General features: G+C 74.8%; 47 protein-coding genes and 1 tRNA gene (1 of these 48 running past the window's edge). 16 read left to right on the top strand and 32 right to left on the bottom strand.

All coding sequences use genetic code 11. From position 1 onward, the window contains the following. The 3 genes in view from CUD01_RS05370 to CUD01_RS05360 are tightly spaced (at most 34 nt apart) and all read right to left on the bottom strand, a layout consistent with a single transcriptional unit that may run on beyond the window. Nucleotides 1-348, bottom strand: partial view of an alpha-E domain-containing protein gene (locus tag CUD01_RS05370; RefSeq protein ID WP_141319334.1) — the 5' portion only. The gene continues 582 nt to the left of window position 1, outside the view; the window shows 348 of its 930 coding nt (coding positions 1-348); the start codon lies at nucleotides 346-348; its stop codon lies beyond the left edge, outside the window. Next, nucleotides 342-1,946, bottom strand: a complete 1,605-nt coding sequence (locus CUD01_RS05365) for a circularly permuted type 2 ATP-grasp protein (RefSeq protein WP_141319332.1) — start codon at nucleotides 1,944-1,946, stop codon at nucleotides 342-344. The genes CUD01_RS05370 and CUD01_RS05365 overlap by 7 nt, the downstream gene beginning before the upstream one ends. 34 nt (nucleotides 1,947-1,980) lie before the next feature. Continuing rightward, the gene (locus tag CUD01_RS05360; RefSeq protein ID WP_141319330.1) at nucleotides 1,981-2,424 is read right to left on the bottom strand and encodes a hypothetical protein; all 444 of its coding nucleotides are present in this window, start codon (nucleotides 2,422-2,424) and stop codon (nucleotides 1,981-1,983) included. A 154-nt stretch (nucleotides 2,425-2,578) separates the two neighbouring features. On the opposite strand from CUD01_RS05360, the gene CUD01_RS05355 reads away from it, so the two are divergent. The 4 genes from CUD01_RS05355 to CUD01_RS05340 all read left to right on the top strand — a co-directional run bounded on the left by CUD01_RS05355 (nucleotide 2,579) and on the right by CUD01_RS05340 (nucleotide 5,296). Then, nucleotides 2,579-3,133: a type II toxin-antitoxin system PemK/MazF family toxin gene (locus tag CUD01_RS05355; protein ID WP_244937670.1), complete on the top strand. Its 555-nt coding sequence runs from the start codon at nucleotides 2,579-2,581 to the stop codon at nucleotides 3,131-3,133. A gap of 238 nt (nucleotides 3,134-3,371) precedes the next feature. After that, complete coding sequence (rpsT, locus tag CUD01_RS05350; RefSeq protein WP_094180372.1) at nucleotides 3,372-3,632, top strand: 30S ribosomal protein S20; 261 nt, start codon at nucleotides 3,372-3,374, stop codon at nucleotides 3,630-3,632. A 241-nt stretch (nucleotides 3,633-3,873) separates the two neighbouring features. Beyond that, a complete protein-coding gene (locus CUD01_RS05345; protein WP_141319326.1) occupies nucleotides 3,874-4,608 on the top strand; it encodes an EAL and HDOD domain-containing protein in 735 nt (244 codons plus the stop codon). A gap of 73 nt (nucleotides 4,609-4,681) precedes the next feature. Then, nucleotides 4,682-5,296 (top strand): EAL domain-containing protein, encoded by a 615-nt coding sequence (locus CUD01_RS05340; protein ID WP_094180373.1) that lies wholly within the window; start codon nucleotides 4,682-4,684, stop codon nucleotides 5,294-5,296. 37 nt (nucleotides 5,297-5,333) lie between these two features. Here the strand turns inward: CUD01_RS05340 and holA are convergent, their stop codons facing one another. The 5 genes from holA to leuS form a co-directional block, all read right to left on the bottom strand. Beyond that, on the bottom strand, nucleotides 5,334-6,266 hold the full coding sequence (gene holA, locus CUD01_RS05335) for a DNA polymerase III subunit delta (RefSeq protein ID WP_371860757.1): 933 nt from the start codon (nucleotides 6,264-6,266) through the stop codon (nucleotides 5,334-5,336). Nucleotides 6,267-6,295: 29 nt separating this feature from the next. After that, nucleotides 6,296-7,891: a ComEC/Rec2 family competence protein gene (locus CUD01_RS05330; protein WP_141319322.1), complete on the bottom strand. Its 1,596-nt coding sequence runs from the start codon at nucleotides 7,889-7,891 to the stop codon at nucleotides 6,296-6,298. Beyond that, nucleotides 7,888-8,742, bottom strand: a complete 855-nt coding sequence (locus CUD01_RS16980) for a ComEA family DNA-binding protein (RefSeq protein ID WP_244937669.1) — start codon at nucleotides 8,740-8,742, stop codon at nucleotides 7,888-7,890. Before CUD01_RS16980 ends, CUD01_RS05330 begins: the two co-directional genes overlap by 4 nt. Before the next feature lie 97 nt (nucleotides 8,743-8,839). Next, nucleotides 8,840-9,850 carry a DegV family protein gene (locus CUD01_RS05320; protein ID WP_141319320.1) on the bottom strand — a complete coding sequence of 337 codons (1,011 nt, stop codon included), beginning with the start codon at nucleotides 9,848-9,850 and terminating at the stop codon, nucleotides 8,840-8,842. Next, on the bottom strand, nucleotides 9,850-12,774 hold the full coding sequence (gene leuS / locus CUD01_RS05315; RefSeq protein ID WP_141319318.1) for a leucine--tRNA ligase: 2,925 nt from the start codon (nucleotides 12,772-12,774) through the stop codon (nucleotides 9,850-9,852). Before leuS ends, CUD01_RS05320 begins: the two co-directional genes overlap by 1 nt. 53 nt (nucleotides 12,775-12,827) lie before the next feature. On the opposite strand from leuS, the gene CUD01_RS05310 reads away from it, so the two are divergent. Next, nucleotides 12,828-14,669: a helicase HerA-like domain-containing protein gene (locus tag CUD01_RS05310; protein WP_141319316.1), complete on the top strand. Its 1,842-nt coding sequence runs from the start codon at nucleotides 12,828-12,830 to the stop codon at nucleotides 14,667-14,669. Between the two features lie 36 nt (nucleotides 14,670-14,705). On the opposite strand, the gene CUD01_RS05305 is transcribed toward CUD01_RS05310, so the two are convergent. The 4 genes from CUD01_RS05305 to CUD01_RS05290 form a co-directional block, all read right to left on the bottom strand. After that, a complete protein-coding gene (locus CUD01_RS05305) occupies nucleotides 14,706-15,425 on the bottom strand; it encodes a metal-dependent transcriptional regulator (RefSeq protein ID WP_141319314.1) in 720 nt (239 codons plus the stop codon). A 5-nt stretch (nucleotides 15,426-15,430) separates the two neighbouring features. Beyond that, complete coding sequence (locus CUD01_RS05300; protein ID WP_141319312.1) at nucleotides 15,431-17,014, bottom strand: D-alanyl-D-alanine carboxypeptidase family protein; 1,584 nt, start codon at nucleotides 17,012-17,014, stop codon at nucleotides 15,431-15,433. A gap of 87 nt (nucleotides 17,015-17,101) precedes the next feature. Next, nucleotides 17,102-18,919 carry a metallophosphoesterase family protein gene (locus CUD01_RS05295; protein WP_141319310.1) on the bottom strand — a complete coding sequence of 606 codons (1,818 nt, stop codon included), beginning with the start codon at nucleotides 18,917-18,919 and terminating at the stop codon, nucleotides 17,102-17,104. 77 nt (nucleotides 18,920-18,996) lie between these two features. After that, on the bottom strand, nucleotides 18,997-20,676 hold the full coding sequence (locus CUD01_RS05290; protein WP_141319308.1) for a hypothetical protein: 1,680 nt from the start codon (nucleotides 20,674-20,676) through the stop codon (nucleotides 18,997-18,999). 77 nt (nucleotides 20,677-20,753) lie between these two features. Here CUD01_RS05290 and CUD01_RS05285 point away from each other — a divergent pair, with 77 nt between their 5' ends. Then, entirely contained in the window at nucleotides 20,754-21,803 is a 1,050-nt protein-coding gene (locus tag CUD01_RS05285) for a glutathione S-transferase family protein (RefSeq protein WP_141319306.1), read from the top strand. 9 nt (nucleotides 21,804-21,812) lie between these two features. Here CUD01_RS05285 and CUD01_RS05280 read toward each other — a convergent pair whose 3' ends face one another. Continuing rightward, nucleotides 21,813-22,448: a CYTH domain-containing protein gene (locus CUD01_RS05280; RefSeq protein WP_141319304.1), complete on the bottom strand. Its 636-nt coding sequence runs from the start codon at nucleotides 22,446-22,448 to the stop codon at nucleotides 21,813-21,815. Between the two features lie 70 nt (nucleotides 22,449-22,518). Between CUD01_RS05280 and CUD01_RS05275 the strand changes: the two genes are divergently transcribed. Beyond that, nucleotides 22,519-24,264 (top strand): alpha/beta hydrolase, encoded by a 1,746-nt coding sequence (locus CUD01_RS05275; RefSeq protein WP_141319302.1) that lies wholly within the window; start codon nucleotides 22,519-22,521, stop codon nucleotides 24,262-24,264. Nucleotides 24,265-24,327: 63 nt separating this feature from the next. Here CUD01_RS05275 and CUD01_RS05270 read toward each other — a convergent pair whose 3' ends face one another. From CUD01_RS05270 to CUD01_RS05255, 4 genes are all read right to left on the bottom strand, one after another. Then, complete coding sequence (locus CUD01_RS05270; protein ID WP_141319300.1) at nucleotides 24,328-26,046, bottom strand: dipeptide ABC transporter ATP-binding protein; 1,719 nt, start codon at nucleotides 26,044-26,046, stop codon at nucleotides 24,328-24,330. Then, a complete protein-coding gene (locus CUD01_RS05265; protein WP_141319298.1) occupies nucleotides 26,043-27,179 on the bottom strand; it encodes an ABC transporter permease in 1,137 nt (378 codons plus the stop codon). Before CUD01_RS05265 ends, CUD01_RS05270 begins: the two co-directional genes overlap by 4 nt. Before the next feature lies 1 nt (nucleotide 27,180). Further along, nucleotides 27,181-28,275: an ABC transporter permease gene (locus CUD01_RS05260; protein ID WP_141319296.1), complete on the bottom strand. Its 1,095-nt coding sequence runs from the start codon at nucleotides 28,273-28,275 to the stop codon at nucleotides 27,181-27,183. 79 nt (nucleotides 28,276-28,354) lie between these two features. Further along, a complete protein-coding gene (locus CUD01_RS05255) occupies nucleotides 28,355-29,995 on the bottom strand; it encodes an ABC transporter substrate-binding protein (RefSeq protein ID WP_141319294.1) in 1,641 nt (546 codons plus the stop codon). Between the two features lie 289 nt (nucleotides 29,996-30,284). On the opposite strand from CUD01_RS05255, the gene CUD01_RS05250 reads away from it, so the two are divergent. Next, entirely contained in the window at nucleotides 30,285-30,929 is a 645-nt protein-coding gene (locus tag CUD01_RS05250) for a YkoF family thiamine/hydroxymethylpyrimidine-binding protein (protein WP_166771981.1), read from the top strand. 84 nt (nucleotides 30,930-31,013) lie between these two features. Then, nucleotides 31,014-31,502 carry an NUDIX hydrolase gene (locus CUD01_RS05245; protein ID WP_094180391.1) on the top strand — a complete coding sequence of 163 codons (489 nt, stop codon included), beginning with the start codon at nucleotides 31,014-31,016 and terminating at the stop codon, nucleotides 31,500-31,502. A gap of 96 nt (nucleotides 31,503-31,598) precedes the next feature. On the opposite strand, the gene CUD01_RS05240 is transcribed toward CUD01_RS05245, so the two are convergent. The 4 genes from CUD01_RS05240 to CUD01_RS05225 form a co-directional block, all read right to left on the bottom strand. Continuing rightward, nucleotides 31,599-34,274 (bottom strand): phosphoenolpyruvate carboxylase, encoded by a 2,676-nt coding sequence (locus CUD01_RS05240; RefSeq protein WP_244937667.1) that lies wholly within the window; start codon nucleotides 34,272-34,274, stop codon nucleotides 31,599-31,601. Between the two features lie 118 nt (nucleotides 34,275-34,392). Next, entirely contained in the window at nucleotides 34,393-35,148 is a 756-nt protein-coding gene (locus CUD01_RS05235; protein ID WP_141319288.1) for a hypothetical protein, read from the bottom strand. Between the two features lie 180 nt (nucleotides 35,149-35,328). After that, complete coding sequence (locus CUD01_RS05230) at nucleotides 35,329-37,209, bottom strand: threonine/serine exporter family protein (RefSeq protein ID WP_141319285.1); 1,881 nt, start codon at nucleotides 37,207-37,209, stop codon at nucleotides 35,329-35,331. A gap of 6 nt (nucleotides 37,210-37,215) precedes the next feature. Then, nucleotides 37,216-37,566, bottom strand: coding sequence for a DUF488 domain-containing protein (locus tag CUD01_RS05225; RefSeq protein ID WP_166771980.1), 351 nt, complete (start codon nucleotides 37,564-37,566; stop codon nucleotides 37,216-37,218). A 303-nt stretch (nucleotides 37,567-37,869) separates the two neighbouring features. Between CUD01_RS05225 and CUD01_RS16830 the strand changes: the two genes are divergently transcribed. Beyond that, nucleotides 37,870-38,037 carry a hypothetical protein gene (locus CUD01_RS16830; protein WP_208404929.1) on the top strand — a complete coding sequence of 56 codons (168 nt, stop codon included), beginning with the start codon at nucleotides 37,870-37,872 and terminating at the stop codon, nucleotides 38,035-38,037. Nucleotides 38,038-38,144: 107 nt separating this feature from the next. Here CUD01_RS16830 and CUD01_RS05215 read toward each other — a convergent pair. From CUD01_RS05215 to CUD01_RS05165, 11 genes are all read right to left on the bottom strand, one after another. After that, nucleotides 38,145-38,217, bottom strand: a tRNA-Ala gene (locus tag CUD01_RS05215). A 95-nt stretch (nucleotides 38,218-38,312) separates the two neighbouring features. Beyond that, nucleotides 38,313-39,008 carry a histidine phosphatase family protein gene (locus CUD01_RS05210; protein WP_094180422.1) on the bottom strand — a complete coding sequence of 232 codons (696 nt, stop codon included), beginning with the start codon at nucleotides 39,006-39,008 and terminating at the stop codon, nucleotides 38,313-38,315. Further along, on the bottom strand, nucleotides 39,005-39,397 hold the full coding sequence (rsfS, locus tag CUD01_RS05205) for a ribosome silencing factor (protein WP_141319283.1): 393 nt from the start codon (nucleotides 39,395-39,397) through the stop codon (nucleotides 39,005-39,007). The genes CUD01_RS05210 and rsfS overlap by 4 nt, the downstream gene beginning before the upstream one ends. 22 nt (nucleotides 39,398-39,419) lie before the next feature. Continuing rightward, entirely contained in the window at nucleotides 39,420-40,901 is a 1,482-nt protein-coding gene (locus CUD01_RS16445) for a hypothetical protein (RefSeq protein WP_166771979.1), read from the bottom strand. Nucleotides 40,902-40,969: 68 nt separating this feature from the next. Then, nucleotides 40,970-41,557: a nicotinate-nucleotide adenylyltransferase gene (gene nadD, locus CUD01_RS05190; protein WP_280525804.1), complete on the bottom strand. Its 588-nt coding sequence runs from the start codon at nucleotides 41,555-41,557 to the stop codon at nucleotides 40,970-40,972. Between the two features lie 19 nt (nucleotides 41,558-41,576). Next, nucleotides 41,577-41,732: a hypothetical protein gene (locus CUD01_RS16440; protein ID WP_166771978.1), complete on the bottom strand. Its 156-nt coding sequence runs from the start codon at nucleotides 41,730-41,732 to the stop codon at nucleotides 41,577-41,579. A 155-nt stretch (nucleotides 41,733-41,887) separates the two neighbouring features. Then, nucleotides 41,888-43,033: a glutamate 5-kinase gene (proB, locus tag CUD01_RS05185; RefSeq protein ID WP_141319277.1), complete on the bottom strand. Its 1,146-nt coding sequence runs from the start codon at nucleotides 43,031-43,033 to the stop codon at nucleotides 41,888-41,890. Nucleotides 43,034-43,049: 16 nt separating this feature from the next. Continuing rightward, a complete protein-coding gene (gene obgE / locus CUD01_RS05180; RefSeq protein WP_094180428.1) occupies nucleotides 43,050-44,567 on the bottom strand; it encodes a GTPase ObgE in 1,518 nt (505 codons plus the stop codon). 94 nt (nucleotides 44,568-44,661) lie between these two features. Next, nucleotides 44,662-44,919 carry a 50S ribosomal protein L27 gene (rpmA, locus tag CUD01_RS05175; protein ID WP_094180429.1) on the bottom strand — a complete coding sequence of 86 codons (258 nt, stop codon included), beginning with the start codon at nucleotides 44,917-44,919 and terminating at the stop codon, nucleotides 44,662-44,664. A 63-nt stretch (nucleotides 44,920-44,982) separates the two neighbouring features. After that, nucleotides 44,983-45,291, bottom strand: a complete 309-nt coding sequence (rplU, locus tag CUD01_RS05170) for a 50S ribosomal protein L21 (protein ID WP_174773827.1) — start codon at nucleotides 45,289-45,291, stop codon at nucleotides 44,983-44,985. Between the two features lie 243 nt (nucleotides 45,292-45,534). Next, nucleotides 45,535-48,939, bottom strand: a complete 3,405-nt coding sequence (locus tag CUD01_RS05165; protein ID WP_244937666.1) for a ribonuclease E/G — start codon at nucleotides 48,937-48,939, stop codon at nucleotides 45,535-45,537. A 426-nt stretch (nucleotides 48,940-49,365) separates the two neighbouring features. On the opposite strand from CUD01_RS05165, the gene CUD01_RS05160 reads away from it, so the two are divergent. The 6 genes from CUD01_RS05160 to CUD01_RS05135 all read left to right on the top strand — a co-directional run. Continuing rightward, nucleotides 49,366-50,892 (top strand): cytochrome ubiquinol oxidase subunit I, encoded by a 1,527-nt coding sequence (locus tag CUD01_RS05160; protein WP_141319272.1) that lies wholly within the window; start codon nucleotides 49,366-49,368, stop codon nucleotides 50,890-50,892. A gap of 22 nt (nucleotides 50,893-50,914) precedes the next feature. Continuing rightward, a complete protein-coding gene (gene cydB, locus CUD01_RS05155) occupies nucleotides 50,915-52,000 on the top strand; it encodes a cytochrome d ubiquinol oxidase subunit II (RefSeq protein WP_141319270.1) in 1,086 nt (361 codons plus the stop codon). After that, nucleotides 51,997-53,673 (top strand): thiol reductant ABC exporter subunit CydD, encoded by a 1,677-nt coding sequence (gene cydD / locus CUD01_RS05150; protein WP_141319268.1) that lies wholly within the window; start codon nucleotides 51,997-51,999, stop codon nucleotides 53,671-53,673. Before cydB ends, cydD begins: the two co-directional genes overlap by 4 nt. Then, nucleotides 53,670-55,493: a thiol reductant ABC exporter subunit CydC gene (gene cydC / locus CUD01_RS05145; protein ID WP_244937665.1), complete on the top strand. Its 1,824-nt coding sequence runs from the start codon at nucleotides 53,670-53,672 to the stop codon at nucleotides 55,491-55,493. The genes cydD and cydC overlap by 4 nt, the downstream gene beginning before the upstream one ends. After that, nucleotides 55,490-57,271, top strand: coding sequence for a GAF domain-containing sensor histidine kinase (locus tag CUD01_RS05140; protein WP_094180434.1), 1,782 nt, complete (start codon nucleotides 55,490-55,492; stop codon nucleotides 57,269-57,271). Before cydC ends, CUD01_RS05140 begins: the two co-directional genes overlap by 4 nt. 44 nt (nucleotides 57,272-57,315) lie before the next feature. Further along, a partial coding sequence (locus CUD01_RS05135; RefSeq protein ID WP_141319266.1) for a hypothetical protein occupies nucleotides 57,316-57,671 on the top strand: 356 nt, incomplete at its 3' end.

Genomic DNA, 57,671 nt, shown 5'->3' with positions numbered 1-57,671 from the left:
CGGGAGCTGGTTCCACGTCGCGTTGAGGCTCTCCCACAGCTCGGTCGAGATGACCTCGCGGGCCCGACGCGCGTTCTCCCGCGCCGAGACGAGCGCGCCGGCGATGGACGACGGCGAGAACCGGTCGTACGCGAGCAGGTCCAGCACCTCGACGCGACCGATCGCCGCGCCCTGCGCCGGCAGCCGGCGGTCCATGACGGACAGCAGCGAGCGGCAGGCCAGGTCCTCCTCGGCCCACGGGTCCTCGAGCAGGATCTGCAGGTGCACGTCGAGCAGGCGCGCGGTGTCGTCGGCCCGCTCCACGTAGCGGCCGATCCAGAACAGCGACTCCGCGATGCGGCTCAGCACGTCACCACCTCCTGGTCCGACGACGACGCGCGCACGGGACCGTCGAGCGTCTGCTGCTGCTGCATGACGTGCGCGCGGATGTCCTGCGGGTTCGCGTCGATCGGCACCGCGTTCCCCACGGGGACGGGGTGGTGCACGGCCGCGGTCGCGGGCTCGCGCCGCGGGGGCGCACCGCCCAGCACCCACGTGTCCTTGGACCCGCCGCCCTGCGAGGAGTTCACGACGAGCCGCCCCTCCGGCAGCGCGACGCGCGTCAGACCGCCGGGCAGCACCCACACGTCGTCGCCGTCGTTGACGGCGAACGGGCGCAGGTCCGTGTGCCGGGGGCGCAACCCGTCCTCGACGAGCGTCGGGACGGTCGACAGCTGCACGACGGGCTGGGCGATCCACCCGCGCGGGTCCTCGACGAGCCGCGAGCGCAGCGCGTCGAGCTCGGCGCGCGTGGCCGCCGGGCCGACGACGAGCCCCTTGCCGCCCGAGCCGTCGACGGGCTTGACGACGAGCTCGTCGAGCCGGTCCAGCACCTCCTCGAGCGACCCGGGTTCCTCCAGGCGCCACGTGTCGACGTTCGCGAGGATCGGCTCCTCGCCCAGGTAGTAGCGGATCAGGTCCGGCACGTACGTGTAGACGAGCTTGTCGTCGGCCACGCCGTTGCCCACCGCGTTGGCGATGGTGACCGTGCCGTTGCGCGCACACGTCATGAGGCCGGGCGAGCCCAGCAGCGAGTCGGCACGGAACGTGACCGGGTCGAGGAAGTCGTCGTCGACCCGGCGGTAGATGACGTCCACCCGACGACGACCCTGCGTGGTGCGCATCCACACGCGACCCTGGGCGCAGAACAGGTCGCGACCCTCGACGAGCTCGACGCCCATGGTCCGCGCGAGCAGCGAGTGCTCGAAGTACGCGCTGTTGTAGACGCCCGGCGTCAGCACGACGACCGTCGGGTCGTCCACGCCAGCCGGGGCGGCCGCGGTCAGCGCGGCGAGCAGGCGGCGCGGGTAGTCCGAGACGGGCCGGATCCGCAGCGCCGCGAACAGCTCCGGGAACGTCTGCGCCATCGCCCGCCGGTTCGACAGGACGTAGCTCACGCCGCTCGGGACGCGCACGTTGTCCTCGAGCACACGCCAGCCACCGAGCGAGTCGCGGATCAGGTCGATGCCCGACACGTGCACCCGCACGCCGTTGGGCGGCGTGATCCCGCGCGCGGCGCGGCAGTAGTTCGTCGACGAGACGACGACCGAGCGCGGCAGCACGCCGTCCGCGACGACCCGCTGCGGCCCGTACACGTCCGCCAGGAACGCCTCGAGCGCGCGGACCCGCTGCGCGACGCCCGGCGCGACGTGCTCCCACTCGTCGCCCGCCAGGACGCGCGGCACGACGTCGAGCGGGAAGGGCCGCTCCTCGCCCGCGAAGTCGAACGTCACGCCCTGCGTCAGGTAGGTGCGGGCGAGAGCGTCGGCGCGAGCCCGCAGCTCGCCGGCGGAGAGCTGCGCGAGCGCCGCGTGCACGTGCTTGTACGCGGCGCGCGGGCCGGTCGCGGGGTCGAGCATCTCGTCCCAGGCGACCCCGGCCGGGTAGTCGTCGAAGAGGTCCGCCATGGGCCGAACGTAGCCCGGGCAGATCACCGGCGCGTTACGTGGCCCCGTCGAGCGCGGCGGCCCAGGGCAGCACGTCGACGGCGACGCCCGAGCGCTCCACGCGCGCCACCGCGTCGTCGAGGAGCCGGGCGACACTCGTCGCGCTGCCCGGCTCGCGCTCCCCCGCGACGCACACGACCCGCAGCTCGCGCAGCTGCGGCTCGTCGACGACCGCGCGCTCGTCGGCCCGCACCTCGAGACGCGCCCACAGGTGCGCGACGGGCAGCTGGAGGACCTCGGCGGCGAGGCCGCCCAGGCGCACGCCCCGCGCGGCGCGCGCCCCCGCCGCGCCGACGGCGACGCGCAGCCGTGCACCGCGCGCGGCGCGCACGAACGCGTCGAGCAGGACGCCGGGCGCCGCGGGCGCTCGCAGGTGGCACGCGGGCCGGCTCGCGACCCACCCGTCCCAGGGCTCGACGCGGGTGGTCCGTCCCGCCATGTGCGCTCCCCTCCACCGTCGCGTGGCGTCCGGCCGGGACGTCCACGCGCCGACCGTAGACCTGGTGCTGGATCTCGTACGAGACCCGGTATGCGACCCGGTGGGCCCCGACGAGGTTGCACACCGACCCGGACGACCCGCTAGGTTCCCGGGCGTGCCCGCTTCGTCCTCCGTCTCGCACCTCCTGCGCAGCGCTGCCGCGCTGCTGCGCGCGCTCGGCGCACGCGGCTCGACGAGCACCCGCGAACGCCCGCGCCCACCGCGCCCCGCGGGGCCGACGGCCCCACAGACCGCACGCCGCACGCTGCCGGACCACGTCGGCGCGGTGCCGATCCACTACAGCCCCGAGCCGGACGGCGCCGCCGACCCGGGCGAGATCGTGTGGACGTGGGTGCCCTACGAGGAGGACGCGACGCAGGGCAAGGACCGCCCGGTGCTCGTCGTCGGCTGGGACGGGCCGGTCGTGCTCGGCCTCATGCTCACGAGCACGGACCACGGCCGCAGCGCCGCGCGGGAGGCGCGCAAGGGTCGCGTGTGGATGGACATCGGCTCGGGCCCGTGGGACGCGCGGCGCCGGGACAGCGAGGTCCGCCTGGACCGGGTGCTGCGCCTCGACCCCGACTCCATCCGCCGCGAGGGCGCCGTCGTCGACCACGACCTGTTCGTGCGAGTGACCGACGCGCTGACCGAGCTGCGCGGCCGGGCCTGAGGGCCGTCGCCCCCGAGACCCCGGCGGTGGCGACCCGGTGTGACGTCCGCCGGTCCGGGCTGCGCGGCTTGGGTGGGAGCGTCCGCGTCGGGTAGCATCTTCCCTTGCGTGTCCGCCCAGGTCGGCGGGCACTCGCCCAGCTCCTCTCCGCGGGTGTCCCCACGCCCCAGTCCCGGAGCTGCGCGCGCCCTCTACGACCTGTCAGATCGCTTCGGCGAACGCACAAGAGAGTCCACCAGTGGCGAACATCAAGTCCCAGATCAAGCGCATCCGCACCAACGAGAAGGCGCGCCTGCGCAACAAGTCGGTGAAGTCCGAGCTCAAGACGCACGTCCGTCGCGTCCGCGAGGCCGTCGCCGGCGGTGACAAGGACGCGGCCACCGCCGCGCTGCAGACCGCGTCGAAGAAGCTCGACAAGGCGGTCAGCAAGGGCGTCATCCACGCCAACCAGGCGGCCAACAAGAAGTCGGCGCTCGCGAAGTCGGTCAACTCGCTCTGAGTTCCCGCGCGCGGGCAGCACACGCCGCACGTCGTGCGTGAGCCACGAGGCGTCACCCCTGACGGGGTGGCGCCTCGTCCCGTCTCCCGCGGCCGCGCCCACCGGCGGACCGGTCCCCACCCGGACCACCGCACACGCGGCACCGCGTCGCAGCAGGGTGGACCACGGCGCGGATGAAACGTTTGGGGCGAGCGATTTCCACCCGGGCGTTCGCGCAACCGCGCCGCGCACCTGTGATGTCATGGTGCGTGTGAAGGACGACCTCGACGCGGCACTCCGGCGCCTCGCGGCGGCTGTGGACGACGCGATCCCGGGGGCCCTTCGCACGCAGTGGGAGGCGCACGTCTCGGCCTCCCCCGTGCTCGTCGGCCGCCAGGGCATCTTCACCGCATCCGGCCAACCGGTCGCGTACGAGCTCTCCTACCGCGGGGACGGCGCCCTGTCGGGCGCTTCCGCGGGCTCCTGGAGCGCGCAGCAGCACGAGCGTGCGACCGCCCACGTGCTGTCCGCGACGTTCGGCCGCGCGGACCTCGAGAGCGTCGCGAACGGACGGCTGCTGTTCGTGCGGTGCACGCGCGCGTACCTCGTCGGTGACCTCGCGGTGCCGCGCCGCCCCGACCGGCTCGTGCTCGTCGTCCCGGACACCGTGCCGATCGACGCCGACGTGCTCGCCGGCGTCCGGCGCCTGCGCGCCGAGGGCTACCGGTTCGCGCTGCCGGCGTTCGTGAGCAGCGCGGCGCAGCGTCGGCTCCTGCCGCACGCGGACTACGTCAAGGTCGACGTGCGGGACCTCGACGTCGAGGGGCACCCCGTCGTCACGCTCGCCCGCTCGTACGGCGCGAGCCTCGTCGCGGAGTACGTCGAGACCCCCGAGGCGATGGCACACGCCCGTGACCTGGGGTTCACCCTGTTCCAGGGCAACCTCCTCGAGCGCGCGGGCGTCCTCGACCGCGCGAGCGCCCAGATCGTCGACTGACGCGGACACGGACGCCGGCGACGTGTCTCACGAAACGGCGTCATGGATCGCGCGTCTGCGCCTCTCATCCAGCGTGAGTCCCTCCACGAGCGCGTCACGGCCCTCGACGCCGCCGCAGGTCGCGCGCCAGCCGATCTGGTCACCGGGCGGTGACCTGCACGGCTACGAGCTGCTGTACCGCAGGCCGGACGGCACACCGGCGGGCGTGGACCACTGGGACGAGGGGCGCCAGGAGGACGCCACCGAGGCGGTCCTCGGCCGGATCCCGACGATGGACCTGCACGACACCCTCGCGTTCGTCAACGTCACGCGTGGCTACCTGGTCGACAGCCGCACCCTGCCGCCGCACCGCGACCGGCTCGTGCTCGAGGTCGTCGAGACCGTCCCGGCGGACGACGCCGCCCTCGCGGGCCTCACGCGGCTGCGGTCGGCGGGCTACCGCCTGGCGATCGACGACTTCACCGCGACCGCCGCGCAGCTCGCGATGCTGCCGTGGGCCGACTACGTGAAGATCGACTGCCGTGACCTCGTCCGGCACGGCAGCGCGCTCGTGGAGCTCGCACGCAGCACGGGGGCGCAGGTGGTCGCCGAGCGGGTGAGCGACGCCGCGCTCGTGGACCACTGCGTCGCGTGGGGGTTCGACCTGCTGCAGGGCGACATCCTCGGCCCCGCGGCCACGATGCTGTGACGGTCGTCCTGGCACGGGCCGGGCGGACGGTCGACCGTCAGGAGCGGGCGGCGGCCGCCACGCGGAGCACGGCCCGTTCGACCGCGAACCGGGGGTCCCGGCTCTCGCCCTTGACCTCGGCGTCCGCCTGAGCGACTGCGCTGATCGCCTCGGCGAGCGCCTCCGGCGTCCACGAGCGCAGCTCGCGCAGCGCGCGGTCCACCTGCCAGGGGGCCAGCCCGAGGTCCCGCAGCGCGCCCTGCCCGCGGCCGCGCACGGCGCCGACCTTCGCGATGGTGCGGAGCTTGGCGGCCAGCGCGGCGACGACGGGCACGGGGTCGAGCCCGGTGGCGAGCGCGTGGCGCAGCAGGGCGACCGCCTGACCCGCGTCGCCCGCCACCGCGGCGTCGGCGACCCGGAAGCCGGTCGCCTCGATGCGGCCGCCGTAGTACCGCTCGACGACCTCGACGCCGATCATGCCGGTGGTGTCGGCCACGAGCTGGGAGCACGACGCGGCGAGCTCGCGCAGGTCGCTGCCGACGGCATCGACGAGCGCGCGGACCGCGGCGCCGTCGGCGCGCCGGCCGGCCCGCCGCAGCTCGGCGTTCACGAACGAGGTCTTGTCCGAGTCGGATGTCACCGCGTCGCACGCGACCTCGGGCACCTGCGCGGCGCGGAGGGCGTCGAGCGTCTTCTTCCCGCGGGCTCCCCCGCTGTGGCGCAGGACGAGCACGACGCCCGGTGCGGGCGCCGTCAGGTAGGCCTGGACGTCGGCGAACACGTCGTCCGTGCCCGTCTCGAGCGCCTCGACCACGACGACCTTGTCCTCGGCGAACAACGACGGGCTCGTCGTCACGCCCAGCATCCCGGCCGTGTACTGCGCCGCGTCGATCCGCGTCACCTCCACGTCGGGGTCTGCCTCGCGCGCGAGGCCGACGATCCGGTCGGTCGCGCGGTCGACGAGCAGGCCCTCCGCACCACGCACGAGCACGACGGGTGCGGGCGCCGCCTCCTCCCACGTCAGGCCGGGGGGCGACGACGCGCGGCGCTGACCGCCGGGACGACCACCGGAGGAACGGCTGGAGCGGGTGGGCGCGGGCACGGGTCCAGCCTGCCAGACGCCGCCGACACCTCCCGCCGTCGCCCGAGCAGCAGCCGCGCGAGCGCGAGGCCGGCGGCGGCGAGGAGCGTCACGCCCACCGTCCCCGGCACCCACGCGAGACGCGCACCCGGCAGCTGCGCGGCGTGCCGGGCGACGGCGCCGATCCACCAGCACGCGGCCCCGGCGGCCGCCGCGGCCGCCTGTGCGCCGCCCGGCCACCACGGCGCCAGCGCCGCGGCGAGCAGCCCCAGGAGCGTGGCCGGCGCGACCGCGGGCGCGGCCGCGACGTTCGCCAGGACGCCCCACGGCGTGAGGACCCCGCTCGCCACCAGGACGAGCGGGGCGCACACCAGCTGCGCCGCGACCGGGACCGCGAGCGCCGCGGCGACGCCGTGCCCGAGCCGTCCCGCCCAGCGCCGGGTGAGCGCGACGCCGAGCAGGACGATGCCCGCGGTCGCGGCGACCGACAGCGCGAAGCCGAGCTCGGCCGCGAGCCAGGGGTCTGCGACGAGCAGCACCGTCACGGCCGCGCCGAGCGCCGCGGGTGAGCGCGCCGGCCGCCCGGCCGCCAGTCCCAGCACGGCGACCGCACCCATCGTGGCCGCCCGCACCACGCTGGGCTCGGGGTGCACGAGCACGAGCATCCCGGCGGCGACGACGACGGTCGCGGCGGCCTGCACGCGCGGCGGCGCGCGCAGGGCTGCGGTGCCGGCGAGGACGAGCGAGGCGACGAGCGCGAAGTGCGCGCCCGAGACGGCCACGAGGTGGGTCAACCCGGATGCCCGCATGGCGTCCGACAGGTCGTCGGGCACGCGCGCGGTGTCCCCCACGGTCACGCCCGGCAGGAGCGCCGCCGCGTCGCCGGGGAGCGGCTCCGCGAGCCGGCGGACGTGCGCGCGGACCCGTCCCGCGGCTGCGTCCCAGGCCCGCGGGGGCGCGAGCACGACCGGGTCGGCGGACGCGACCAGCAGCGCCACCTCGCGGGCCCCGCGCTGCGCCGCGCGCATCCGGCCGGTGACCTGGACGCGCGCGCCGTACGCCGGGACGCCGGCTGCCGGCTCGCCGCCCAGCACCACGACCCGCCCGACGGCGCCCGACGCCCGGCCGGCGGCCTCGACGCGCGTCACGTCGAGCGCCCACCGCACGCGCGGCGGCGCGCCCGGCCACGCCGCGCGCACAGGCACCGGCTCGGCGCTGACACGGCCGACCACCGTGCCCACCGCGGCGCCGGCCGTGAGCTCGGGGAGCAGGCCACGCTCCCGCGCCCCCACCTGCGCGGCGCCGGCGGCACCCACCGCCGCGGCCGCCAGCAGCGCCAGGACCACCGACGCCCGCCACGTCGGCCGCTCGATCCCGTCCCAGCGGCGCCGGCTCGGCCCGAGCGCCACGACGAGCGCCACGACCCCCGCAGCGACCGCGGCGACGAGCGCCGTCCCGGGCGGAGCGCGCACGACGAGCAGGGCGGAGAGCCAGGACCCGAGCGCGGCCGGTGCGAGGCGGAGGTCGACCGTCACACGCGCACCAGGTCGCGCAGCTGCTCGAGCAGCGCCGTCCCGATGCCGGGGACGTCGACCAGCTCGTCGACGCTCCCGAAGGGGCGCTGCGTCCGGTGCTCGACGATGCGCCCGGCGAGCACCGGGCCGATGCCGGGCAACGTGTCCAGCGTCGCGGCGTCGGCGAGGTTGAGGTCGACGAGGGCGCCCGCCGACGACGCGCTCGAGGACCCCGACGTCGGACCGCCCGGGAGCGGGTCCCCCGGGCGCGGGACGAGGACCTGCTCCGCGTCGACGAGCACCCGCGCGAGGTTGAGCCGCGCGAGGTCCGCGCCGCCGGTCGCTCCCCCGGCGGCCTCGATCGCGTCGACGACGCGTGACCCCGCCGGCAGGCGCACGACGCCGGGCCGGACGACCTCCCCGGCGACGTCCACGACGACCTCCAGCGCCGCGGTCGCCGTGGCACCCGGCCCCGTGGGACCCGGCGCGGCGCCGCTCGTCGCGTCCGACGGCGGGGCCGGGGACGAGGCCAGCGGCGCCGGCACGGGGAGCGTGACCGGGTGCCCGGGCTGCGTCGCGACGCTGCGCACGACGACGGCTCCCGCGACGAGCGCGAGCGCGACCGCTCCCGCGAGCGCGCTGCGCACGCTCGGCCGCCACCGCACGCGGGCGGGCTCCGGGTGGGGCACCGGCAGCACGCCGTGCGCGTCGGCGTACCGCTCCGCGGCGACCGCGAGCGCGTCCCCGAACGGACGCCGCGACCCGGACGGTACCGGCCGTGCGGGGTCGTCGGCCGCGTCGGGGTCCGGCGCCGTCAGGGCGCGCAGCCGCGAGCGCACGTCGCGGGACCGGGTCGGGTCGAGCGGGATCACCGCCCGAACGCTAGGCCGCGGCGTCCCGTCGGCGGACGGCACGGTCCCCGGCTGTGGAGACCTCGCGCCCGTGCGGGGGCTGGGGTCGGGTGGCGCGTCAGGCGTCGACGACGACGACCGCGAGCAGCCCCGGGCCGACGTGCGCCGCGATGACCGCACTGGTCTCGCACGCGACGGCCTCGACGACGCGCGGCCACCGCCGCACCTGAGCGACGAGCTCCGCCGCGACGTCGGGCTGCCCCAGGTGGTGCACGGCGACCCGCACCGGGCCGCGTGTCTCGGCGTGGGCACGCGCGACGGCCTCGAGACGCTCCCGCGCCGCGCGCCGGGTGCGGACCTTCTCGGCCACGACGACGCGGCCCTCGTCGAGCGTCAGGAGCGGACGCAGCCCCAGCACGGTGCCGAGCGCCGCCGCGGGCGCGGACAGCCGACCACCACGTCGCAGGTGATCGAGCGAGTCGACGAGGAACCACGCCCGCGCGGCGGCGCTGCGCTCGCGTGCGACGCGCGCGACGTCGTCACCGTCGGGCAGGACGGGCGCGTCGCCCCGGGCAACCCACTGCGCGACCCGGTCGACCAGGCGCGTGGACGCGGGCTCGGACACCTGCGGCCCGTCCAGGAGACGCACAACGCCTTCGTCGCCCCCTGGGCCGCCCACGGGACCGCCCACGGCACCGCCTCGCGCGTGCCGGGCTGCGGCGAGCGCCGCGAACCCGAGCGCCATGACGGTGACCGCGGAGTCGACCACGTGCACCGGGACCGGTGCGTCGGCGGCGGCGACCCGCGCGGCCCCGACAGTGCCGGACAGCTCTCCCGACAGGTGCACGGAGACGACCTCGCGCGCCCCGGCCTCCGCGGCCGCGCGGTACGCGGCCGTGAACGCCGCGGGCGGTGGCTGCGAGGTGCTGACGCGCTCACCGCGCTGCAGCGCCCCGAGCAGGTCGGCCGGGCTGAGGTCCACGCCCTCGACGTGCCGTCGCGTCCCGACGAGCACGTCGAGCGGCACCACGCGCACGCCCCACCGCTCCGCGAGCCCCTGGGGCAGCGACGCGGTGGAGTCCGTGACGACGGCGACCGGCCCGGCGGCCGGCCGCCCGCGGCGCCCGATCAGACCGGCACCACGTTGACGAGCTTGGGTGCGCGCACGATCACGGTGCGCACGTCACGGCCGTCGAGCGCGCGCTGCACACCGGCGTCCGCGAGCGCGAGCGCGCGCAGGTCGTCGTCCGACACCTGCGGCGAGACCTCCGCGCGACCCCGGACCTTGCCCTGCACCTGGAAGACGCACGTGACCGTGTCCTCGACGAGGTACGCCGGGTCCGCCACCGGGTAGGGCGCGTGCGCGAGCGAGCGCTCGTGGCCCAGGCGGGCCCAGAGCTCCTCGGCGAGGTGCGGTGCGATCGGCGCGGTCATGAGCACGAGCGCCTCGACCGCCGCGCGCGGCGCCGCGTCCAGCGTCGTGAGGTGGTTGTTGAGGACGATGAGCTTGGCGATCGCGGTGTTGATCCGCATGTGCGCCATGTCCTCGGTGACGTCCGCGATCGTGCGGTGCAGCACGCGCAGCGTCTCGTCCGACGGGGCGTCGTCGGACACGACGAGCGTGCCGTCCGTCTCCGAGACCACGTTGCGCCACAGGCGCTGCAGGAACCGCTGCGACCCGACGACCGCGCGCGTCTCCCACGGCCGCGACAGGTCGAGCGGACCCATCGACATCTCGTACACGCGCAGCGTGTCGGCGCCGTACTCGGCGTACATCTCGTCGGGCGTCACCATGTTCTTCAGCGACTTGCCCATCTTCCCGTACTCGCGGTTGACGGGCCGGCCCTCCCAGGAGAACCCCGTGGGCGACGACGCGTCCTCGACCACCTCGGCCGCGGGCACGTGCACGCCCCGCTCGTCGGTGTAGGCGTACGCCTGGATGTAGCCCTGGTTGAACAGCTTGTGGAAGGGCTCGGCGCCGCTCACGTGGCCGAGGTCGAACAGCACCTTGTGCCAGAACCGCGCGTACAGCAGGTGCAGCACCGCGTGCTCGACGCCGCCGACGTACAGGTCGACACCCCCGACCGTGTCCGTCGGGTCGCCCGAGTGGCCCGGCGCCAGCCAGAACTTCTCGAGCACCGGGTCGACGAGCACGTCCTGCGACGCGGGGTCGAGGTAGCGCAGGTAGTACCAGCACGAGCCCGCCCAGTTCGGCATCGTGTTGGTGTCGCGGCGGTAGGTGCGCGGTCCGTCGCCCAGGTCGAGCGTGACGGCCACCCAGTCCTCGTTGCGGCCCAGCGGCGGCTCGGGCGAGGAGTCCGCGTCGTCGGGGTCGAACGTGCGCGGTGAGTAGTCGGGCACGTCGGGCAGGGCGACCGGCAGCGCGTCGAGCGGCAGCGCGATCGGCAGGTCGTGCTCGTCGTAGACGATCGGGAACGGCTCTCCCCAGTACCGCTGGCGCGAGAACAGCCAGTCGCGCAGGCGGTACGTGACGGTGCCCGCCCCCACGCCCTTGGCCTCGAGCCACTGCGTGATCCGGTCCTTCGCGGTCGCGACGTCCAGACCGTCGAGCGAGATCTCGTCGTTCGAGGAGTTGACGACGGCGCCGTCGCCCGTGCGGGCGGCGTCCGTCTCCTCGCCGTCGACCGTGTAGACGACCGGCAGGTCGAACGCCTGCGCGAACGCGAAGTCACGCGCGTCGCCGCCGGGGACGGCCATGATCGCGCCGGTGCCGTAGCCCATGAGCACGTAGTCGGCGGTGAACACCGGCAGCGGCTCGCCGTTCACGGGGTTCACCGCCAGATGGCCGGTGAACACGCCCGTCTTGCGGCCCGCGTCCGCCTGCCGCTCGACGGCCGTCTTCGCGGCCGCCTCCGCGCGGTACGCCGCCACGGCGGCGGCGGGCGACCCGTGACCGCCCGTCCACGCGTCCTTGGTCCCGTCGGGCCAGGCCGCGGGCACCTCGTCGAGCAGCGGGTGCTCGGGCGCGACGACCATGAACGTCGCGCCGAACAGCGTGTCGGGCCGCGTCGTGAAGACCGTGACCTCCTGCCCGCCCTCGACCGCGAACGTCACGTGCGCACCCGACGAGCGCCCGATCCAGTTGCGCTGCATCGACTTGACCTTCTCGGGCCAGTCGATGTGCTCGAGGTCGTCGGTCAGGCGGTCCGCGTACGCGGTGATCCGCATGTTCCACTGGCGCAGGCTGCGCTGGAACACGGGGAAGTTGCCGCGCTCGGAGCGACCGTCGGAGGTGACCTCCTCGTTCGCGAGGACCGTGCCGAGGCCCGGGCACCAGTTCACGGGCGTCTCGGAGACGTACGCCAGGCGGCGCGAGTCCAGCACGCGACGACGCTCGACGGCGTCCAGGTCCGCCCACGCGACACCCGCGCGCACCCCGTCGACGGCCGGGACGGGCCGCGTGCCGGCGGCGAGCTCGGCCTCGAGGTCCTCGATCGGCCGGGCCTTGCCGCGGCCGCCGTCGGCGCGCACCGCGTCCTCGTCGTACCAGGCGCCGAAGATCTGCAGGAAGATCCACTGCGTCCAGCGCACGTACTCCGGGTCGATCGTCGCGAACGAGCGTCGCGGGTCGTGCGCGAGGCCCAGGCGGCGCAGCTGACGCCGCATGATCGCGATGTTCGCCTCGGTCGTGACGCGGGGGTGCTGGCCCGTCTGCACGGCGTACTGCTCGGCCGGCAGGCCGAACGCGTCGAAGCCGAGGGCGTGCAGCACGTTGTCGCCCTGCATGCGGCGGTAGCGCGCCACGACGTCGGTCGCGATGTAGCCCAGCGGGTGACCGATGTGCAGGCCCGCGCCCGAGGGGTACGGGAACATGTCCATGACGAAGAACGTGCGCTTCGACGGGTCCGCGTGGCGCCCCTCACCGTCGGTGAGGTGACCCGTGGGGTTCGCGGCGAAGAACGTCCCGCGCTCCTGCCACTCGTCCTGCCAGCGGAGCTCGATCTCTCGTGCGAGGTCCGCGGTGTAGCGGAACGGCACGTCGTCGCGGGACTCGACGCTCGAATCGGGGCTCTGCGCAGGGGTCGTGGTCACCCCGCGAGTTTACCGAGCCCGCGCGGGGCCCCTGGCCGCTCTAGGATCGACGCATGTCGGACAGCGAGGTCCCTGCCGCCGGCGCCGCCGGCACCCCGAGCACCCCGAGCGCCCCCGCCGGCGAGGCGGAGCTCGCCGCGCTGCGCGCCGCCGCGGCAGCAGCGGCCGCCGAGGCGGCCGAGGCGAAGGCGGCCGCCGCCGCAGCCGCGCTCGCCGCGGCCGAGGCCGCCGCACTCTCGTCGGCGCCCGGTACGACGCCTGACACGGCGCCCGGAACGACGCCCGCCGCCGCCCAGCCGGCCGCGTCGACGCCCGCCACGTTGTCGGAGCACGCGGCGACGGTGCGCGCGGGCTACACGTTCTCCGGCGCCGTGCTCCCGCTCGGCGCGTTCCTGGAGGACTCCTCCCCCGTCGCGTCCGTGCAGGTGGGTCTCCCGCTCGCCATGCTCAACCGGCACGGCCTGGTCGCGGGCGCGACCGGCACGGGCAAGACCAAGACGCTGCAGGTCATGACGGAAGGGCTCTCGGCCGCGGGCGTCCCGGTGTTCGTCGCCGACGTCAAGGGCGACCTGTCCGGGCTCATGCGGCCCGGGACGTCGTCGGACAAGCTCCTCGAGCGCACGCGCAGCGTCGGCCAGGAGTGGGTGCCCACGGCGTCGCCCGTGGAGCTGCTCACGCTGGGCGGGATGGGCACCGGGGTCCCGGTGCGCACGACCGTCACCGACTTCGGTCCGCTGCTGCTCGCCAAGGTGCTCGGGCTCAACGCGACGCAGGAGTCCAGCCTCGGGCTGATCATGCACTGGGCGGACGTGCAGGGGCTCGCGCTGCTCGACCTCAAGGACCTGCAGTCGACGATCGCGTACCTCGTGTCCGACGAGGGCAAGGCCGAGCTCAAGGGCATCGGCGGGCTGTCCGCCGCGACGGCGGGCGTGATCCTGCGCGAGATCGTCGCGCTGCAGGCGCAGGGTGCCGACGCGTTCTTCGGCGAGCCCGCGTTCGAGGTCACCGAGCTGCTGCGCACCGCCGCCGACGGCCGCGGGGTCGTCACGGCCCTCGAGCTGCCCGGCGTGCAGGACCGCCCCGCGCTGTTCTCCACGTTCCTCATGTGGCTGCTCGCGGAGCTGTTCCAGGTCCTGCCCGAGGTCGGTGACCCCGACAAGCCGCGCCTGGTGTTCTTCTTCGACGAGGCGCACCTGCTGTTCCACGACGCGTCCGACGACTTCCTCACGCAGGTCACGCAGACCGTGCGGCTCATCCGGTCCAAGGGTGTCGGCGTGTTCTTCGTGACCCAGAGCCCCAAGGACGTGCCCGCGGACGTGCTCGCCCAGCTCGGCAGCCGCGTGCAGCACGCGCTGCGCGCCTACACCCCGGAGGACGCCAAGGCGCTGCGGGCCGCCGCGCGCACGTTCCCGACGTCGCCGTACGACCTCGAGGAGGTGCTCACCTCGTTGGGGACGGGCGAGGCGGTCGTGACGGTGCTCGGCGAGAAGGGTGTCCCGACGCCCGTCGCGTGGACACGGCTGCGTGCGCCGCAGTCGTCGATGGACCCGGCCCCGGCCGACGAGCAGACCGCCGCGGTGACCGCCAGCCCTCTCGCCGCCCGCTACGCGCAGGCCGTGGACCGGGAGTCGGCGTACGAGCTGCTCACGGCGCGGGCGGAGCAGAGCGCCGCGGAGCGGCTCGCCGCGCAGCAGGCCGCGCAGGAGGCGGAGCAGGCGAAGGAGAAGGCCGAGGAGGCCGAGCGGGTCGCGAAGCAGCGCGAGAAGGAGGCCGCCGCGGCACGCAAGAAGACCACGCAGCGCACGAGCGGTGCGTTCGACTCGCTGCTGCGCTCGGTCGGCACGCAGCTCGGCCGGGAGATCACCCGGACGGTGTTCGGCACGCGGCGGCGCTGAGCGCCGCACCTCCCGGGCGTCGCGTCCGCCGCCTGCTCAGCGCGTCGCGGCCGGGGTGATCCAGATCGCGTGCGCCGCGACCTGGCCCAGGTCCAGCGCCCGGTCGCCCACGGTGACGCCGACCGTCCCGACCGCGTCGCGGCGCGGGCCCACCGTCAGCACGGTGTCGATGCCGATGCCGACCTCGTCGAGGTAGCGCAGCAGGTCGGGGTCCGCGTCGCTGATCCGCGCGACCGTCCACCGTCCCGGGTCGGCGTCCCACATCGGCGTCGCGTCGGGCGCCACCAGGCTGCCGTCGGGGCCGGGGATCGGGTCGCCGTGCGGGTCGCGCACCGGGTGGCCGAGCCGCTCGGCGACGCGCTCGACGAACACGTCGCTCACGGCGTGCTCGAGCACCTCCGCCTCGTCGTGCACCTCGTCCCAGCCGTACCCGAGCACCTCGACGAGGAACGTCTCGACGAGGCGGTGGCGGCGCACCATCGCGAGCGCGTGCCGGCGCCCCTCGTCGGTCAGGCCGACGGCACCGTACGGCTCGTGCGTGAGCAGGCCCTGGTCCGCGAGCCGCCGCACGGTCTCCGAGACGGTCGAGGCGCCGACGCCGAGCCGCGTGGCGAGCAGCTTCGTCGTGACCGGTCGCTCGGCCCACTCCGTGGCCGACCACACGACCTTGAGGTAGTCCTGCGCCACGGGCGACAGCGCGGGGGTCGGCTCGGGTCGGGCATCGGTCACGACGACCAGGCTAGGCCAGGCGACCATGCGGGTCAGGACCCGTCCACGCTCCAGTGCCACGGCTCGCCCGGCAGGTTCTGCAGCCCGTACCGCCCGGCGTGCTCGACCAGCCAGTCCCACGCGGGCGTCCCGGTCCGCACGAGCCGTCCGTGGTCCGTGAAGTCGAGCGCGAGCCCGCGCTCGTGCCGCGAGCTGCCCGGCACGGCGGTCGGTGGACGGCACACGACGCCCGACGACGTCGCGTGGCAGTTGCGGGCGCGGGCCGCCACCTGCTGCTCGTGGCTGCGCCAGCCGGACGCCCCGAGGTCGATGCCCGCCGCGCGGGCCTGCGTGAGCAGCTCGTCGACCGCGTCCGCGAGGCAGGCGTGCACGCGGGCGCCGTGGCTGGTCAGGACCGTGGCGTCGAGGCCGACCGGACCGTCGACGAGCGAGCAGTCGGCGGGCGGTGGTGCGGTCGCGGCCGCGAGCACGTCCGCGGGGACGTCGACGCGCCACAGCTCCTGACCGTTGCCCGCCGTGAGCAGCGCACCGGCGGCGTCGAGACGCAGCGCGGAACCGGGCGCCCCGCCCTCCGGGGCCGGCGTCCCCCAGACGGCCCGGCCGTCGCCGTCGACCAGCACGAGCCGCCCGTCACCGCGCACGTGCAACGAGCCGCCCGGGCCGGGGGCCGCCGGCGCGGTCCACACCGTGGTGTCGTCGTAGCGCAGCGTCAGCGCGTCCGCGGCAAGGTCCAGGTGCAGGTGACCGTCGGGGCCGTCGAGGCGCTGCCCCTCGGTCAGCGCGGCGTCGACCGGCAGGGACGCAGGTCCGAGCCCGGTCCCGCTGCTCCAGACCGCGCTGCCGTCGGGCGCCGTGAGCACCACGTCACCGTCGTCGCGCAGGACGAGCGTCGAGCCGGGCACGGCCGCGCGGTGCGTGGTCCACACGGCGGCACCCTGCGCGTCGCGGACCGCGAGCACGCCGTCCGCGTCCAGCGTCAACGCCGTGCCCGCGCCCTCGGTCGCGCTCGACCAGCGTGGACGCGAGTCCGGGCCGAGCAGCACCACGTTGCCGGTCCGCCGCACGACGAGCACGTGCCGCCCGTCCGGTGACGTGAGCGGCTGGCCGGGCAGGACGGAGCCGCCGGCCGCGAGCGTCGACGAGCGCTGCGCCGTGCCCGTCGCCCACACCGTCGCGCCCGTGTCGTCGAGCAGCACCAGGTCGCCGTCGTCCCGCAGCTCGAGGCGGGCCCCGACGACGCGGCCCTCGCCGAGGTCCGGCGTCCACAGCGTGCGCCCGCCCCGCCCGACGAGCCCGAGGTGGCCCTCGTCGTCGAGCTCGAGCGCCGCACCGCGCGAGCGACCGCCCACGGTCCACACGACGTCACCGCCCGGGCCGTACACCGACACCCGTCCGGACGCGCCCACGACGAGCACCGACGTCCCCCCGGGCGAGACCAGCGACTCGCGCGGCCGCAGGGACTCGCCCGCGGCGAGGTGGTCGGTGTCCGCACCCGCGTTGCCCGGCGCGACCGGACCGAGCATCGCGAGGACCGTCAGACCCAGGGCCAGCAGGATCGTCAGCACGACCCGCACGAGCGAGTGCCGCAGGGACGTGTGCGACGACGCGGCGGTCACCCTCGACCGTCGCGGCGCGATCCCCCCGGGCCGCCTCGCCACCGGTCCACGGTAAGCCCATGCGCGCGAGCAGGCACGGGTGAACCGTCAGAAGGGGACCGGGCCCCGGATCGGCACGGGCGACCCGCGCTCGGGCCGCACGACCGTCGGCCAGGGTCGGCGCTCGAGCACCTCGACCGTCGCCGCGGGCGACACCCGCACGACCTGGGAGTCCACGAACAGCCGCGTCGCGGGGTCCCACCGCAGGACCGTGAGCTCCGCGGTGCCGTTCAGCGGGCCGACCGTTGCCTGCCCGAGCGTCGCGCCCGCGGTGCTCGAGCTGATGAACCGGACGCCCAGACCGACCTGCTGCGGGTCCGTGCGCCGGTGCAGGTGGCCCGAGACCTGCGCGGGCACGCAGCCGCTCGACATCGCGGCCTCCCCCACCGCGGGGGTGTGGATGAGCAGGAGGTCGACGCCGTCGTCGTCGCACGCCACGGCCGCGAGCCGCTCGCCCGCGTCCCGTGCGCTCTCGCCGAGCGAGGCGGTCGCGGCACCCGCGCGCGTCTCGTTCGGGTCGGCGTCGCCGAGGACCCGGATGCCGTCGACCTCGACCACCTTGCCGGACAGGACGGTCGCGCCCGCCTTCGCGTAGCTGTGCGCCGACTCGGCCGAGTCGTGGTTGCCGCCGACCGCGACGAGGTCGACGCCGTCCGGGACGGCCGACGCGAACGTCGACGTGCAGTACTGCTCGACCGCCGTGCCGTTCATCGTCGTGTCGCCCGCGTCCAGCACGACCGACGCACCCGACCGCTCGACGAGCGTCGTGATGAGCGGGGCCATCCCCACGTTGCAGTGCAGGTCGGAGACGACGACGAGCGTCACGAGGTCCTCCGCGCGCGTCGGCGGTGTCGGGCTCGGTGTGGGGCTCGGTGTCGGGCTCGGGCTCGTCGTGGGCGGGGCGGCCGTCGGTGAGGTCGTCGGGGCGCTCGTCGGGTCCGACGTCGGGGCGCTCGTCGGGTCCGTCGTCGTGTCCGTGGTCGGGGCGGGAGGCGCGGCACCCCCGGCCGCCGCGCGCTCGCGCTCGGCGAGCTCCTGCGCGAGCCGCTCGGCCTGCGCCGCCTGCGCCGCCTCACGCGCCTGCGCGTCCTGCCGCTCGTCCCACGCGACCGCGAGCGCCTCGTCCGCGCGTGCGTAGAACTCCTCGTTCGTGCGGTACGCGGCGAGCACCTTCGCGCCGTAGGTGTCGATGACGCCGCCGAGCCGGCCGGTGACCCGCGCCCCCTCGAGCGCGGTGCCGTCGAACACGCGCGAGACCTGCCGCGCCTCGTCGACGTGGTCCCGCGGCCCGAGGCTCGACGTGGTCAGACTCGCGACCGCCACCGCGAGCGCGGTGCCCACGGCGATCTGCGCGCGGTGCGCGCCCCAGGTGGCGCCCAGCTCCGCGCGACGGGTCGCCCCGAGCGCGACGCGCCCGAGCCACCACAGCCCGACGAGCACGACGAGCGCGCCCCCGGCGCGGCGCAGCGCGTCGGCGACGATCGCGCGTGTCACGTCCTCGATCGTCGCGCGCGGCGCGGAGAAGAACTGGACGTACCGCTGCAGGTCCCCGGACAGGGCCTGGAGCGTGGTCGCGTCGTCGACCTCGGTCAACGTCGCGGGGATCTCCCGCACGGTCACGCGCGCACCCAGCGTGAGGGGCAGCGGCGAGTCGACCTCGAGCGTGCCGAGCGGGCCGAGGTCGACCACCACGAGGTCGTCGGTGGTGACGGCGTACTGCGCCAGGTGCGGCCCGAAGCCGGCCTCGGCGCGCGCCGTCGTGAGGCCGTACGTCAGCGACACCAGGACCGCGACGAGCGCGAGGGCGGCGCGCACGAGCCACCGCGTGCGCCGGTCGTCGCGCGTCGCGTCGGTCTGCTCGCTCATCGCGACGAGCCTAGACGCGTGAGCGCGCCGCATCGCGGCGGGGTCGCCCGACCGCGACGGCCCGCCTGGCCGTGGGCTCACTGGTAGGTGACGAGGTCCGGGACCGGGTCGACCTGGTAGGTCTGCTGCGGGGTCAGCATCGGCGAGTCCTCGTCGAAGAAGTTCTTCCACCCCCAGTGCACGGCTGGCGCACCCCGTCGCAGCGTGCGCCACGTGCCCTGCTTGGCGGGCTGCGTGCCCTGCCCGTCGACGTGGATCACGATCGCGAGCTCGTCGTGGCTCGTGTCGAGCCGCTCGCGGCCCTCGACCATCCGCAGCGAGAACTGGTGGAGCACGAACATCTTCTGCGGCAGCCGGCGCGACGCGGTGAGCTCGGCGAGCCAGTCGCCGACCGCGTCGACCTCGTCGACGCCGACCGAACCGATCTGCGCGAGGTGCTCCTGGTCGGGCTCGAGGCGCCACTCGGGGTCGAGCGCGAGCCCGACGTACGGCAGCTCCAGGAGCTCGCGGTACCGCTTCGCCTGCGTGAGGAAGTCCGTGCGGCCCGGCTGCAGGTCGAGCACCACCGCGAGGCCCGCCTCCCCCGCCGCCTCGACGAGCGGACGAAGCTCCGCGACCGGGCGCTCGCGCGAGTAGTCGCCGTCGTCACCCGGCTCGGCGGACGCGATGGTCGCGATCACCTCGACGGCGGGCACCACGGCGGCGTCGGTGAGCGGACGGTAGTGCCGCGCGACCTTCTGCGCGCGTGCGATCGTGGCGGGCACGTCCTGCTCGCCGAGCACACCCAGCGCACCCGAGCCGGGCGAGCCGTACAGCGCGACGTACCGCTTCGCCGGCACGCCCTCGACCGAGGGGAACACGAGCTGGCCGCCCCCGGGGGCGAGCGTCCCGGTGGCGGCGGTCGCGACCCGCGCCGCGAGGCGGTCCGCGGGTCCGAACGCGGCCCCGAGCGCGACCACGTACGTCGCCTCGGCCTTCGCGAGCGCCCGGACCGTGTGCGTCGAGGCGCGCGGGTCGGCGCCGGGCACCGCGACCAGCGGGATCCGTGCGGCTCGCAGCGTCGCGACCGCGGCGGTCGTGTCGCCGCCCGCACCCGTGAGCCCGACGAGGCCCGGCACACGCGCCGGGCGTCGGGTGGCCGGCGGGGTCGCGCGCGACGACGCGGACGGCGTCGGTGCGCCGGTGGCCGTCACCGGCGTCCGTGCGCCCGTCACCGCCGCGAGCTCCTCGGCGTCGGCGTCCGCGGGGACGGGCACCAGCGCGAGCGACTCGGGCAGTGCGCGCGTGCTCGCGGAGCCGACCACGAGGACGGCCCGCGCCGCGAGCCGGACGATCTCGGCGCGCACGGGTCGGTCGGCCGTCGACCCCGTCATGAGCAGCAGCGGGCCACCGACGGCGACCGCGGCGGACGCGCCCGTGGCCTGGGCCGCGGGGTCGTCGTCGGGGGCGATCACGACGACGGGCGCGGACGCGAACACCGCGGAGGACGCCTGCACCGCCGCGGCGACCGGGTCGTCCGCCGCCAGGACCGTGGCCGCCTCCTGCGGGGCCCGCACGCGCGCGGCGAGGACCGCGGGGGACGGTGTCGGCGTCGGCGCCGCGCGCGTCGTGACCGCCGACGCCCCGGCCGACGGTGCGGTCGAGGCGCCCCGGGGCGACCACGCCTGCGGCCGGCCCTGGCTCCCCACGACGAGGGCCAGCGTCCCCACCAGCACCGCGAGCACCACGACGGTGACGACCACCCGACCTCGACCCACGTCCCACCCTTCCTGCCGGAGACAAGGCCCGCCACTCTACGGCTGCCGGCGGTGGGCGGACCGGGCATGATCGGACGATGAGCCCCACCGCGCAGGACGCGCACGACCGCCCCGGTGTGTACTCCCAGGACGGGACCGAGTACCGGCGGGACACGCGCTACATCACCACCCGCATCACGGCCGACGGCCGAGACGGCTACCCCGTGGAGCCGGGCCGGTACCGGCTCGTCGTCGCGCGGGCCTGCCCGTGGGCGAACCGCGCGATCATCGTGCGACGCCTGCTCGGCCTCGAACCCGTGCTGTCGATGGGCGTGTGCGGGCCGACGCACGACGAGCGTTCGTGGACGTTCGACCTCGACCCGGGCGGGGTCGACCCCGTGCTCGGGATCCCCCGGATCCGCGACGCCTACCTCGCCCGGTTCCCCGACTACCCGCGCGGCATCACGGTGCCCGCGATCGTCGACGTGCCGACCGGGCAGGTGGTCACCAACGACTTCGCCCAGCTCACGCTCGACCTGTCGACCGAGTGGACCGCGCACCACCGCGCGGGCGCGCCGGACCTGTACCCCGAGCACCTGCGCGACGAGATCGACGAGGTCGCGGACGTCGTGTACCGCGACGTCAACAACGGTGTGTACCGGTGCGGGTTCGCGGGCGACCAGGAGTCCTACGACGCGGCGTTCCACCGCCTGTTCGACCGGCTCGACCGGCTGAGCGAGCGGCTCGCGAGCCGGCGCTACCTCGTCGGCGACACCATCACCGAGGCCGACGTGCGCCTCTTCACGACCCTGGTGCGGTTCGACGCGGTCTACCACGGGCACTTCAAGTGCAACCGCAGCACGCTGGCGGCGATGCCGGTGCTGTGGGCGTACGCGCGCGACCTGTTCCAGACGCCGGGGTTCGGCGACACGGTCGACTTCGTCCACATCAAGCGGCACTACTACGAGGTGCACCGCGACCTGAACCCCCGCGGGATCGTGCCCCTGGGCCCCGACCTGTCGGGCTGGTGGGCGCCGCACGCACGCGAGCAGCTCGGCGGGCGACCGTTCGGTGACGGCACGCCGCCGGGTCCGGTGGCGCCGGGCGAGGAGGTCCCCGCGGAGCACACCGCCCCGCGACCCGCCTGAGGGCTCCGCTCAGTCCTGGCCGGCGCGACGCGTGCGGCCCAGGCCCGGCAGGAACCGGGGGCCGGTCGCGGCGAGCTCGCGTTCGTAGCCTGCGGCCCACGCGCCGTACGGCGTGCGCGCGAGCGCGTCGTTGCCGAACCGCGGGTCGTCGGTCACCTCCGTGACGCAGAACTCGGGCACGACGAGGTCCGTGACGGGTCCGCCACGTTCGACCTCGGCCACGACGAGCGGCGCGTTCGCACCCGCGAACACGTCGACGACCCAGCCGTCGTCGCCCAGCCACACCGAGTGCCGTGTCTTGGCGACCCGCTGCCCGCCGCGCCGCACGAGCTCCATCCCCACCGCGACGTCGAGCTCGCGCTCGGCCTCGTAGCGCGTGCCGGAGTTCATCGGGCCCTTCACGGTGACGGCGCAGAAGTCGAACCGGTCCGCGTGCTCGTCGAGCACCTCGAGCGGCGACCTCGCCGGGTCCACCGCGGGGGCGCCGCCCGACGTCTGGACGCGCACGCGCAGCGCGAACCCCTCGTCGGCCAGGAAGTACGACTGCACGATGATCGTCGGCGACTCGTCGAGCAGGTCGACCGGCAGGTCCCGCACCCAGAACCGTCGCTCGAACTCGAAGTCCCCGTACCCGGTGTCGCTCACGCCCCCACGCTAGGGTCGCGACGGGCGAGCGCGACGGTTGCCGCGCCGCGACCCGACCTCGGAGGACGCCATGACGGTCCAGCGCCCCGCTGCCACGCGCCACCGACCCACGCTCGGACGTCGCGTCCTCGACGCGTTCGCGCGCTGGCCCCGCCGGCTGTCCGGCCCCGGTCTGGCCGGGGCGCTCGTGTTCTTCACGATCTCGCTGGGTCCGGCGCTGCTCCCCCGCGCCGCGTTCTACCAGGGCGCGGTCGCGGGCATCTGCGCGGCGATCGGGTACGGGCTCGGCGCGCTGCTCGCCTGGGTGGTGCGCCGCGCCGGGGTGCCGTGGTCACGCCGCGCGAGCCGTTGGTTCCGGCGCGTCCTGCTCGCCGCGACGCTCGTCGCGGTCCCCGCGGCGCTGTGGTGGAACCGCACGTGGCAGGACGAGCTGCGCGGGCTGTTCGGCGAGCCGCCCGCTCACTCGTCGCACCCCTTCGTCGTCGTGACGCTCGCGCTCGTCCTCGCCGTGCTGCTGCTCCAGGTCGGGCGCGGGCTGCGGCGCGTCACACGCTGGGTGGGCGGGCTCGTCGGCCGCGTGCTGGGCCGGTGGGTACCGGTCCCCGTCACCCGCCTCGTGGCGGTGGCGCTGGTCGCGTGGCTCACGGTCGTGGTGCTCGACGGCACGGTGGTGCGGGGCGGCCTCGCGGCGCTCAACGGCGTCTACTCGACGCTCGACAGCGGGACCGCGCCGGGCGTGGTGCAACCCGACGACCGGCTGCGCAGCGGGTCGCCCGAGTCGTCGTCCGCGTGGGACGACCTCGGGCTGCAGGGGCGCACCTTCGTCGCCGGCGGACGCCCGGCCGCCCACTTCGAGGAGGTCGCGGCCCGCACGGGGAGGACCGAGCCGCTGCAGGACCCCATCCGCGTCTACGCCGGGCTGTCCGCGGGAGACTCGCTCGACGAGGTCGCACAGCTCGTCGTCGCCGAGCTGGACCGCACCCACGCGTGGGACCGCTCGGTGCTCGCTGTCGTGACCGCCACCGGCACCGGCTGGGTCGACCCGTCGATGTCGGACTCCCTCGAGCTGCTGTGGGGCGGTGACACGGCGATCGCGTCGATGCAGTACTCCTACCTGCCGTCGTGGATCAGCTTCGTCGGCGACCGCTCGACGCCGCCCGCGGCCGGCAAGGCGCTGTTCGAGGCCGTGTACGAGCGCTGGTCGCAGCTCCCCGAGGACGACCGGCCGCTGCTGTACGCCGCCGGCATCTCGCTCGGGTCGTACGGCTCCCAGAGCGCCTTCTCGTCGGTGCAGGACGTCGTCGCCCGCACGGACGGCGCACTGTGGGTCGGCACGCCCGGCTTCACGCCGCTGTGGGGCGAGCTCACCGCGGACCGCGACCCCGGCTCGCCCGAGATCACGCCCGTGCTCGACGACGGCCGGACCGTGCGGTGGGCCAACCGGCCCGCCGACGGCTCGGACCGCCAGCTGTGGGCGCTCGGGGACGACTGGGAGCGTCCGCGCGTCGTGTACGACCAGCACGCGTCGGACGGCGTGACCTGGTGGTCCCCGCGCCTCGTCCTCAACAAGCCGGACCGGCTGAGCGAGCCCCGCGGCTCGGACGTGCTCCCCTCGACCCGCTGGGTGCCGATCATCACGTTCTGGCAGACGACGATCGACCTGTTCGTCGCGGGGTCGGCACCCGCCGGCCACGGGCACAACTACCACACGGAGTACGCCGACGGCTGGTCGGCGATCGCCCCGCCGCCCGGCTGGACGACCCAGGACACGGCCGTGCTGCGCGAGGTCGTCGGGCTCGTGGAGTCCGTGGCCTGACCGCCCGGGCGACGGTCGACGAGGGGCGGGGCACCGCGGTCCGGCACCCCGCTCCTCGTCCGCTCACGGCGTGCGCAGCTCCTGCCACCGCGCCCGGCGCTCGGCCTGCTCGACCGGGTCCGGCACCGGCAGCGACGCCAGCAGGCGCTGCGTGTAGGGATGCTGCGGGTCGCCCAGCACCTGGGCGCCCGTGCCCTCCTCGACGAGAGAGCCGCGGTGCAGCACCGCGATGCGGTCCGCCAGCAGGTCGACCACCGCGAGGTCGTGGCTGATGAACAGGCACGCGAACCCGAGCTCGGCCTGCAACCGCGCGAACAGGTCCAGCACGCGCGCCTGCACCGAGACGTCGAGCGCGGACGTCGGCTCGTCCGCGATCAGCAGCTCCGGGTCGAGCGCGAGCGCACGAGCCAGCGACGCACGCTGGCGCTGCCCGCCCGACAGCTCGTGCGGGAACCGGTCACCGAACGCGCGGGGCAGCTGCACGGCCTCGAGCAGCTTGTCGACCCGGCCGCGCGCCGCCTGCGGCGACGTCGCGACACCGTGCACGACGAGCGGCTCGGCGACGCACTGCGCGATCGTGAGCAGCGGGTTGAAGCTCGTCGCCGGGTCCTGGAAGACGAACCCGATGCGCTTGCGCACCGGGCGGAACCGGCGCTCGCGCACGCCGTTCATCTCGACGCCCAGCACCTCGAGCGAACCGCCGGTGACGTGCGTGAGGCCGGCGATCGCGCGCCCGATCGTCGTCTTGCCGGAACCGGACTCGCCCACCAGGCCGAGCACCTCACCGGCCCCGATGTGCAGGTCCACGCCGTCGACGGCACGGAACCCGGGGCGACGCAGCCGGCCCGGGTACGTCACCTCGAGCGCGCGTGCGCGGACCACCGCCCCTGCCACGGCTCCCGCCGCCTCCGCCGCCGCCCCCGCGTCCGCCGGGTGCGACGTGCGCGTGGGCTCAGGGCGCGCCCGCAGCGACGGCCCGCCGACCCGCGGCACCGAGTCCAGGAGCCGGCGCGTGTACGGGTGCTGGGGCGAGGTGAACAGCGTGCGCGCGTCGGCCTGCTCGACGATCTCGCCGTCGTACATCACCGCGACGCGGTCGGCGAGGTCGGCGACCACGCCCATGTTGTGCGTGATGAGCACGATCGCCGCACCGAACTCGCGCGGCAGGATCCGCAGCAGGTCGAGGATCTCGGCCTGCACCGTGACGTCGAGCGCGGTCGTGGGCTCGTCGGCGATCACCAGACCCGGGTTCAGGACCAGCGCCTGCGCGATGACGATGCGCTGCTTCTGCCCGCCGGAGAACTGGTGCGGGTAGTGGTCGACGCGGTGCTCCGGGTCCGGGATGCCGACACGCCGCAGCACGTCGACCGCCCGCTCGCGCGCCGCGGCGCGGGACATGCGCGTGTGCGAGCGCAGCCCCTCGGCGATCTGCCAGCCAACCGGGTAGACGGGGTTGAGCACCGACGAGGGCTCCTGGAACACCATCGCGGCGTCCTGCCCGCGCAGCCGACGCAGCTCGGCGGGCGACGCGGTGGTGACGTCGCGCGCCTCGCCACCGCCGCGGCCCGAGAGCAGGACCGCGCCCTGCGTGCGTGCCGTGCGCGGCAGCAGCCCGAGGATCGTGCGGGCCGTCACGGTCTTGCCCGAGCCGGACTCCCCCACGACCGCCAGCACCTCGCCGGGCGCGACCTGCAGGCTCACGCCCCGCACGGCCTCGACGGGTCCGGCGTCGGTGTCGAACGTGATCCGCAGGTCGCGGATGTCGACGACGGGTGTGCTCATCGGTCCTTCTCCTCGTCCGGGCCGTCCTCGGGCTCGGGGACGACGTCGGGCGGCGGGCCCTCGAGCGCGTCGAGGCCGCCGACGCCCTCCGGACCGGCCGCGAGCACGCCGCCGGGCACGGCGACGGTCTGGCCGACCTCGCCCGCGACGAGCGCCTTGCGGCGGCGCGTGCGCAGGCGCGGGTCGGCGAGGTCGTTGAGCGACTCCCCGACGAGCGTCACGCCGAGCGCGGTGAGCACGATCGCGACACCCGGCGGGATCGCCGTCCACCAGATGCCGCTCGTCACGTCCGCGAGCGCCTTGTGCAGGTCGTAGCCCCAGTCCCCCGCGGCGGTCGGCTCGATGCCGAACCCCAGGAAGCCGAGGCCCGCGAGGGTCAGCACGGCCTCGCACGCGTTGAGCGTGACGATCAGCGGGAGGGTGCGGACCGCGTTGCGCAGCACGTGCCGCGTCATGATCCGCACGTGTCCCGAGCCGACGACGCGCGCCGACTCGACGAACGCCTCGCCCTTGACGCGCACCACCTCCGCGCGCACCACGCGGAAGTACTGCGGGATGAAGACCACGGTGATGGACACGGCGGTCGCGATCACACCGCCCCACATGGACGACTGCCCGCCGCTGATGACGATGGCCGCGAGGATCGCGAGCAGCAGCGACGGGAACGCGTAGATCGCGTCGGACACGACGACGAGCACGCGGTCCAGCCACCCGCCGAAGTACCCGGACACCAGGCCGAGCACCACGCCGATGACGATGGACGCCGCGACGCCGATCACGATCGTGTACAGCGCGGTGCGGGCGCCCCACACGACGCGCGACAGCACGTCGTAGCCGGCGACCGTCGTGCCGAGCAGGTGGTCGGCGTTCGGCTCGATGTGCGCGCCGAACAACTCGCCGTCGGCGCGCAGCTGCGCCCACCCGTACGGCGCGAGCACGGGTGCGAGAAGCGCGACGACCAGGAACACCACGCACAGCACCAGGCCCGCGACGAGCATTCCGCGCTGCAGGCCGACGCTCGTGCGCAGCTGGTGCACCACCGGCAGACGCTTCCAGCGTGACGTGTGCTCGGGCGTCGCGACGGCCCCGACGGGGGTGGGCACCGGGGTGGGCACAGGGGACTCGGTCGCCATGTCAGTACCTCACCCGGGGGTCGACGAGCGCCGCGATCACGTCGACGACGAAGTTGGTCAGCGCGACGATCACGGCGAGCATCGCGACCATGCCCTGCACCGCCACGAAGTCGCGCGCGAGCAGGTACTGGACGAGCTGGAAGCCCAGCCCCTTCCACTCGAAGGTCGTCTCGGTGAGCACCGCGCCCGCGAGCAGGAGCGCGATCTGCAGGCCGATGACCGTGATGATGGGGACGAGCGCGGGGCGCCACGCGTGCTTGCGCAGCAGGCGCCGCTCGGAGACGCCGCGCGAGCGCGCGGCCTCGACGTACCCGGTGGTCAGCGTCCCGATGACGTTGGTGCGCACCAGGCGCAGGAACACCCCCGCGGTGAGCAGGCCCAGCGCGATCGCGGGCAGCACCGCGTGCTCGAGCACGTCCGCGACGACCGCGCCGTCGCCCGTGCTGATGGCGTCGACGAGGTAGATCCCCGTGTCCGCTCCGGTGCGCTGCATCTGGATCTCGGCGCCCGTGGACGCCCGGCCGGCCACGGGCAACCACCCGAGCCAGACCGAGAACACGAGCTTGAGGAGCATCCCCGCGAAGAACACCGGCGTGGCGTACACGAGCACCGCGGACACCCGCAGCGTCGCGTCCGCACCCGTGTCGCGGCGCGCGGCGGCCAGCCGACCGAGCGGGATGCCGACCGCGAACGCGACGACGAGCGCGTAGACCGCGAGCTCGAGCGTCGCCGCGCCGTACGTCAGGAGGACCTCGGTCACGGGCCGGTTGTCGGAGATCGTCGTGCCGAAGTCGCCCCGCAGGATGCCGCCGAGGTACTCGAGGTACTGCACGACGATCGGCCGGTCGTACCCCGCGTCGTGGATGCGCTCGGCGAGCTGGTCGGCCGTCAGGCGGCCGCCGAGGGCCGCGGTGATCGGGTCGCCGGTCGCGCGCATCATGACGAACACGGTCGTCACGAGGATGAGGATCGTCGGGAAGATCAGCAGGAAGCGCACCAGCAGGTAGCGGCCGAGGCCACCGCCCGGGCGTCGTCGCCCGGGCGTGGTCGCCGCCGGTGCGGCGCTCGCCGTGTCGTCGGTGGTCAGGGTCGTCATGGGTCGTCCCGGTTCGGCGTCGGAGGTGCGTGACGGGCGACGGCCCGCCCCGCGAGCTGCGGGGCGGGCCGTCGTCGGGTCACTTGGAGAGTGCGCCGTAGCGGAACTTGAACGACGCGTCGAGCGTGTCCTGCGTGCCCTGCACGTCCTTGCCGACGACCGCGACCTGCGCGCCCTGCAGGTACGGCACCGTCGACAGCTCCGCCGCGACCTCGTCCTGGATCTTCTCGATCACGGAGGTGCGCTCGGCGGGGTCGGTGGTCACCGCCTGCTGCAGGATGAGGTCGTTGACCTCCTGGTTCGCGTAGTGGTTCGCCAGGAAGTTCTCCGTCAGGAAGAACGGCGTGAGGTAGTTGTCCGCGTCCGAGTAGTCCGGGAACCAGCCGAGCTGGTACGCCGGGTAGACGTCGGCGGTGCGGTCCTTCGAGTACTGCACCCACTCCGTGGTCTGCAGGTCGACCGAGAACAGGCCGTCCGCCTCGAGCTGGTCCTTGATCATCGCGTACTCGTCCGCCGACGACGGGCCGTAGTGGTCGTTCGAGTACTGCAGGCCGAGCTTCACGGGCGTCGTGACCCCCGCGGCCGCGAGGCGCTCCTTGGCCTTCGCCGCGTCCGCGCCGCCCGAGCCGTCGCCGTACAGCCCCTTGAGCGACTCGGTCGCGCCCGTCAGACCTGCCGGGACGTAGGAGTACAGCGGCGTGTACGTGCCCTTGTAGACCTGCTCCGAGATCGCGTCCCGGTCGATGAGGTCCGCCACGGCCTGGCGCACCGCGAGCGCCTTGGCCGGGTCGGCCTCGGGCGTCTTGGCGCCGTACGGCTGCGTGTCGAAGTTGAACGTGATGTAGCGGATCTCGCCACCGGGGCCGTCGACGACCTGGACGGCGTCGTTCCCGCGCAGGTCCTCGATGTCGGTCGCGGTGAGGCTGCGGAACGCGACGTCGATGTTGCCCTGCTGGATGTCGAGCTTGAGGTTGGAGGAGTCCGCGTAGTACTTGACGTTGACCTCCTTCGTCTTCGCCGCACCCAGGGCGCCCTGGTAGTCCGCGTACGCCTCGTACGAGACGAGGTTGTTGAAGTCGTAGCTCGTGATGACGTACTGGCCCGCGAACGCGTTGCCCTTGACGATGTCGGCGTCCGGGGTCAGCGCGTCGGCCGCGAAGACCTCCTCGTCGACGATCGGGCCCGCGGGGCTCGACAGGATCTGCGGGAAGACCTGGTCGTTCTCGCTCTTGAGGTGGAACACGACCGTGGTGTCGTCCTTGGCCTCGACGCTCTCGAGGTTGTAGAGCAGCGACGAGGGGCCGTTCTCGTCGGCGATCGCGAGCTGACGGTCGAACGTGAACTTGACGTCCGACGAGGTCAGGTCGTTCCCGTTGGCCCACTTCAGGCCGGGCTTGAGCGTGACGGTGTACTCGGTGGGTGCGGTGAACTCCGCGGACGCGGCGATGTCGGGCTCGACGTCGGGGCTGCCGTACGGCGTGTTCAGCAGGAACGGGAACACCTGGTTCATGACGGCGAACGAGCCGTTGTCGTACGAGCCGGCCGGGTCGAGCGTCGTGACCTTGTCCGTCGTCCCGATCGTCAGCGTGCCCCCGCCCCCGCCGGTCGGGCCGCCGTCGGCGGAGTCGTCCTTGCCCGAGCAGGCCGTGAGCACGAGCGCTGCGATCGTGAGGCCTGCGGCCGTCGCGAGAACGCGACGGCGGTTGCGTGCGGAGGTCATCCGTCACCTCTTCCGTGGGGGCCGGCTGGAGGCCGGCGCAGTACGTGGTGAGGGCTTGTGTAGCACACAGGTATGACGTGGGTAACCGCCGTCTTACCGGTGAGTAACATCGTGATCTCGATTCGGCAACGGCCCGGGCATGCGTCGGACCGCGACACGCCCGTCCACCTCGCGGGACGGACATCCCGGGCATTCCGGGCGGGTCGCTAGGGTCGTGCCCGCGGGGCGTGCCGCGGCCGGCGCGAGCCGTCGTCGGGCGCCTCGACCGCGACGACTAGGGGGCACACGGATGACGCACGACACGCGCACGCTCACGACAGCACCGACCGACCGGCGGCCCGGTCCGACACCCACCGAGCTGGGCATCGGGGCCCGGTTCTCGCTCCACCCGCACCGCGACGACTTCGTCGACGTCATCGTCGACGCGCTCGACGCCGCGCAGGCCGACGACGTCGAGGTCACCACCGACGACGTCACGACGTTCGTGCGCGGCACCGAGGACGCGGTCGTGCGGTACCTGTTCGACGCGCTGCGCGCCGCCGCCGAGGCGGGCGGGCACCTGGTCGCCCACGTGCACCTGTCGCGCGGCTGCCCCGGCGAGGTCGCGTGCGACCTGCCCGACGACGTCGTGCTCGCCACCCCGCCCGTCCCCGTCCTGCCCCGCTGCGGCATGCCGACCGCCGCGCACTGGTCGCTGTACCCGCTCGACGACGGTGCGCCCGGACGCCAGGGCGACCACATGTCGGCCGTGACCGCGGCGGTCGACGCCGCACACCGGCGCGTGGACGTCACGCCCGAGCACTTCGTCACCCGGCTCGACGGCGACCTCGCCGACGTGCTGACGACCGTCGTCGAGGGCTGGCTCACCGCGGGGCGGACCGTGCGTCACGTCGCGACCCACGCGACGCTCGTCGTCGCCTCGCCGTCCTGGTGAGCGGGCTCGTGGTGAGCGGGCTCGTGGTGAGCGGGCTCGTGGTGAGCGGGCTCGTGGTGGCTCCGCGTCGGGGATGATCGCCGGGTGACCACACCCGAGCACTACCGTCCCGACGACCACCTGGGCCACCGCAGCCTGCTCGTCGCCGCCGCCTACGTCGTGCTGCGACGAGGCGACGAGGTCCTGCTGCAGCTGCGGCAGGGCACCGGCTACATGGACGGCCGCTGGGGCGTGCTCGCGGGGCACGTCGACCCCGGCGAGTCGGTGCACGAGGCCGCGGTGCGCGAGGCGCTCGAGGAGGGCGGCGTCCGGGTCGACCCCGACGCGCTCGAGCCACTCACCGCGCTGCACCGGTTCGAGCGCGGCGGGCCGGCGGTCGAGCAGCGCCTCGACGCGTTCTTCCTCGCGCGGTCGTGGCACGGCGAGCCCACGCTCCAGGAGCCGGACAAGAGCGCCGCGATGGGCTGGTACCCGCTCACCGCGCTGCCGGACGTCGTCCCGCACGAGCGGCTGGTGCTCGACGCGCTCGCGACGGGACGCCCGCTGCCGGCGGTCGTCTCGCTGCCGCGCTGAGGGACGTCGCCGCACGCCCGACGACGGCCCGCACGACGACGAGGGCTCCACCGGCACTGCCGGGGAGCCCTCGTCGTGTGTCCGGGTGCGTGCGCGTCAGCCGGTGTTCTGGACGCCCGCGGCCACGCCGTTGACGCTCAGCAGCAGCAGGCGCTGCAGGTCCTCGGTGCGCTCGGGCGCGTCGCCCGTGCGCAGCCCCCGCAGCGCGCGCAGCTGCAGGAGCGACAGCGCGTCGACGTACGGGCTACGCAGCTGGACCGCGCGGCCGAGGATCCGACGGCGGGACAGGATCGCGTCCGAGTCCGTGATCGCGAGCACCCAGTGCCGCGTGCGCACCATCTCGTCGAGCACGAGCTGCGCGAGGTCCTCGCGGTCGCCGAGCGCGAGGTAGCGCGCCGCGATCCGCTCGTCGGTCTTCGCGAGCGACATCTCGACGTTGTCGATGATGGTCGCGAACAGCGGCCACTGCTCGTACGCGGAGCGCAGCTCGGCGAGGTCGTCGACCGACTCGAGCGCCGTGCCCAGGCCGTACCAGCCGGCCAGGTTGATGCGCGCCTGGGACCAGGAGAACACCCACGGGATCGCCCGCAGGTCGTCGAGCGACGACACCGACAGGCCGCGGCGCGCCGGGCGCGAGCCGATCGGCAGCAGACCGATCTCCTCGAGCGGCGTGACCTGGGCGAACCACTGCGGGAAGCCCTCGGCCTTGACGAGCGCGTGGAAGTGCGAGCGCGAGGCGACGTCGAGCCGGTCCGCGAGCGGCCGGAACCGGTCGGCGGCCTCGGCGTTGCGTCGCTCCACGCTCGGCGCGCCCTGCAGCAGCGTCGCCGCGACGACCTGCTCGATGTGCCGCGCGGCGATGTGCGGGTCGCCGTAGCGGGCGAAGATGACCTCGCCCTGCTCGGTCAGCTTGAACCGACCGTCGACCGAGCCCGGGGGCTGCGCGAGCACCGCACGGTTCGCGGGACCGCCACCGCGGCCGAGCGCCCCGCCGCGCCCGTGGAAGAGGGTCAGCTGGATGTCGTTGTCCCGTGCCCACTGCGCGATGCGACGCTGCGCGTCGTCGAGCGCGAGCGTCGCCGAGAGCGGGCCGACGTCCTTCGACGAGTCGGAGTAGCCGAGCATGACCTCGACCCGTCGGCCGTTCTCCGCGAGGCGCTTGCGCACCTGCGGCAGCTCGAGCGCCTTCTCCAGGATGCCGACGCTCGCCTGCAGGTCCGCGAACGTCTCGAACAGCGGCACCGCGTCGATCACGGGCACGTTCTCCGCGCCCCCGTACGCGAGCTCGGCGAGCTCGTAGACCGCCGCCAGGTGCTCGGGCTTCTGCGTGAAGGACACGATGTAGCGGCGCGCCGCGTCCGGCCCGAACCGCTTCTGCACCGTGCCGATGGTCCGGAACGTGTCGAGCACCTCGACCGTGCGCGGCTCCAGGTCACCGTCGACGCCCTTGGCCGCGATGTCCGCCAGTGCGGCCTCGTGCACCTGGGAGTGTTGACGCAGCTCGAGCTCCGCCAGGTGGAAGCCGAACGTCTGCACCTGCCACAGCAGGCGCTGCAGGTCACCGAACGCCTGCCGGGTCGCGCCGGCGTCGACGAGCGAACGCTGCACGACGAGCAGGTCGGCCTCGAGCTCGCCCGAGGTGCCGTACGCCAGGTCGGCGTTGCGGCTGCGCGTGGCGGCGAGCCGCTCGGCCACGAACAGCAGCGCGCGGCGGTGCGGCTCGTTGGGCGACTCGGCCGCGACGCGGGACGCGATCGCCTCCGACAGCGAGCGCTCGCGCTGCCACAGCGCGTTGAGCTCCGACGAGGCGGGCGTGCCCGCGCCGTCGAGCGTGAGGCCGGCCGCCGTGCGGACCGCGGACCGCTCGAGCTCCAGCAGCGCCTGCTCCGAGGCGAGCTGTGCCGCGGCACGTGTGATCTCCGCCGTGACGTTCGGGTTGCCGTCGCGGTCGCCGCCGATCCACGAGCCCAGGCGCGCGAACGGGCGCACGACGGGCGGCGTGGTGCCCGCGTCACCGTCGAGGAGCCAGTCGTCGAGGCGCCGGTACACGGCGGGCAGCACGTCGGCCAGGGTCGACTCGAACACGCCGAGCACCGTGCGGACCTCGTCGAGCACGGTCGGCTTCGACTGACGCAGCGGCGCGGTGCGCCACAGCGTGTCGATCTCGGCGAGCAGACGCCGGTCGTTCTCGGCGAGCGACACCCCGCCGGTCGACAGCACGTCACGCTCGGCGACCAGCTCCGCGATCCGCCGGATCGAGCGGGACACCGCGCGGCGGCGCGCCTCCGTGGGGTGCGCCGTCAGGACCGGCCGGAACTCGACCTCGGCCAGGCGACGGCGTGCCTCCTGCTCGCCGACCTCGGTCGCGAGCTGCGCGACCGCGGACGGCAGGGAGTCGTCGGCCGTGAGGGTGTGCGGGTCCGCGTGGGCCTCGCGCTCCCGCAGGACGCGCACGCGGTGGTACTCCTCCGCCGTGTTGGCGAGGTGGAAGTAGCACGTGAACGCGCGGGCGACCTGCTCGGCACGTTCGAGCGTGAAGCCCGCGACGAGCTCCTCGGCTCGGGCGAGGGCGTCGCCCTCGGGCTCGTCGTGCGCGGCGATCGCGAGCTCGCGGAGCCGCTCGACGTCCACGAGGAGGCCGTCCCCCACCGACTCCCGCAGCACCCGGCCGAGGAACTCACCGAGGACGCGGACGTCGTTGCGCAGGGGTTCGGGGACCTCGTGACGGGCGGTGCCGCGGCGGTTCTCACGGGCGGGAAGTGGTGCTGTCACCCGGACAACATAGGCCACGGGTGTGCGGGCCGTGCCCGCGTTCCACGGCGTGAGCAGGGCCCCGGAACGGCCTCGGGCCCGGACCCACGAGGGGTCCGGGCCCGAGGCGCGACACGGGTCAGCCGAGCGACACGCCGGTCGCCGACGACGAGCGCGCCGGGACGATCTCACGCGTCACGGACCGCGCCTTGAGCACGTAGTCCGAGCCCGCGTAGCTGACGTAGACGTGACCGAGCGTGATCGCCTTGGACTTGAAGCCCCACTTGCCGCTCGAGTTCACGGTCGTCTTGCCGACGACCTTGAACGTGCTCGTGCCCTTCTTCTTGAAGTAGATCCGGATCTCCTTGCCCTTCATGTCGATGGCAGGAGACGGGTACCCGTAGACGTAGAAGCCCGAGGTGGTGTCGTAGCCGTTGAGGTCGAGCACCGGCGTGACGCGCAGCGCACCGCGCGCCTCGGCCGCGCCCTGGACCTTGCCGTCCACGCGCACGGCTGCGTTGATCTTGTACGGGCCGGACTTGTCGAGGCTCGAGCAGACGTAGCCGCGGACCTTGTTGCTGCCGTTCTTCAGCGGGTAGCTGACGAGCGAGCCGGTGATCGGGTCAGCGGTCCCCTGCTTCGCCGAGGACGTGAACTTGTACACCGTGCCCGACTTCAGACCGGAGACCGTGACCCACCAGAAGATGTCCTTGCAGCCGCTCGCGGGCTTCGTCGCGCTGAACGGCGAGATCTTCATGGTGACCGGGTAGGCCTGCGCCGTGTCCGCGTTCGCCGGCACCGCCGCGAACGCCGTCGTGAGCACGAGCGCCGCACCCGCGACCACCGCCGCCCACCGCTTGCGCCCGTTCGTCGCGACCGTGGTCCACCTGCTCATCCGCCTGCTCCTTCGTTCGTCGGGTCGTGCGGCCCTCCGCGCGCGGACGGCCGCGCCGGACACTACCCGGCATGTCGGGTTTTCGGGCGCGAAGTCCGGACAAACGACCCGGACGTGTGGCGCCCTCGACCCTCACGGACCAGGTGCTCGTCCCGCGCTCACCCGTTAGGCCCAGGCGGCTCAGCCCGTCCGCTCGCGCACCCACCACCGGTTCGCGAGCGCCCACGACCCCGCGCCCAGGCCCGTGAGCACCCCCAGCGAGATCGCGACCATCGTCGTCGCGGCCGTGACGACGGCCGTGATCCCCTGCCCGGCCGACTCCCCCAGCACCGACGTCACGCCGACGAGACCCAGCGCCCCGGGGACCAGGAGCCAGAACGCCGGCAGGAAGCTCACCATCGCGGGCGGACCGTCCGGGTGGCGGGCGACGACGAGCGCCACCGGCGTCATGGCGAGCGCGCCGACGAAGCCGGACACCTGCGAGCCGAGCAGCGCGCCGCCGACGAGCTGCCCCGCGTACGCGACGACGAGCACGAGCAGGATCCACGGCACCGCGCGCCGCCGCGCGCTGTGCCGGATCGTCACGCCCACCCCGTACACCACGACCCCGAGCCAGGCACCCGGCCAGCCGAGCGCCTGCTCCCCGCCCGGTGCGACCGCCGACGCCGGGATGCCGACGAGGTTCGCTCCCCCGACGATCCCGAGCGCGAGCAGCACGAGCGTCATGACGCCGGCCGCGAGCCGCGCCGCGCCCGCGATCATCTGCCGCGTCGCGAGATCGATCACCGACGTCGTGAGCAGCGCCCCCGGCAGGAACGTGATGAGCGGTGCCACGAGCGCGGGCAGCAGCGACACGTCGAGCCCCGTGCGCGACGCCGTGAAGACGACCGTCGACACGCCGAACGCCGACAGCAGCACGACGATCGACCGGTACGGTCCGGCCCGCGCACTGGTGAGCTTCTCGAACCCGACGACCGCCGCACCCAGCACCGCCGCGAGCGCCACGTCCGTGAGCGACCCGCCGAGCACGAGCGCGAGCCCCACCGCCGAGGTCACGTACCCCAGGGCCTGCTGCCACGCCGTGTACGGCGAGTCGCTCGCGAACGCCGCCGCGATCCGGCGCGAGCCCTCCGCCGGCCCGACCTCCCCCTCGCGCGCCAGGTCCGCGACCTCGAGCACCGCGTGCACCTGGTCGAGCCGCAGCGAGCGGTACCCCGCCGACACCGCGACCGTGCGCGTCTGCGCCGCGCGCGGCGTGGACAGCACCAGAGCGGTCGGCAGCGCGACGACCTCCACGTCCGGCAGCCCGTTCGCGTGCGCCACGTGCTCGAGCGCGTCCTGCACCTGCACCACCGGCGCGGTCGCGTCGATCATCGCCTCACCGAGCTGGAGGCAGAACCGCACCGTCTCGTCCGCCGTCGCCGGCTCCTCCGCGGGCCCCACCGGCGCCTCGTCGGGCGGTGTCGCCGCGAGCAGGTCGGCGACGTCCTCGTCGGCATCCGCGATGGCGGAGCCGCCGACGAGCAGCGTGGACGTCGGGACCCGCAGCGGGACCGTCACGGTCGTGCCCGGTGTCGCGGCGGACGCCGTCGCCGGGGCGGACGCCGTCGCCGGCGCGGTCGTCGGCCGCCGCGCACCCCCGCGACGCGTCGCCAGCAGGATCGCGGCGCTCGCCGCGACGAGGACCAGCAGGGCGAGCACGAGCATCCCGACCGGCAGCTCGCTCGTCGTGACCGTCGGTGGCGTCGTCCAGACCGACCCGGTGCTGGTCGGCGTCGGGGTGGCGACCTCGCTCGTCGTCGGCAGCGGCGCCGGAGATCCCGTACCCGCGGGCGACGGCGATGCGGACGGCGTCGGAACGGCGGTCGGCGGGGCCGTCGCCGGGGCCGTCGGCGGGGCGGTCGCGTCGGGCGCCGGGATCGGCAGGCTCGGCGTCGCCGCCGGTCCCGTCGGGACGGGCTCCTGGGTCGCGGGGACCGAGGTCGCAGCGGGCGTCGACGACTCGCCGGGCGTCGCCGCCGGGAGCGGGTCGACGTCCGCGACCCACCGCGCGCCGGGCATCGCGGGTCAGCGCGTGCGCTCGTCGAGCAGCCGCGCCAGGACCGTGAGGTGACTCAGCTCCACCTCGCGCGTCGCGGTCACCATCGTCGTCGGCTCGTGCTCCACCAGCGCGGCCAGCCGCGCGAACGCGTCCGCCTGCTCGCCCTGCGCGAGCTCCGCCTCGTAGCGACGGGCGAACTCGTCGAACGCCTCGGCACGATGGCCGTACCAGTGCCGCAGCTCCGTGCTCGGCGCGGCCAGCGGCAGCCACTCGTCGATCCGCGGGTCGTCCTTGCGCATCCCGCGCGGCCACAGCCGGTCCACGAGGACGCGACGGCTCCCGTCGCCCTCGTCGTACACCCGCCCGACCTGCACCATGCCCCACATCATGCACTTTCCTCCCGACCCGCACGCGCCGAGCGCCGGCCGACCGCGACGAGGCCGCCGGCCCGAGGTGCGGCACCTCACCGCTCGGTAGCATCCCGACGTGGGCGCAGCCGACGTCGGGATCCTCACTGGCCCGCCCGGGGCCGGGAAGTCCACGACGGCACGCGCGCTCGCCGCGTCGCACCCGCGTGCGGTGCACCTGCACACCGACGACGTCTGGCACTGGGTCGTCTCGGGGGCAGTCCCCCGTACCTGCCCGAGGCCGACGCGCAGAACCAGACGGTCCTGCGCGTCGTGGCCCAGGCAGCGTTCACGTATGCCGAGGGCGGCTACCTCACGGTCGTCGACGGCATCGTCGGGCCATGGATGCTCGCGCAGACCGCCTGCGCGGTGCACGCGGCAGTGGGCTCCGGCCGGTACGTCCTCGGCCCGAGCGACCACGCCGGACCACCAGGAGCCTGACCGGTCCTCGCGGCGCGAGGGCGGACCCCAGCGACCACCCGCTCGCACCACACCGGCGCCAGAGACGACGAGAGCGGGCCGTCGACGACGACCCGCTCTCGATCCGGTGGAGCTGAGGGGACTCGAACCCCTGACCCCCTGCATGCCATGCAGGTGCGCTACCAGCTGCGCCACAGCCCCGTGTTCTGTTGTCGGCCCCCGTGGGGACGCTCGGAGAGTCTAGGCCGATGACCGGCCCGGACGCCAATCCGCCCCCGTGCGACGCACGTCACGCGTCAGTCGGGGTCGCGGGTCGAGCCGCCCTCGTGCTCGTCGGTGCGGTCCGGGCCGGCGTTCCAGTCCGCGGAGGCGTCCGTCGGGCCGAGGTTGTAGCCGACGAGCCGCCACGCGGGCGCGACACCCGACGACGACGGCACGAGCTCCGCCCAGTGCGCGTTGTGCATCCCCGCGAGCGCGCGCCAGTCGGCGGGCAGACCCATGAGCTCGGCGACCGCGGAGCTGATCGCGGCACCGTGCGACACGATCACGAGGGTCTCCTCGCGCGTCATGCGCTGGGCGTGCTCGTCGATCGCCGCCGCCGTGCGCTGCGCGACCTCGAGGCGGGTCTCGGCGCCCACGCGCTCGGGTTCACCGCCGGCCCGCCACAGCGCGAACTCCTGCGGCCACCGCTCGGCGATCTCGGCGCCGCTCAGACCCTCCCACTCGCCGAACGCGCGTTCGCGCACGCGCTCGTCGGTCTCGACCTCGACGCCCGTCATGCGCGCGAGCGGGTCGGCGGTCTCACGGGCGCGGCCCAGGTCGGAGGACACGACGCGCGTCGGGGTGTGCCGCACGAGCATCGCGGCCGCCGCGGTGCGCGCCTGCCAGCGCCCGACGTCGTCGAGCGGGATGTCCACCTGGCCCTGGAGCCGGGCGGTGGCGTTGAACGCGGTGCGGCCGTGCCGCCAGAGCAGCAGGCGGCCGACGGTCACGAGTCCGCCTCGCTCCCGTCACCGCCCCGCGCGTCGGCGGGCAGCTCGATGAGCGGGCAGTCCTTCCACAGGCGCTCGAGCGCGTAGTACACGCGGTCCTCCGCGTGCTGCACGTGCACCACGACGTCGCCGAAGTCGATGAGCACCCAGCGCCCCTGCGCCTTGCCCTCGCGACGCACGGGCTTGGCGCCGAGCGCGAACAGCGACTCCTCGACCGCGTCGACGATCGCGCCGACCTGCCGCTCGTTGGTGCCCGACGCGATGAGGAACACGTCCGTCAGGACGAGCTGCTCGCTCACGTCGAGCGCGATGATCTCCTGCGCCTTGAGGTCGGACGCCGCGCGGGCGGCGGTGACGGCGAGCTCGACGGCACGTTCGGTGGCGGCCACTGGTCTCCTAGGTTCGGGTGGGTCAGGCGCTCGGCCCGGCCCGGGCGGCGGACACCGTGACCACGGTGCTGCCCGAGGCGGTCGCCTCGCCGCTCGCCTTCGTGTACAGCAGGACGATGAGGAAGCCGAGGACGAACGCCACGACGGCGAGCACGATGAGGTGCAGCCACGTGTAGGGGTGGCGCGGACGCTCGTCGTCCTCCTCCTCGTCGGGCTCGACGGCGTCGTGCTCGGTGCCGGGCACGGGTGCGAAGGGCCGGCCCGCGGCGGACTCGGACGGGGTGTCGTGGCCCCACGGCGTCGCCGCGGGCTCGGCCTGGGGCGCCGGGCCGGGCGCCACCGACGGCGTCGGCGTCCACCCCGTCGAGGCACCCGCGGGCGCCCAGCTCGAGCCGGGCGCCGCCGCGGGAGACGCGGCGGGGGCTGCGGCGGGTGCCGGGGCCGACGCGGCAGCGGCCGCACCGAGACCGGTCACGCCGAAGCCCGTCACCCCGAAGCCCGATGCCGGTGCCGACGGCCCGCCGGTGGGCGCCGGACCCGTCGGGGCAGGCTGCGTCGGGGCAGGGTGCGTCGGGGCAGGCTGCGTCGGGGCGGGCTGCGCGGGCGCCGAGCGCGCGGTCCGCGGCACCGAGCCGTCCGGGCGGGTCACCGGCGCCTGCGCGCCAGCGGTCGTCGGAGCCCACCCCGTGCCCTGCGCGGGCTGCGACCACGACGGCGCGGCCGCCGGCGCTGGACCGGCCGGCTGCTGCGGGACCGCCGGGGCGGGACGGGCGGACGGCTGGGCGGCGGGGGGCGCGTACGACGACGCGGGCGCCTCCGGGCGACCGCCCGTCCACGCGGACGTGCGCGCCGCGGGGACGACGGGCTGCGCCGGGGGGGCCTGCGCGCCACGCTGGGCTGCACCGGGCTGGGCACCGGGCTGGGCTGCGCCGGGCCGGGCTGCACCGGGCTGGCCCGACGTCCCCCACGCGGGACCGGGCGCCGGGGCCGGGGCGGGCGTCGCGGCGGGACGCGGCGCGCTCGGCGGGACGGCGACCGAGCGCGAGCTCGTCGGGTCGAGCATCGTGTCGCGCACGGACGACCGGCGGGGACGCTCCACGGGAGCGGGAGCCGACGGGCCCGCGGCGGGGCCTGCGGTGGGTGCGCCCGGAGCGGGCATCGGGGTGCCCACGGGTCGCGCGGACGGCTGAGGAGCAGCCGACGAGGCCGGCCGCGGCGCGGTGGGGCCGGTCGGCTGCTGGGGCGCCCACGCGGGGGCGGCCGCGGGCTGCGCGGACGGACGCTGGGCCGCGGGCTGCGCGGACGGACGCTGCGGCGTGGCGGGTGCCGCAGCGCCGCCGGACGCCGGGTACCCGCTCTGCGTGCCGGGCCAGCCGGGGGCGGTCGGGTGCTGCTGGACCGGGGCGTCGAACGACTCGCTCGCCGCCCGTCGGGCGCGACGCGACCCCGGTGCGGGCACCCCGTCCGGTCCCGTGGCGGACGCCTGCGGGGCCTCCGGGGTCACGGGCGTCCCGACGCTGGCGTCGTCGCTCCGGTGCAGGTCACGGCGCCGCGGCCGTGCTCCTGGTTCCGTCATGACAAACCTCGATACAGCTGGTGCTTCGCGATGTACTGGACCACCCCGTCGGGGACGAGGTACCAGACCGGCTGGCCGGCCCGTTCCCGGGCGCGCACGTCGGTCGAGGAGATCGCCAGGGCCGGGATCTCCATGACGTGCACCCGGTCCACCGGCAGTCCCTCGACCGAGAGCGTGTGCCCCGGGCGTGTGACGGCCACGAACTGCGCCATCGAGAACAGCTCCTGCGCATCCTTCCACGTCAGGATCTGGGCGACAGCGTCGGCACCGGTGATGAAGAACAACTCGGCATCCGGCCGAGCCGCCTTGAGGTCCCGCAGGGTGTCCACGGTGAACGTCACACCGCCGCGGTCGATGTCCACCCGGCTGACCGTGAACCGCGGGTTGGAGGCCGTCGCGATCACGGTCATCAGGTAGCGGTGCTCCGCGGGCGTGACGTCCTGGTCCTGCTTGAACGACGGCGTGCCCGTCGGGACGAAGACGACCTCGTCGAGGCCGAACCTCGCGGCGACCTCGCTCGCCGCGACCAGGTGGCCGTGGTGGACGGGGTCGAACGTCCCGCCCATCACCCCCAGTCGCGTCACCGGGCGGTCGTGCACGCGATCAGTGACGCGTGCCGACGAGACGGAAGGCGTAGGTGAACAGCAGCGCTGCGACGAGGCCCACGAACGCACCGATGCCGAACACGACGGGCGGGAAGGGCAGCTCGTTCGTCTTCTCGGCAGCTTCCCCAGCGGCGGCGATCAAGGCGGCGTGCACGGCAGTCCTCCGGTGCTCGAGTGGTGGTGCTCTGACCATCGCCCCCCTCCCGGGGGACGAGCGTTGACGATTGTCGCACGTCCTGCTCGGCGAGCGGAGGCCCGCACGCCCCGTGAGACCCCGTCCGCCGGGGTCCGGACGGGATACCTCCGGCCTCAGGAGGTCGGGCGGCGGCGCAAGAGGACGAGGTCGTCGCGGTGTACGAGCTCGCGGTCGTAGCCCGCACCGAGCTCGCGGCGCAGGTCGCGCGTCGAGCGTCCCAGCAGGCTCGGCACCTCGTCCGCGCCGAACGCCACGAGCCCGCGTCCGACGACGCGACCGTCGGGTGCGACGAGCTCGACGGGGTCCCCCGCCTCGAAGTCGCCCTCGACGGCGGTGACGCCCGCGGGCAGCAGCGACGTGCGTCGCTCGACGACCGCCTTGACCGCACCCTCGTCGAGGACGAGGCGCCCACGGACGCGCGCGGCGTGCGCGAGCCACAGGAGGCGGATCGACGTGCGCCGTCCGGTCGCCGCGAACCACGTGCCGACGTCGTCGCCCGCGAGCGCCTGCGCGGCCTGCGCGGCCGAGGTCAGCACCACGGGGATGCCGGACGCGGTCGCGATCGCGACCGACTCGAGCTTGGTCACCATCCCGCCCGTGCCGACCGCCGACCCGCGCCGCGAGACGTCGATCCCCTCGAGGTCGCGCGGGGTGTCGACGCGCGAGATCCGCCGCGCGCCCGGCGCGGACGGCGCCGCGGTGTACAGGGCGTCCACGTCGGTCAGCAGCACGAGCGCGTCGGCGTGCACGAGGTGCGAGACGAGCGCCGCGAGGCGGTCGTTGTCACCGAACCGGATCTCGTCGGTCGCGACCGCGTCGTTCTCGTTGATGACGGGGACGACGCCCAGGTCCAGCAGGCGGGTGAGCGCGCGGTGCGCGTTGCGGTAGTGCACCCGCCGCACGGTGTCGTCGGCGGTGAGCAGCACCTGCCCGACGCGCAGCCCGAGGTCCGCGAACGCCTTGGTGTAGTGCGCCACCAGCAGCCCCTGCCCCACCGAGGCGGCCGCCTGCTGCGTCGCGAGGTCCCGCGGGCGTGCCGCGAGGCCGAGCGGACCGATGGCCGCGGCGATGGCGCCCGACGAGACGAGCACGACCTGCCCGCCCTCGGCACGGCGCTTCGCGAGCACGTCGACGAGGGCGCGCAGCCGCGCCGGGTCGAGGCGCCCGTCCGGGCTCGTCAGGGACGACGACCCGACCTTGACGACGATCCGCGAGGCCGTGGCGATCTCGGCACGGTCGTGCAACGGGGCGGCGGTCACCTGGGCATTCTCCCGGTCAGTCGGCGTCCGGGTCGGTCCACACGCCGTGCTCGCGCTCGGAGCGCAGCTCGGCGCGGGCGGCGGCCTTGGCGTCCATCCGGTCCTTGAACTCGGCGCGCTTCTCGCCGCGCGTCGGACGGGAGTGGTCCTCGAGCCGCAGGTCCGTCCCGCGCGCACCGAGCAGCTCGGCGCCGGTGACGAGAGTGGGCTCCCAGTCGAACACGACGGAGTTCGTCTCGGGCCCGATGCGCACCTCGTCGCCCGCGACGGCGCCGGCGGCGAACAGCCGCTCCTCGACGCCGAGGCGCGCGAGGCGGTCCGCGAGGTACCCGACGGCCTCGTCGTTGTTGAAGTCCGTCTGACGCACCCAGCGCTCGGGCTTCTCGCCCCGCACCTGGAACCACACCTCACCGCCGGCCTCGCGCCGGGTGACCGTGAAGCCCGCCTCGTCGACGGCACGCGGTCGCAGCACGACGCGCGTCGCCTCGGGCGCGGGCGCCTCGCGACGCGCGGTCTCGACGATCTGCGCGAGGGCGAACGTGAGCGGACGCAGGCCCTCGTGGCTGGCCGTCGAGACCTCGAACACCCGCAGGCCGCGCGCCTCGAGCTCGGGACGGACCAGCTCGGCGAGCTCACGCGCCTCGGGCACGTCGATCTTGTTGAGCACGACGACGTGCGGACGCTGGGTGAGCGGCACGCCACCACCCTCGATCTCCAGGTCCCCCGCGTACGCCGCGAGCTCGGCCTCGATGACGTCGAGGTCGCTCAGCGGGTCGCGGCCGGGCTCCAGCGTGGCGCAGTCGAGCACGTGCACGAGCACGGCGCACCGCTCGACGTGCCGCAGGAACTCCAGCCCGAGCCCACGCCCCTCGGACGCGCCCGGGATCAGCCCCGGCACGTCCGCGACGGTGTAGCGCGCGTCGCCCGCCTGCACCACGCCGAGGTTCGGCACGAGGGTGGTGAACGGGTAGTCCGCGATCTTCGGGCGTGCCGCGGAGATCGCGGCGACGAGGCTCGACTTGCCCGCCGACGGGTACCCGACGAGCGCGACGTCGGCGATCGTCTTGAGCTCGAGCACGACGTCCGCGCTCTCGCCGGGCTCGCCGAGCAGCGCGAAGCCGGGTGCCTTGCGGCGCGGCGACGCGAGCGCCGCGTTGCCGAGCCCACCACGCCCGCCGGACGCGACGACGTACTCCGCGCCGACCCCCACGAGGTCGGCGACCACGTCGCCGTCCGGGGTCTTGACGACCGTGCCGTCCGGGACGCCGAGGACGAGGTCCTCCCCCGTCGCACCCGACCGGTGGTCACCCATGCCCTGCGTGCCGGACGAGGCCCGCCGGTGCGGCAGGTGGTGGAACTCGAGCAGCGTGGTGACCTGGGGGTCGACCCGCAGGATCACCGAGCCGCCGTTGCCGCCGTTCCCGCCGTCGGGGCCGGCGAGCGGCTTGAACTTCTCACGGTGGATGGACGCGCAGCCGTGCCCGCCGTCACCACCGGTCGCGTGCAGCACCACGCGGTCGACGAACGTCGCCACGGCGGACCTCCTGGGATAGCGGGACTTCGATGGTCGAACGACGAAGGGGCGCACCGAGACGGTGCGCCCCTTCGTGACGAGTCGTGGAGAGGACTCAGGCCTCGGCAGCCACGATGTCGACGACCTTGCGGCCGCGGCGCGTGCCGAACTGCACCGCACCGGCGGCCAGCGCGAACAGCGTGTCGTCGCCACCGCGACCCACGTTGTTGCCGGGGTGGAAGTGGGTGCCGCGCTGGCGGACGATGATCTCGCCGGCCTTGACGACCTGGCCACCGAAGCGCTTCACGCCCAGGCGCTGGGCGTTCGAGTCGCGACCGTTGCGCGAGGAGCTCGCGCCCTTCTTGTGTGCCATGACGAACCTGCTCTCGGGTTGCTCAGAACTGTCGCTGCAGCCGCGGCGTGCCGCGGCGCGAGATCACTTGATGCCGGTGACCTTCAGGCGCGTGAGGGCCTGACGGTGGCCCTGGCGCTTGCGGTAGCCGGTCTTGTTCTTGTACTTGAGGATGTCGATCTTCGGGCCCTTCTCGTCCCGGACGACCTCCGCCGTGACCTTGACCTTCGCGAGCGCGCCCGCGTCGGTGGTCACCTTCTCGCCGTCGACGAGCAGGAGTGCCGGCAGCTCGACCGTCGAACCCGCCTCGGCGGCGAGACGGTCGACGACGACGACGTCGCCGACGGCGACCTTCTCCTGGCGGCCGCCGGCCTTCACGATCGCGTACACCACGTTGCTGCTCATCTCTGCTCGTCGAACTGCTCGGTCCAGGGTGTCAGGTGCCAGCCTGCGCCCGCGCGCGTCCCGCAGCGTCCGGGAGGCCCGGTCCGGTGGGGAGTCGCGTCCGCGTCGACCTCGTCGGTCAATCGGCGGCACACATGACCAGCGCGCACACGGCGCACCGTCGATCTAGGTTACGGACCCTGCGCCGCAGGGTCAAACCACGCGGCGCACGTCACACGCGCCGCGCGGTGGTCAACGCGTCGCACCGTCGTCCGGCGCCTCGTCGGCGTCGAACGTCACGAAGACCGACGGGTCGACGGGGGTCAGCTCCAGGTGCTCCGCGGAGGCCGGCTCCTTGCGCAGCGAGGACAGCTCGGCGAGCACGTCGAGCTCGGGGCCGGCGCCCTTCTCGGGGTCGGCCGGGGCCTCGACGACGACCGTCGTCGCGACCTCGTGCGCCGCGGCCTCGGGCTCGGGCTCGGACGCGACGGGCTCAGGTGCGACAGCCTCGGGTGCGTCCGGCTGAGGTGCGACCTGCTCGGGCGCGACCTCGTCGTGGTGCTCGTGGTCGTGCTCGTGCGCGTGCGCGGCGGCGGCGGCGATGGTCGCGAGCGTCGCCTTCACGGCCGAGCGCTCCTGCGGGAGCACGGGTACGCCCGTGTGCGCCGCGGCAGGGGCCGCCTCCTTGGTCCCGCCGCGCTTGCGCCGCGCGCGCTTGGGCTCGTCGGCCGCGGCCGGCGCGGGCGCCCCCGCGTCGGGACGCGGGTTCTTCTCGACGGGCTGGTCGTGCACGATGAAGCCGCGCCCGTGGCAGTGCTCGCACGTCTCGGAGAACGCCTCGACGAGGCCCTGGCCGACGCGCTTGCGGGTCATCTGCACGAGGCCCAGCGACGTCACCTCGGCCACCTGGTGCTTGGTGCGGTCCCGGCCCAGGCACTCCACGAGCCGGCGCAGCACCAGGTCGCGGTTCGACTCGAGCACCATGTCGATGAAGTCGATGACGATGATGCCGCCGATGTCGCGCAGCCTCAGCTGGCGGACGATCTCCTCGGCCGCCTCGAGGTTGTTGCGCGTGACGGTCTCCTCGAGCGTGCCGCCCGAGCCGGTGAACTTCCCGGTGTTGACGTCGACGACCGTCATCGCCTCGGTGCGGTCGATCACGAGCGAGCCGCCCGACGGCAGCCAGACCTTGCGGTCCATGCCCTTGGTGAGCTGCTCGTCGATGCGGTGCGCCGCGAACACGTCCCCCGTCCCGGTGTACTTCGACACCTTCTGGGCGAGGTCCGGCGCGAGCTCGTCGATGTACGACGAGATGGTCGACCAGGCGTCGCCGCCCTGGACGACGAGCGAGGAGAAGTCGTCGTTGAAGATGTCGCGGACCACGCGGATCGCCATGTCCGGCTCGCCCTGCAGGAGCGCGGGCGCGGACGCGGTCTTCGACTTCTTCTCGATCGCCTCCCACTGCGCCTGCAGGCGCGCGATGTCGGCGCGCAGCTCGTCCTCGCTGGCACCCTCGGCGGCGGTACGCACGATCACGCCCGCGGAGTCGGGGACGACCTCGCGCAGGATCTTCTTGAGACGGTTGCGCTCGGTGTCGGGCAACTTGCGGCTGATGCCGGTCATGCCACCACCGGGCACGTACACCAGGTACCGGCCCGCGAGCGTGACCTGCGAGGTCAGCCGCGCGCCCTTGTGGCCGATCGGGTCCTTGGTGACCTGCACCAGCACCGAGTCGCCGGACTTCAGCGCCTGCTCGATCCGGCGCGGCTGGCCCTCGAGCCCGGCCGCGTCCCAGTTCACCTCGCCCGCGTACAGCACCGCGTTGCGGCCCTTGCCGACGTCGACGAACGCCGCCTCCATGCTCGGCAGCACGTTCTGCACGCGGCCCAGGTACACGTTGCCGACCATCGAGGCCTGCGCCTGGTTCGAGACGTAGTGCTCGACGAGCACGCCGTCCTCGAGCACGGCGATCTGCGTGCGACCGTCCTTCTCCCGCACGATCATCGACCGCTCGACCGACTCACGGCGCGCGAGGAACTCGGCCTCGGTGATGATCTGGCGGCGGCGGCCCGCGTCGCGGCCCTCGCGGCGGCGCTGACGCTTGGCCTCCAGGCGGGTCGAGCCGCGCAGCGCGGTGACCTCGTCACCGCGGCGACGCGGCTCCGCAGCGCTCTCGCCCTCGCCCGAGCGCGAACCGCGCCGACGACGGCGCCGACGACGGCTCGAGCCGCCGTCGCCCTGCTCGTCGTCGCCCTCGTCGCTCTCGGGCTCGTCGTCGCCCGACGCGGCGTCACCGGGCGTCTCGGTGCCCTCGTCGTCACGCTCGGCCGAGTCGGTCCGGCGGCGGCCACGGCCACCGCGACGACGACGACGGCGCTGGGCCGCCGACCCCTCCGCGCCGTCGTCCTCGGCCTCGTCGGTGCTGCCGCCCGAGTTGCTGCCCGAGTCGGTGTCCGGGGTCGCGTCCGCCAGCTCCCGGATGGCGGCGTCGGCCGTGAGGTCGCCGCCGGCGCCCGCCAGGTCGTCGCCGGGAACCGTCTCGGCGACGGTCTCGTCGGCCGCAGCCTTGTCCTGCGTGTCGTCGGTGCGCGCACCACGGCCCCGACGGCCGCGACGACGGCTCGAACGCTCGCCGCCCTGCGCCTCGCCGCCGGCCTCGACCGGCGCGCCCTCGGTGGGTCCGGCGGCGTCGGCCTTCTCCCCGGGGACGTCCTCGGCGGTGTGGCGGGCGGCCTGCGAGATCTCCTCGGGCGAGCCCGTGCTGGACGTCGCCCGGCGACGGCGCGGGCGCGACGTCGTGAGGTCCGGTGCCTGGAACAGCAGTGCCGTGGTGGCCAGCCGCGGCGCCAGGGGTGCGGCGACCTCGCTCGCAGGCTCGGTCGCGGCCCGGTCGGCGGGCGCGGGGGTCACGTCCTGCGCGACCGCGGCGTCCTCGTCCTCCTCCTCGACGACCTCGGGCGCCTCCTCGACCACGGGCTCCGGGGCGGTGGTGGCGCGGCGCGCGCGACGACGGGCCGGCTTCTCGGGGGCCTTCTCGGGGGCCTTCTCGGCGGCCTGAGGGGCGGACGCGTCGTCCGCGGTGGGCGTCTGCTCGTCGGTGCCCTCGAGCGCCTCGGGAGCGAGCGCCTCGGACGCGGGCGTCGCGACCGGACGCGTCGCCGCACGTCGGCGACGCGCGGGCCGGGCCGGCGCCTCGGCGTCGGCAGGCTGCGTGTCCGGCGACTCAGCGTCCGGCGACTGAGGGTCGGGCGACTGAGCGTCCGGCCACGGAGCCTCGGACGACACGGTGTCCGACGGCTCGGCGGCCGACTCGGGCGCCGCGTCGGGGGCGGGCGCCTCGGCGGCCTTAGCGCCGGCCTTCGCCGCGCGGGGTGCGCGGGTGCGGCGCGCCTTGGCGGGCTTCTCCGCCGCGGGCGTCTCGGCCGCGGCGACCTCGGGCGCGGCGACCTCGGGCGCCGTGACCTCGGGAGCAGCGATGTCGACGGGCGGGGCCTCGACGGGAGGCGTCTCCCCCGCGGCGGCCTCGGCCGCCACCGCCTCGGGCGGGGCCGCGGGGCGCGATGCGCGACGACGACGCGGGCGCGTGGTCGTCGGCTCACCCCCGTCCACGCTCGGTGCTGCTGCTGCGTCGAGCTCGGGGGTGTTCTGGTCGGTCACGCGAAGCGCTCCTGGGTACCGCGAACCACCCTCCACACGTGTGGCGGTCCTCGGTCGGTCGGTCGTCGCCCACGCGGCGCGTGGCGGCGGAAGTCGGTGGTCGCGGCCGCACACCGGGCCGGCGCGCACCATCGCCTGCCTCGTCCGTCCGGGCCGGGTGGCCTCTCGACGGTGCAGCGGCGGCTGGCGCGCGCAGCGCACTGGGTGCGAGCTCACGGGTCCGCCTCGCGGTGTGGGCGCTCGTCGGACCGCGGTCAGTATCGCACAGCACGGCCGCCGGGGCGCGTCCCGGCGCCCCGGCGGTTCACGACACGACGTCAGGTCCCGGGACCTTGGTCCCGGGACCGTCGACAGCGCCGTCCTAGCGTTTCGCCCAGGTGGGTTCACGCCCGATCCCACGCCGCCCGCACGCCTTCCGGAGAACACGTGGACGCCCTCGACCTGGCCCGCTGGCAGTTCGGCATCACGACCGTCTACCACTTCATCTTCGTGCCGCTGACGATCGGCCTGTCGCCGCTCGTCGCGATCATGCAGACGATCTGGTACCGCACGGGCAACGAGCGCTGGCTGCGACTGACCAAGTTCTTCGGCAAGCTCCTGCTGATCAACTTCGCGATCGGCGTCGCCACCGGCATCGTGCAGGAGTTCCAGTTCGGCATGGCGTGGAGCGAGTACTCGCGTTTCGTCGGTGACGTGTTCGGGGCGCCGCTCGCCATGGAGGCGCTCGCCGCGTTCTTCGTCGAGTCGACGTTCCTCGGGCTGTGGATCTTCGGCTGGGACAAGCTGCCCAAGAAGATCCACCTCGCGTGCATCTGGGCGGTCGCGATCGCGACGAACCTGTCGGCGTACTTCATCCTCGCGGCCAACTCGTGGATGCAGCACCCCGTGGGCATCACGTACAACTTCGAGACCGGTCGCGCCGAGATGAACGACATCGGCGCGGTGCTCACGAACCCGACGGTGCTCGCCGCGTTCCCGCACACGATCACCGCCGCGCTCCTGACCGCGGGCACGTTCGTCGCCGGCATCGCCGCCTGGTGGATGGTGAAGAAGGTCCGCTCGGGCGACGCCGCCACGGCGCGTGACGTGTACCGACCGGCCGTGATCCTCGGGCTCGTCGCGATGCTCGTCGGCGGCGCGGGCGTCGCGATCTCGGGCGACGCGCAGGCCAAGCTGATGTTCGACCAGCAGCCGGCGAAGATGGCGGCCGCCGAGGGCCTGTGCGAGTCGGTGGACGGCGCGTCGTTCTCGATCCTCGCGATCGGCGACCTCACCAACGACTGCGCGGGCGTCAAGCACCTCATCGAGATCCCGGGCCTGACCTCGTTCCTCGCGACCGGCGACTTCGACTCCCGGGTCCGTGGCGTCGACGAGCTGCAGGACTACTACGCGCAGTGGATCCGCGACTGGGAGGAGGCCAACGGCGTCGCCCCCACGTTCGACGACGACACGCGCTTCTACCCGAACCTCGCGATCACCTACTGGTCGTTCCGCCTCATGATCGGCTTCGGCGTCGGTTCGGCGGCCCTGTCCCTGGCCGCCCTGTGGCTGCTGCGCAAGAAGGGCGCGGTCACGGACAAGCCGTGGTTCGGCACGCTGGGCATCGCCGCGATCGCCACGCCGTTCCTGGCCTCGTCGTTCGGCTGGATCTTCACCGAGATGGGCCGGCAGCCGTGGGTGGTCGCCCCGAACCCGAACTCCTCGGGCGTCGACGGCGTGTGGCTGCTGACCGCGCGGGGCGTCTCGGTCGTCACGAGCCCCACGACGATCTGGATCTCGCTGATCGGCTTCACGCTCCTGTACGGCGTGCTCGCCGTGCTCTGGTACCGCCTCATGCACCGCTACGCGGTCGAGGGCGTCGCCGCCAGCGAGAAGGACCCGAGCCCCGAGGCGCGCGCCGCCGCCGGGGGCGACGGCTCCGACGACGACTCGACCCTGTCCTTCGCCTACTGAGCCGCGAGACGGAGACATCACCATGGAGCTCACGACCGTCTGGTTCGTCCTCATCGCGGTCCTGTGGACCGGCTACCTCGTGCTCGAGGGGTTCGACTTCGGTGTCGGCATGCTGCTCGGCCTCCTGCCCAAGAAGGGCGACAAGGAGCGCGAGCGACGCGTCATGATCAACACGATCGGCCCGGTGTGGGACGGCAACGAGGTATGGCTGCTCACCGCGGGCGGAGCGACGTTCGCGGCGTTCCCCGAGTGGTACGCGACGCTGTTCAGCGGGTTCTACCTGCCGCTGTTCCTCATCCTCGTCGCGCTCATCGTGCGCGTCGTGGCGTTCGAGTGGCGCGGCAAGATCGACGACGACCGCTGGCGCGCCTGGGCCGACCGCGCGCTGATCTTCGGCTCGTGGCTGCCGTCCGTCCTGTGGGGCGTGGCGTTCGCGAACATCGGGCGCGGCGTCGAGCTCGACGCCGACCACCAGTACGTGGGCGGGTTCTTCGCGCTGCTCAACCCGTTCGCGCTGCTCGGCGGCGTGGTGACCGCCCTGATCTTCCTGACGCACGGCGCGGTGTTCCTGGCGCTGAAGTCCGACGGCGACATCCGCACGCGGGCCGGCGTCTTCGCCGCGCGCTCGTCGGTCGCGACGCTCGTCGCGGCGGGCGTGTGGGCCGTGTGGCTGCAGCTGTCCTACTCCGACGAGGGCTGGACGTGGGCCGCGGTCGCCGTCGCCGCCGTCGCGCTCGTCCTCCTGGTGCTCGCGACCCGCGCGCGCCGCGAGGGCCGGGCGTTCGTCGCGTCCGCCGTCGCGATCGTCGCCGCCGTGGTGCTGATCTTCGGCTCGCTCTTCCCGGACGTCATGCCCGCGTTCGACCCGGCGAACTCGCTCACGGTCGAGAACGCGTCGTCGACGAGCTACACGCTCACGGTGATGACGTGGGTCGCGGTGATCCTCACCCCGCTCGTCCTGCTCTACCAGGGCTGGACGTACTGGGTGTTCCGCAAGCGTCTGACGACCGAGCACCTCCCCGCGCCCGCGGGCCTGCGCTTCGAGCGTCCGGTCGAGGCGCACGCCGGTCCGACGGACTCCGCGGGATCGGGCACGATCGAGGGGTGAGACCGCTCGACCCGCGCCTGCTGCGCCACGCCCGCGCAGCGCGGTGGTACGTCGCCCTGACCGTCGCGCTCGGCCTCGTGACCGCCGTCCTGGTCGTCGCGCAGGCACTCCTGCTGGCGCACGCGCTCGGGCGGGCCGTGTCCGACGGCGTGGACCTCGGGGCGGGCGCGTGGGACGCGCTCGCCCCGCTCGTCGGCTGGCTCGTGCTCGTCGTCGCCCTGCGCGTGCTCGTCACCGTGGTGCAGGAGCGGTACGCGCACCGGGCCGCGGCGCGCGCGGTGGCCGAGCTGCGCGAGCGCGTCGTCGCGCACGCCACCGCGCTGGGCCCGCGACGGCTCGGCGACGGCCGCGCACCCGAGGTCGTCGCTCTCGCGACGCGCGGGCTCGACGACCTCGAGCCGTACTTCGTGCGCTACCTGCCGCAGCTCGTGCTCGCGGCGACGGTCACACCCGCGACGCTGCTCGTGGTGCTCGGGCTGGAGTGGGTGTCCGCGGCGATCCTCGCCGCCGTGCTCCCCCTCGTCCCGCTGTTCATGTGGCTCGTGGGCGTGCTGACGCAGGGCCGCTCGCAGCGGGGCCTCGCGGCCATGCAGCGGCTCTCGGCGCAGGTCCTCGACCTCGTCGCGGGGCTGTCGACGCTGCGGGCGCTCGGGCGCGAGCGCGGCCCGGGCGCGCGCGTCCAGGCACTCGGCGACGCGCACCGGCGGGCGACGATGGGCACGCTGCGGATCGCGTTCCTGTCGGGCATGGTGCTCGAGCTGCTGGCGACGTTGTCGGTCGCGCTCGTCGCGGTCGGCGTCGGGCTGCGGCTCGTGCACGGCCACCTCGACCTGGTGACCGGCCTCGCGGTGCTCGTCCTCGCGCCCGAGGTGCTCGCCCCGCTGCGGGCCGTGGGTGCGCAGTTCCACGCCTCGACCGACGGCGTCGCCGCCGCCGAGGCCGCGTTCGCGCTGCTCGAGGAGCCGCTGCCCGTCGCCGCGGCCGCCACCGGGCCGGCGCCCGACCTGAGCCGCACCGCCGTGCGGCTCGAGCACGTCACCGTACGCACGGCCCGCGGCGCCACGCCCGACGACCTGAGCGTCGTCCTGACCCCCGGCCGGGTGACCGCGCTCGCCGGGCCGTCCGGGTCGGGCAAGTCCACCGCCGTCGAGGTGCTGCTCGGCCTCCTGACGCCCGACGAGGGCCGCGTGGTCCTCGGCGAGGACGCGGTCGTCGTCGCCGCCGACGCCCCGAGCACGGTCGACCTCGCCGACTTCCGGCGGCAGGTCTCGTGGCTGCCCCAGCGTCCCGTGCTGGAGCCGGGCACGCTCGCGCAGGTCGTGGGCGGCGACGACGAGCAGCGCGCCGCCGCCGCAGCCGTGACGGGGCTCGACGTCGTGGTCGACGAGCTCCCCGAGGGCTGGGCGACCCGCGTCGGCCGGGGCGGGCACGGCCTGTCCGTCGGTCAGGCGCAGCGTGCGGCGCTCACGCGCGCGCTCGTCGTGGCGGCACCGCTCGTCGTGCTCGACGAGCCCACCGCGCACCTCGACGACGCGAGCGAGCGCGGGGTGCTCCGCACCGTCGCGGCGCTGCGCGACGCCGGACGCACCGTGCTGCTCGTCGCGCACCGGCCCGCGCTCCTCGCGTGCGCGGACGACGTCGTGGTGCTCGCGGGCGAGCGGGTGACGCCGTGACGACGACCCGCCCCACGGCCCCGCGCGTGGTGGAGCTGCGCGACTCCCCCGCGCGCGGCACGCTGCGCCGTGCCGTCGCGCTGCTCGAGGTCGACCGCCGACGGTTCGCGTTCGCGGTCCTGCTCGGCACGCTCGCGCTCGGCTGCGCGGTCGCGCTCGCCGCCGTCTCCGCGTGGCTCATCGCCCGCGCCTCCCAGATGCCGCCCGTGCTGACCCTGTCGGTCGCGACGGTCGGTGTGCGTGCGTTCGGCGTCGGGCGCGGCGTGCTGCGGTACGTGGAGCGGCTCGTCTCGCACGACCTGGCGCTGTCCGGCATGAGCCGGCTGCGGACCTCGCTCTACGAACGGCTCGCGTCCGGGCAGCCGGGCGCGGTGCTCGCCGTGCGACGCGGCGACCTGCTCGCCCGGGTCGGGGCGGACGTCGACGACGTCGGCGACCTCGTCGTGCGCGGCCTGCTGCCCGCCGCGGTCGCGGCGACCCTCGGCGTCGCGACCACCGCGGCCATGACGATGATCTGGCCCCCCGCCGGCCTCGCGCTCGGCGCCTGCCTGGTGCTCGCGGGGGTGGTCGCACCGTGGCTCGCCGACCGCGGCGCCCGCACGTCGGAACGGCTCGGCACCCGGGCCCGCGCCGACGTCACCGCCGAGGCCCTCGCGCTGCTCGACGACGCCGGGCCGCTCACCGTCGCGGGTCGTGTCCCGCAGCGCCTCGCCGCGCTGCGGGAGGCCGACGCCCGCGCGCGTGCCGCGGTGGACGCGGGTGCCGGCCCCTCCGCCCTGGCGGCCGGGCTCGGCCAGCTCGCCACGGGGCTGGCGGTGCTCGCGGCCCTCGTCACCGGCATCCCGGCGGTCGGCGACGGCCGGCTCGCCCCGGTGCTCCTCGCGGTCGTCGTGCTGACCCCGCTCGCCGCGTTCGAGGCGACGTCGGTCCTCCCCCAGGCCGCGGTGCAGGTGCACCGGTCGCGCGCGGCGGCCGCGCGCATCCTCGCGCTGCTCGACGCGGCCGGCACCGCACCGGACGGCACCGCGCCGGACGGCACCGCGTCGGCCGAGACCGCACCGGCCGACACCGCGCAGGCCGCCGGCACGCGCGCGACGCGTCTGGCCGCACGCGACCTCGTCGTCGGCTGGCCGGGCGGACCCGACCTGCTGTCCCTGGACCTCGACCTGCGCGTCGGGCGCCTCGTCGCCGTCGTCGGTCCCTCCGGGACGGGCAAGACGACGCTCCTGCTCACGCTCGCCGGCCTGCTCGCACCGCACGCCGGCGACGTGGACGTGGACGGTTCGACCTCCGGCGGTGGCACGGCGCCGGTGCCGGGCCGCTCGACGTCCCTCACCGCCGAGGACGCCCACGTGTTCGGCACGACGCTGCTGGAGAACCTGCGCGTCGCGCGCGGCGACGTGACACCCGACGAGGCGAGCGCGGCGCTGGCCGCCGTCGGGCTCGGAACCTGGCTCGCGGACCTGCCGGACGGCCTCGCCACACCGCTCGGCCCGGACGGTCGCACCCTGTCCGGCGGCGAGCGCCGCCGCCTGCTGCTCGCGCGCGCGCTGCTGACCAGCACGCCGTTCCTCCTGCTCGACGAGCCGACGGAGCACCTCGACGGTGCGGGGGCCGACGACGTGCTGCACGTCCTGCGCGCGCAGCACGACCGGGGCGTGCTCGTCGTGACGCACCGCCTGACCGGGCTGGAGGTCGCGGACGAGGTGATCCGCATCGCGGACGGCCGGGTCGCGGCGCGCGGTACGCATGCGCACCTGCTCGCGCACGACGACGGCTACCGTGAGGCCGTGCAGCACGAGCTCCAGGACCAGCGATGAGCGACGACAACCCGGGCCCGGCCCACCGCCGCGGCGGCCGCGGCGAGGACGGCCTGGTACCGGTCGCCGGACAGCCGTTCACCGGCGGCGTCATGTCCGACTCGCAGGCTCCGCCCGTCCCGCTCACCGGCGACGCGCTCACCGACCTGCTCGACGCGATCCTCGCGGTCGCCTCCGAGCTCGAGCTGCCCGCGGTCCTCAACCGGTTCGTGCAGGTCAGCGCGGAGCTCACGGGAGCCCGGTACGGCGCGATCAACGTGCTCGACGACAACGGCGCCTCCACCACGTTCGTCTACACGGGCGTGCCCACGGCGATCGCCCGGATGATGCGGCACGCCCCGCACGCGCGCGGCGTCCTCGGCCAGATCCCGGTCCTGGGCGCGCTGCGCCTCGACGACCTCACCGACCACCCCGCGTTCCAGGGCTGGCCCGCCAACCACCCGCCGATGGGCTCCTTCCTCGGCGCGTCCGTCCGGCTGGGTGACCACGTGTTCGGCCAGCTGTACCTGTCCGAGAAGCCGGGCGGGTTCACGGAGTCCGACGAGCAGACCGTGATCGCGCTCGCCGCCGCGACCGGCGTCGCGGTCGCGAACGCCCAGCTCTACGCCGAGTCCGGCCGCCGCGAGCACTGGCTGCGCGCGGGCCAGGAGATCACGACGATGCTGCTCGAGGGCATCGACGAGGAGGACGCACTCGCGCACATCGCCGCCACGGCGCGCGCCGTCGCCGGGGCGGACACGGCCGCGCTCGCGCTGCCCGGTGTCGGGGGCCGGCTCATGATCGAGCTCGCCGACGGGCACGACGCCGACCGCCTGGTCGGCGTGCAGATGCCCGAGCACGGGCGTGCCTGGACCGTCATGACCGAGGGTCGGGGTCTGCTGACGCCCTCGCTGTCCGCGTCACGCAACGTCAAGGTCGAGCAGATGCGCGCGTTCGGCCCCGCGATGTTCGCGCCGCTGCAGACCTCGGGCCGCGGGGTCGGGGTGCTGATCCTGCTGCGGCGCGTCGGGTCGCTGCCGTTCGAGGAGAGCGATCTCGCCACCGCCGAGTCGTTCGCCTCCCAGGCCGCCCTCGCGTTCGTCCTCGCCGAGGCGCGGCACGCGCAGGACATCGCCGCACTGCTCGACGAGCGTGAGCGCATCGCCCGTGACCTGCACGACATGGCGATCCAGCAGCTCTTCGCGACCGGCATGCAGCTCGAGACCGTGCGCCGCCGCGCCGCCCGCGGCGTCGACCCGTCGGAGCTCACCTCGATCGTCGAGGAGGCCCTCGACAACGTCGACTCCTCCGTGCGGGAGATCCGCAAGATCGTCCACGCCCTGCGCGACCCCGACGCCGCCACCGGCCTCGTCGAACGTCTGCGCCGCGAGGCATCCCTCGCCCGCACCGGCCTCGGCTTCGCCCCCTCGCTCGTCGTCCAACTCGACGGCGCACCCCTGTCCGACGACGGGCTCGACGAGGACCGCCTCGACGAGCGCGTCGGCACGGAGCTGACCGACGACGTCGTCGCGGTCGTGCGTGAGGGGCTCGCCAACGCCGCGCGGCACGCGCACGCGTCGTCCGTGTCCGTCCGCGTGGACGTGTCGGGTCAGGGGCCGCTCGGCTCGGTGCGGGTCGACGTCGAGGACGACGGCCTGGGCCTGCCCACGACGCGCAGCCGCCGCTCCGGCACCGGCAACCTCGCCTCCCGCGCCCGCCAGCACGGCGGCACGTTCACCCTCGGCACCGCACCCGGCGGCCGCGGCACCCTCCTGAGCTGGCAGGCCCCCCTCGGCTGACCCGCACCTGGAGATCCCGGCGTGAGGTCCGCGTCGAGGCGGGCATGGCGAACGCGAGGTTCTGCTGCCTGATCGGCGTGCCCGAGCGGGTCGTGGCGGGCTGGCAGGACCGCGCCCGGGCGGTTGCCCGGTCAAGGGCGCTCGACCGTGAGCAGGTCACCGGTACCGATCTGGCGATGCGCTGCGCGTACGACGACGCGGGCAACGTCATCAGCGCGAAGGACCAGCCCACCGCGAAGATCGGCAAGGCGGCCCTGCCCTGGGACAACCAATGCTTCCAGTACGACGAGCTGCGCCGCCTGATCCAGGCGTGGACCGCGAAGTCGGCCACCTCGTGCGCCGCGCCGAGCACCGCCTCCGAGGTGGGTGGAGCTGCGCCTTATTGGCACCCGTACACCTT

The sequence above is a fragment of the Cellulomonas uda genome, assembly GCF_006538705.1.
Classification (GTDB): domain Bacteria; phylum Actinomycetota; class Actinomycetes; order Actinomycetales; family Cellulomonadaceae; genus Cellulomonas; species Cellulomonas uda.
This window is presented reverse-complemented; position numbering and strand designations above follow the sequence as displayed.

What these genes read in the sequence shown, in the direction of transcription:
- CUD01_RS05365 (WP_141319332.1), bottom strand. Translation starts at nt 1,946, where the DNA reads ATGGCGGACCTCTTCGACGACTACCCGGCCGGGGTCGCCTGGGACGAG.
- CUD01_RS05360 (WP_141319330.1), bottom strand. Translation starts at nt 2,424, where the DNA reads ATGGCGGGACGGACCACCCGCGTCGAGCCCTGGGACGGGTGGGTCGCG.
- CUD01_RS05345 (WP_141319326.1), top strand. Translation starts at nt 3,874, where the DNA reads ATGGTGCGTGTGAAGGACGACCTCGACGCGGCACTCCGGCGCCTCGCG.
- CUD01_RS05310 (WP_141319316.1), top strand. Translation starts at nt 12,828, where the DNA reads ATGTCGGACAGCGAGGTCCCTGCCGCCGGCGCCGCCGGCACCCCGAGC.
- CUD01_RS05305 (WP_141319314.1), bottom strand. Translation starts at nt 15,425, where the DNA reads ATGGTCGCCTGGCCTAGCCTGGTCGTCGTGACCGATGCCCGACCCGAG.
- CUD01_RS05295 (WP_141319310.1), bottom strand. Translation starts at nt 18,919, where the DNA reads ATGAGCGAGCAGACCGACGCGACGCGCGACGACCGGCGCACGCGGTGG.
- CUD01_RS05285 (WP_141319306.1), top strand. Translation starts at nt 20,754, where the DNA reads ATGAGCCCCACCGCGCAGGACGCGCACGACCGCCCCGGTGTGTACTCC.
- CUD01_RS05275 (WP_141319302.1), top strand. Translation starts at nt 22,519, where the DNA reads ATGACGGTCCAGCGCCCCGCTGCCACGCGCCACCGACCCACGCTCGGA.
- CUD01_RS05270 (WP_141319300.1), bottom strand. Translation starts at nt 26,046, where the DNA reads ATGAGCACACCCGTCGTCGACATCCGCGACCTGCGGATCACGTTCGAC.
- CUD01_RS05265 (WP_141319298.1), bottom strand. Translation starts at nt 27,179, where the DNA reads ATGGCGACCGAGTCCCCTGTGCCCACCCCGGTGCCCACCCCCGTCGGG.
- CUD01_RS05260 (WP_141319296.1), bottom strand. Translation starts at nt 28,275, where the DNA reads ATGACGACCCTGACCACCGACGACACGGCGAGCGCCGCACCGGCGGCG.
- CUD01_RS05255 (WP_141319294.1), bottom strand. Translation starts at nt 29,995, where the DNA reads ATGACCTCCGCACGCAACCGCCGTCGCGTTCTCGCGACGGCCGCAGGC.
- CUD01_RS05250 (WP_166771981.1), top strand. Translation starts at nt 30,285, where the DNA reads ATGACGCACGACACGCGCACGCTCACGACAGCACCGACCGACCGGCGG.
- CUD01_RS05235 (WP_141319288.1), bottom strand. Translation starts at nt 35,148, where the DNA reads ATGAGCAGGTGGACCACGGTCGCGACGAACGGGCGCAAGCGGTGGGCG.
- CUD01_RS05230 (WP_141319285.1), bottom strand. Translation starts at nt 37,209, where the DNA reads ATGCCCGGCGCGCGGTGGGTCGCGGACGTCGACCCGCTCCCGGCGGCG.
- CUD01_RS05225 (WP_166771980.1), bottom strand. Translation starts at nt 37,566, where the DNA reads ATGGTGCAGGTCGGGCGGGTGTACGACGAGGGCGACGGGAGCCGTCGC.
- rpmA (WP_094180429.1), bottom strand. Translation starts at nt 44,919, where the DNA reads ATGGCACACAAGAAGGGCGCGAGCTCCTCGCGCAACGGTCGCGACTCG.
- cydB (WP_141319270.1), top strand. Translation starts at nt 50,915, where the DNA reads ATGGAGCTCACGACCGTCTGGTTCGTCCTCATCGCGGTCCTGTGGACC.
- CUD01_RS05140 (WP_094180434.1), top strand. Translation starts at nt 55,490, where the DNA reads ATGAGCGACGACAACCCGGGCCCGGCCCACCGCCGCGGCGGCCGCGGC.